The 56,441-nt window shown below is 71.2% G+C and carries 49 protein-coding genes (1 of these 49 only partly in view); 24 read left to right on the top strand and 25 right to left on the bottom strand.

Annotated elements, in window-relative coordinates:
- Positions 1 to 643 carry the 3' portion of a prenyltransferase gene (locus AB0I45_RS10245; RefSeq protein ID WP_360318091.1) on the top strand. 272 nt of this gene lie to the left of the window's left edge, so only the last 643 of its 915 coding nucleotides appear in the window; the start codon falls outside the window, past its left edge; its stop codon occupies positions 641 to 643.
- Between the two features lie 201 nt (positions 644 to 844).
- Here the strand turns inward: AB0I45_RS10245 and AB0I45_RS10240 are convergent, their stop codons facing one another.
- Positions 845 to 2,620 carry an HNH endonuclease signature motif containing protein gene (locus AB0I45_RS10240; protein WP_345030504.1) on the bottom strand — a complete coding sequence of 592 codons (1,776 nt, stop codon included), beginning with the start codon at positions 2,618 to 2,620 and terminating at the stop codon, positions 845 to 847.
- 681 nt (positions 2,621 to 3,301) lie between these two features.
- Between AB0I45_RS10240 and AB0I45_RS10235 the strand changes: the two genes are divergently transcribed.
- The 4 genes from AB0I45_RS10235 (at position 3,302) to AB0I45_RS10220 (ending at position 6,836) form a co-directional block, all read left to right on the top strand.
- Positions 3,302 to 4,444 carry an ATP-binding protein gene (locus tag AB0I45_RS10235; protein ID WP_345030506.1) on the top strand — a complete coding sequence of 381 codons (1,143 nt, stop codon included), beginning with the start codon at positions 3,302 to 3,304 and terminating at the stop codon, positions 4,442 to 4,444.
- Positions 4,445 to 4,615: 171 nt separating this feature from the next.
- Positions 4,616 to 5,263 (top strand): DinB family protein, encoded by a 648-nt coding sequence (locus AB0I45_RS10230; protein ID WP_345030508.1) that lies wholly within the window; start codon positions 4,616 to 4,618, stop codon positions 5,261 to 5,263.
- Between the two features lie 57 nt (positions 5,264 to 5,320).
- Positions 5,321 to 6,442: an asparaginase domain-containing protein gene (locus AB0I45_RS10225; protein WP_345030510.1), complete on the top strand. Its 1,122-nt coding sequence runs from the start codon at positions 5,321 to 5,323 to the stop codon at positions 6,440 to 6,442.
- 238 nt (positions 6,443 to 6,680) lie between these two features.
- Positions 6,681 to 6,836: a hypothetical protein gene (locus AB0I45_RS10220; RefSeq protein ID WP_295690239.1), complete on the top strand. Its 156-nt coding sequence runs from the start codon at positions 6,681 to 6,683 to the stop codon at positions 6,834 to 6,836.
- 223 nt (positions 6,837 to 7,059) lie between these two features.
- Here AB0I45_RS10220 and AB0I45_RS10215 read toward each other — a convergent pair whose 3' ends face one another.
- Together AB0I45_RS10215 and AB0I45_RS10210 are read right to left on the bottom strand one after the other, a co-directional pair.
- A complete protein-coding gene (locus AB0I45_RS10215) occupies positions 7,060 to 8,079 on the bottom strand; it encodes an NADP-dependent oxidoreductase (RefSeq protein ID WP_295690237.1) in 1,020 nt (339 codons plus the stop codon).
- Between the two features lie 202 nt (positions 8,080 to 8,281).
- Positions 8,282 to 9,196, bottom strand: coding sequence for a DUF402 domain-containing protein (locus tag AB0I45_RS10210; protein ID WP_345030513.1), 915 nt, complete (start codon positions 9,194 to 9,196; stop codon positions 8,282 to 8,284).
- A 112-nt stretch (positions 9,197 to 9,308) separates the two neighbouring features.
- Here AB0I45_RS10210 and AB0I45_RS10205 point away from each other — a divergent pair, with 112 nt between their 5' ends.
- The gene (locus AB0I45_RS10205; RefSeq protein ID WP_295690235.1) at positions 9,309 to 10,217 is read left to right on the top strand and encodes an amidohydrolase family protein; all 909 of its coding nucleotides are present in this window, start codon (positions 9,309 to 9,311) and stop codon (positions 10,215 to 10,217) included.
- Positions 10,218 to 10,486: 269 nt separating this feature from the next.
- A complete protein-coding gene (locus AB0I45_RS10200) occupies positions 10,487 to 10,906 on the top strand; it encodes a cupin domain-containing protein (protein ID WP_295690234.1) in 420 nt (139 codons plus the stop codon).
- 67 nt (positions 10,907 to 10,973) lie between these two features.
- On the opposite strand, the gene AB0I45_RS10195 is transcribed toward AB0I45_RS10200, so the two are convergent.
- The 4 genes from AB0I45_RS10195 to aqpZ form a co-directional block, all read right to left on the bottom strand.
- On the bottom strand, positions 10,974 to 11,798 hold the full coding sequence (locus AB0I45_RS10195) for an enoyl-CoA hydratase-related protein (protein WP_295690232.1): 825 nt from the start codon (positions 11,796 to 11,798) through the stop codon (positions 10,974 to 10,976).
- Positions 11,799 to 11,871: 73 nt separating this feature from the next.
- Positions 11,872 to 12,396, bottom strand: coding sequence for an isopentenyl-diphosphate Delta-isomerase (gene idi / locus AB0I45_RS10190; RefSeq protein ID WP_137318273.1), 525 nt, complete (start codon positions 12,394 to 12,396; stop codon positions 11,872 to 11,874).
- Positions 12,397 to 12,576: 180 nt separating this feature from the next.
- Entirely contained in the window at positions 12,577 to 13,323 is a 747-nt protein-coding gene (locus AB0I45_RS10185; protein ID WP_360318082.1) for an endo alpha-1,4 polygalactosaminidase, read from the bottom strand.
- A gap of 270 nt (positions 13,324 to 13,593) precedes the next feature.
- Complete coding sequence (gene aqpZ / locus AB0I45_RS10180; protein WP_295690228.1) at positions 13,594 to 14,376, bottom strand: aquaporin Z; 783 nt, start codon at positions 14,374 to 14,376, stop codon at positions 13,594 to 13,596.
- 281 nt (positions 14,377 to 14,657) lie between these two features.
- Here aqpZ and AB0I45_RS10175 point away from each other — a divergent pair, with 281 nt between their 5' ends.
- Entirely contained in the window at positions 14,658 to 15,746 is a 1,089-nt protein-coding gene (locus AB0I45_RS10175) for a PhzF family phenazine biosynthesis protein (protein WP_295690225.1), read from the top strand.
- Between the two features lie 305 nt (positions 15,747 to 16,051).
- Positions 16,052 to 16,981, top strand: coding sequence for an SDR family NAD(P)-dependent oxidoreductase (locus AB0I45_RS10170; protein ID WP_345030518.1), 930 nt, complete (start codon positions 16,052 to 16,054; stop codon positions 16,979 to 16,981).
- A 62-nt stretch (positions 16,982 to 17,043) separates the two neighbouring features.
- Here the strand turns inward: AB0I45_RS10170 and AB0I45_RS10165 are convergent, their stop codons facing one another.
- The 5 genes from AB0I45_RS10165 to AB0I45_RS10145 form a co-directional block, all read right to left on the bottom strand.
- A complete protein-coding gene (locus AB0I45_RS10165; protein ID WP_295690593.1) occupies positions 17,044 to 18,531 on the bottom strand; it encodes an MFS transporter in 1,488 nt (495 codons plus the stop codon).
- A gap of 80 nt (positions 18,532 to 18,611) precedes the next feature.
- Positions 18,612 to 20,225: an amidase gene (locus AB0I45_RS10160; RefSeq protein ID WP_295690591.1), complete on the bottom strand. Its 1,614-nt coding sequence runs from the start codon at positions 20,223 to 20,225 to the stop codon at positions 18,612 to 18,614.
- Positions 20,226 to 20,625: 400 nt separating this feature from the next.
- Entirely contained in the window at positions 20,626 to 21,558 is a 933-nt protein-coding gene (locus tag AB0I45_RS10155; protein WP_295690589.1) for a DUF4097 family beta strand repeat-containing protein, read from the bottom strand.
- 126 nt (positions 21,559 to 21,684) lie between these two features.
- The gene (locus AB0I45_RS10150; RefSeq protein WP_137318281.1) at positions 21,685 to 22,329 is read right to left on the bottom strand and encodes a response regulator transcription factor; all 645 of its coding nucleotides are present in this window, start codon (positions 22,327 to 22,329) and stop codon (positions 21,685 to 21,687) included.
- Positions 22,317 to 24,011, bottom strand: a complete 1,695-nt coding sequence (locus AB0I45_RS10145) for a sensor histidine kinase (protein ID WP_360318075.1) — start codon at positions 24,009 to 24,011, stop codon at positions 22,317 to 22,319. The genes AB0I45_RS10150 and AB0I45_RS10145 overlap by 13 nt, the downstream gene beginning before the upstream one ends.
- Positions 24,012 to 24,226: 215 nt before the next feature.
- Between AB0I45_RS10145 and AB0I45_RS10140 the strand changes: the two genes are divergently transcribed.
- Positions 24,227 to 25,600, top strand: a complete 1,374-nt coding sequence (locus tag AB0I45_RS10140; protein WP_295689915.1) for a beta-eliminating lyase-related protein — start codon at positions 24,227 to 24,229, stop codon at positions 25,598 to 25,600.
- Here AB0I45_RS10140 and AB0I45_RS10135 read toward each other — a convergent pair.
- Positions 25,587 to 26,870, bottom strand: a complete 1,284-nt coding sequence (locus tag AB0I45_RS10135; protein WP_295689916.1) for a CPBP family glutamic-type intramembrane protease — start codon at positions 26,868 to 26,870, stop codon at positions 25,587 to 25,589. The two genes, AB0I45_RS10140 and AB0I45_RS10135, sit on opposite strands and share 14 nt — an antisense overlap.
- A gap of 132 nt (positions 26,871 to 27,002) precedes the next feature.
- Here AB0I45_RS10135 and AB0I45_RS10130 point away from each other — a divergent pair, with 132 nt between their 5' ends.
- The 4 genes from AB0I45_RS10130 (at position 27,003) to AB0I45_RS10115 (ending at position 31,190) form a co-directional block, all read left to right on the top strand.
- Positions 27,003 to 28,289 (top strand): histidine kinase, encoded by a 1,287-nt coding sequence (locus AB0I45_RS10130; RefSeq protein WP_137318284.1) that lies wholly within the window; start codon positions 27,003 to 27,005, stop codon positions 28,287 to 28,289.
- On the top strand, positions 28,286 to 28,972 hold the full coding sequence (locus AB0I45_RS10125; protein WP_137318285.1) for a response regulator transcription factor: 687 nt from the start codon (positions 28,286 to 28,288) through the stop codon (positions 28,970 to 28,972). Before AB0I45_RS10130 ends, AB0I45_RS10125 begins: the two co-directional genes overlap by 4 nt.
- A 189-nt stretch (positions 28,973 to 29,161) precedes the next feature.
- Entirely contained in the window at positions 29,162 to 29,761 is a 600-nt protein-coding gene (locus AB0I45_RS10120; RefSeq protein WP_345030531.1) for a hypothetical protein, read from the top strand.
- Positions 29,762 to 30,002: 241 nt separating this feature from the next.
- A complete protein-coding gene (locus tag AB0I45_RS10115; protein WP_247618456.1) occupies positions 30,003 to 31,190 on the top strand; it encodes an acyl-CoA dehydrogenase family protein in 1,188 nt (395 codons plus the stop codon).
- Between the two features lie 135 nt (positions 31,191 to 31,325).
- On the opposite strand, the gene AB0I45_RS10110 is transcribed toward AB0I45_RS10115, so the two are convergent.
- Positions 31,326 to 32,360, bottom strand: a complete 1,035-nt coding sequence (locus AB0I45_RS10110) for an alpha/beta fold hydrolase (protein ID WP_345030534.1) — start codon at positions 32,358 to 32,360, stop codon at positions 31,326 to 31,328.
- 67 nt (positions 32,361 to 32,427) lie between these two features.
- On the opposite strand from AB0I45_RS10110, the gene AB0I45_RS10105 reads away from it, so the two are divergent.
- Positions 32,428 to 33,078 carry a TetR family transcriptional regulator C-terminal domain-containing protein gene (locus tag AB0I45_RS10105; RefSeq protein WP_345030536.1) on the top strand — a complete coding sequence of 217 codons (651 nt, stop codon included), beginning with the start codon at positions 32,428 to 32,430 and terminating at the stop codon, positions 33,076 to 33,078.
- On the opposite strand, the gene AB0I45_RS10100 is transcribed toward AB0I45_RS10105, so the two are convergent.
- The gene (locus tag AB0I45_RS10100) at positions 33,062 to 33,430 is read right to left on the bottom strand and encodes an MmcQ/YjbR family DNA-binding protein (RefSeq protein ID WP_345030538.1); all 369 of its coding nucleotides are present in this window, start codon (positions 33,428 to 33,430) and stop codon (positions 33,062 to 33,064) included. The two genes, AB0I45_RS10105 and AB0I45_RS10100, sit on opposite strands and share 17 nt — an antisense overlap.
- A gap of 312 nt (positions 33,431 to 33,742) precedes the next feature.
- Between AB0I45_RS10100 and AB0I45_RS10095 the strand changes: the two genes are divergently transcribed.
- A complete protein-coding gene (locus tag AB0I45_RS10095) occupies positions 33,743 to 34,804 on the top strand; it encodes an alcohol dehydrogenase (protein ID WP_345030540.1) in 1,062 nt (353 codons plus the stop codon).
- Between the two features lie 95 nt (positions 34,805 to 34,899).
- Here the strand turns inward: AB0I45_RS10095 and wrbA are convergent, their stop codons facing one another.
- Positions 34,900 to 35,496, bottom strand: coding sequence for an NAD(P)H:quinone oxidoreductase (wrbA, locus tag AB0I45_RS10090; protein WP_137318290.1), 597 nt, complete (start codon positions 35,494 to 35,496; stop codon positions 34,900 to 34,902).
- A 232-nt stretch (positions 35,497 to 35,728) separates the two neighbouring features.
- On the opposite strand from wrbA, the gene AB0I45_RS10085 reads away from it, so the two are divergent.
- A complete protein-coding gene (locus AB0I45_RS10085; protein WP_345030542.1) occupies positions 35,729 to 37,621 on the top strand; it encodes a glycerol-3-phosphate dehydrogenase/oxidase in 1,893 nt (630 codons plus the stop codon).
- Between the two features lie 26 nt (positions 37,622 to 37,647).
- Entirely contained in the window at positions 37,648 to 38,082 is a 435-nt protein-coding gene (locus tag AB0I45_RS10080) for a hypothetical protein (protein ID WP_265808958.1), read from the top strand.
- 44 nt (positions 38,083 to 38,126) lie between these two features.
- On the opposite strand, the gene AB0I45_RS10075 is transcribed toward AB0I45_RS10080, so the two are convergent.
- Positions 38,127 to 38,801 carry a 4a-hydroxytetrahydrobiopterin dehydratase gene (locus tag AB0I45_RS10075; RefSeq protein ID WP_345030546.1) on the bottom strand — a complete coding sequence of 225 codons (675 nt, stop codon included), beginning with the start codon at positions 38,799 to 38,801 and terminating at the stop codon, positions 38,127 to 38,129.
- 468 nt (positions 38,802 to 39,269) lie between these two features.
- Complete coding sequence (locus tag AB0I45_RS10070) at positions 39,270 to 39,848, bottom strand: NAD(P)H-dependent oxidoreductase (protein WP_247618449.1); 579 nt, start codon at positions 39,846 to 39,848, stop codon at positions 39,270 to 39,272.
- Positions 39,849 to 40,252: 404 nt separating this feature from the next.
- On the opposite strand from AB0I45_RS10070, the gene AB0I45_RS10065 reads away from it, so the two are divergent.
- The 3 genes from AB0I45_RS10065 to AB0I45_RS10055 all read left to right on the top strand — a co-directional run bounded on the left by AB0I45_RS10065 (position 40,253) and on the right by AB0I45_RS10055 (position 44,328).
- Complete coding sequence (locus tag AB0I45_RS10065) at positions 40,253 to 41,365, top strand: YihY/virulence factor BrkB family protein (protein ID WP_265808961.1); 1,113 nt, start codon at positions 40,253 to 40,255, stop codon at positions 41,363 to 41,365.
- Between the two features lie 141 nt (positions 41,366 to 41,506).
- A complete protein-coding gene (locus AB0I45_RS10060; protein WP_345030548.1) occupies positions 41,507 to 42,298 on the top strand; it encodes an enoyl-CoA hydratase-related protein in 792 nt (263 codons plus the stop codon).
- A gap of 11 nt (positions 42,299 to 42,309) precedes the next feature.
- Positions 42,310 to 44,328 carry an acyl-CoA dehydrogenase family protein gene (locus tag AB0I45_RS10055; RefSeq protein ID WP_345030551.1) on the top strand — a complete coding sequence of 673 codons (2,019 nt, stop codon included), beginning with the start codon at positions 42,310 to 42,312 and terminating at the stop codon, positions 44,326 to 44,328.
- A 153-nt stretch (positions 44,329 to 44,481) separates the two neighbouring features.
- Here the strand turns inward: AB0I45_RS10055 and AB0I45_RS10050 are convergent, their stop codons facing one another.
- Genes AB0I45_RS10050 through AB0I45_RS10030 form a run of 5 tightly spaced genes read right to left on the bottom strand, consistent with a single transcriptional unit; the run spans position 44,482 to position 49,392 of the window.
- Entirely contained in the window at positions 44,482 to 45,174 is a 693-nt protein-coding gene (locus AB0I45_RS10050) for a histidine phosphatase family protein (protein ID WP_137318297.1), read from the bottom strand.
- Positions 45,175 to 45,217: 43 nt separating this feature from the next.
- Positions 45,218 to 46,063: an SDR family oxidoreductase gene (locus AB0I45_RS10045; RefSeq protein ID WP_345030553.1), complete on the bottom strand. Its 846-nt coding sequence runs from the start codon at positions 46,061 to 46,063 to the stop codon at positions 45,218 to 45,220.
- A complete protein-coding gene (locus tag AB0I45_RS10040; RefSeq protein WP_345030555.1) occupies positions 46,060 to 47,091 on the bottom strand; it encodes a phosphotransferase family protein in 1,032 nt (343 codons plus the stop codon). The genes AB0I45_RS10045 and AB0I45_RS10040 overlap by 4 nt, the downstream gene beginning before the upstream one ends.
- Entirely contained in the window at positions 47,088 to 48,359 is a 1,272-nt protein-coding gene (locus tag AB0I45_RS10035) for an acyl-CoA dehydrogenase family protein (RefSeq protein WP_345030557.1), read from the bottom strand. Before AB0I45_RS10035 ends, AB0I45_RS10040 begins: the two co-directional genes overlap by 4 nt.
- 1 nt (position 48,360) lies before the next feature.
- The gene (locus AB0I45_RS10030; protein ID WP_345030559.1) at positions 48,361 to 49,392 is read right to left on the bottom strand and encodes a phosphotransferase family protein; all 1,032 of its coding nucleotides are present in this window, start codon (positions 49,390 to 49,392) and stop codon (positions 48,361 to 48,363) included.
- 160 nt (positions 49,393 to 49,552) lie between these two features.
- Between AB0I45_RS10030 and AB0I45_RS10025 the strand changes: the two genes are divergently transcribed.
- The 3 genes from AB0I45_RS10025 to AB0I45_RS10015 all read left to right on the top strand — a co-directional run bounded on the left by AB0I45_RS10025 (position 49,553) and on the right by AB0I45_RS10015 (position 53,900).
- Positions 49,553 to 50,722, top strand: coding sequence for a CoA transferase (locus AB0I45_RS10025; RefSeq protein WP_254668868.1), 1,170 nt, complete (start codon positions 49,553 to 49,555; stop codon positions 50,720 to 50,722).
- A 79-nt stretch (positions 50,723 to 50,801) separates the two neighbouring features.
- Positions 50,802 to 52,277: a hypothetical protein gene (locus AB0I45_RS10020; RefSeq protein ID WP_295690040.1), complete on the top strand. Its 1,476-nt coding sequence runs from the start codon at positions 50,802 to 50,804 to the stop codon at positions 52,275 to 52,277.
- Between the two features lie 84 nt (positions 52,278 to 52,361).
- Entirely contained in the window at positions 52,362 to 53,900 is a 1,539-nt protein-coding gene (locus AB0I45_RS10015; RefSeq protein ID WP_295690038.1) for a hypothetical protein, read from the top strand.
- Between the two features lie 61 nt (positions 53,901 to 53,961).
- On the opposite strand, the gene AB0I45_RS10010 is transcribed toward AB0I45_RS10015, so the two are convergent.
- Positions 53,962 to 55,134, bottom strand: a complete 1,173-nt coding sequence (locus tag AB0I45_RS10010; protein WP_295690036.1) for a TAXI family TRAP transporter solute-binding subunit — start codon at positions 55,132 to 55,134, stop codon at positions 53,962 to 53,964.
- A gap of 94 nt (positions 55,135 to 55,228) precedes the next feature.
- Complete coding sequence (locus AB0I45_RS10005) at positions 55,229 to 56,395, bottom strand: thiolase family protein (protein ID WP_295690034.1); 1,167 nt, start codon at positions 56,393 to 56,395, stop codon at positions 55,229 to 55,231.
- Positions 56,396 to 56,441 lie beyond the last annotated feature (46 nt).

Genomic DNA, 56,441 nt, shown 5'->3' with positions numbered 1-56,441 from the left:
CGTCGAGGGGCACCTCGCCTCGCCCGAGCAGCACCGCCGGATCCTCATCGCGGCAGCGGTGGCGTGCGTCCCGTTCCTCATCGCGTTCGTCGTCCTCGGCACGGTGCTGTCCACTGCCGTGCTCGCACTGAGCATGTTCGCGGTGCTCGCGTACTCGGTCAGGGGTCTGCGCTTCAAGGAGATCCCGGTCCTCGATTCGCTCACCTCGTCCACTCACTTCTCCTCACCCGCGTGGTTCGCCCTCGCGCTCCTCGGCGATCCGGTGGGCCGGGACGGCTGGCTCGTGCTCGCCGCATTCTTCCTCTGGGGGATCGCGAGCCAGGCCTTCGGCGCTGTGCAGGACGTCGTGCCCGACCGCGAGGGAGGTCTCGCCTCGGTGGGGACCGTGCTCGGCGCACGGGCCACGGTGCGTCTGACGACATCCGTGTACCTGCTCGCCGGGGCCCTGCTCGTCTTCACCTCTTGGCCGGTGCCGCTCGCCGGACTGCTCGCGCTGCCCTACGCGGTGAACTCCGCCCGGTTCTGGTCGATCACCGACGACACCTCGGCCGAGGCGCACCGCGGCTGGTCGGTGTTCCTCTGGCTCAACTACGTCGTCGGCTTCTTCGTCACCATGCTCATGCTCTGGTTCGCACTGGGGTGAAGCTCCTCCGGGTGGAGTAGGGCGCAGCTCCTCCGGATGGAGGCTGGGGTGAATCTCCTCCGGGTCCAGTACGGCGAAGCGCTGCGAATGCAGGTGACGAGCGGAGCCCGCGGTCGCTCTCCGACGCGGAGGTCAGTGACGATTCCCGGTGACGATCCCGGGGTGTTGGAAAGTTGACCAGCTGATCTCGGAGTCGACGTTTCACGTAGTGCCGGCCTCGTCACCGCCCGTCGACCGATCGGTCCGATCGCGCGGCTGATGCGCTGCGAGCCGGGCGGCGTGCTCGGTGTGGATCGGGTTGCGCATCGGACGGGTGGTGATCGCGTCGGCGCAACTGGCTCGCCATACTGTGCCGGTCACATGGGTTCCGCAGTCTGCGTGGTAACCGGTCGATTGATCTGAGTCACCGGCGATACGGGGATCGCCGCCAGCATGGCACGCGCCGCCTGCACAAGGCTCACCGCCGACGAAGCCCTCCGTCTCCTCCTGGGATTCGACACTGATGATGCCGCGCGTCTTGCAGTCGTGGTGATGTTTGCACAGCGGGTGGAGATTCCGCGGCTCCGTCCGGCCACCGGCCTGAGGGTCGGCGTGGTCGAAGGGGATCAGATGGTCGATCTCGCAGTACTGAGCAGGCACGTCGCAGCCCGGTGCCGCACACGTGTGCCATTGCGATTCGGCTGTTCGCCGCAGAGCGTCCGGGATCGGGTACTTCTGCGCCGCGATCGGCAGGACGGTGCCGTCGACCGGATCGGTGAGAACCCGTTCGAGGTGCGGTGCGAGTGCCACGATGCTGCGGGCGATCTCCGCGGGAACGGGGCTCGTGCCGTGGAGCTCGCCGGGCATGTCCGCACCGCCGGATCTTACATCGAGCAGCGACATCGCGGGTACGGTGACGGTGACCGCGGCCTGGCGGCGCAGCCAATCGTCGTGGGTGGGGCAAGTGAGCGTGACGGTGTGGATGTATGCAGTCTCCGACTCCCCCAGGTCGGGGACCTCGCTGAGGCCGCTGAGCTTCCGCATTCTCCGCGTTCTCGACCCGGTGTGTCGGTGAGTCGGTGGAGGCGTATCGGGTGGTGGATCGTGTGCGCTGCCGGTGCGGGTGTCGGACCCTGCCGGTGCGGCCGTGGTGTCTTCACCGCCTGGATCCGGACTCTGCCGGACCACGGCTCCTGCGCCGGTGCCCGCAGGGCGCTCGGGACCGGGCTGGAAGCTGCTGTTCGGGGTCGCGGGGCCGTCGACCTCGGCGACGGTGACGTCGATCCGGCCGGTGGCGCGGGTGATGATGTCGAACATGAGCTCGTTGACCTTGCGCGGATCGACGATTGCCTGGCGGGAGCGATCGAGGCCGAACGCATCGGCGTGATTCAGGGTGATCGCCCGTGCCATCGCACGAGTGCGCTGATGGAGCGCGTCGAGCGCGGTCGTCGGACCGGTCAGCGTCAGGCGCGCGGTGCCGTCCCGCCAGCGCTCGATCTGCACCGTTCGATGCCGATTGCGGGCGTGCTCCAGGTTCTCGCGGCCGGCGATGAGCGCCGCCTGCCGATCGACGAGCACTCCCAGTCGGTGCGGGGTCAGATCGTGCGGTTGGGCACACGCGAACTCGTCGATCCTCCTGACATCCGTGAGCGACAGGTCGCGGGTCTTCTTCATCACGGTCCGCAGCTTCGTCCATGACGCCTCCCCGGTGAGCACTGCGTGCCTCAGACGTGGCAGCCCGTAGTACGCGAGCAGACTGTCGGCGGCCGCACTCGTCGCACGCGCCGTCGTCATCGACAGCCGGTGCGCCAGAGTGATGTCGAATCCCGCCCTCAGCGACTCCCGCGCCGCATATCTGAACGGGACGGCCGGTGGCACTCGCTCCGCAGCGAGATCGTCCTCGAGCTCGAACAGGGCACGGATCTCGTCCGCGCTGTGCATCGTGGCCAGATAACCGGTAGCGGCCTGGGCGAGTGCGACGAGTTCTTCGAGCGCCACGACATCCCGCTGACGCGCAGCGGCTCGCACCCGCTCATGGAGCCGCTCGAACCGGATCTCCTCCTCCGCGAGCATCGCAGTGCCGCGATCGACCGGTTCGCCCCGGGGACGTCCGGAAGCACGGGTACTCCCGGCGACAGGGAGACTCAGGTCAGAGGGGGACGCACCGACACCGCGTTCTGCATCCTCTGCCGAGAGCATGTTGTAGACGCCGAGGAGAGTCGAGGGCGCTGAGAAGCGCGCTGGGTCCGTGGAGACGGTGTATTCGGGGTCCGCTGGACCTGCACCTCCACCTGCGCCTGCCGCCGCACAGGCAGCGAAGATCTGCTCGTCCACCGTGGGTGCTCGCTTGGCCGACATTGCTCGGTTCCTCTCGCCGTGTTCTAATACTAATCGATCGAAGCAACGATTGGAACAGCTTGCGCTGAGAATGTTCGAATACTTTTTCACTCACTCACACTCCGCTCGTCGGCCGTTCGATTCCGAGCTCAGCAAGTCAAATCCAAACCGACTAAACACCTCCAAACCCACCCCGGGCGGCCCCGGCCCCCGCCCGGAGAGAAACCACCCTGCCGGCAACCACCCCTTCCACCTACCGCTCGACGCCTGGCCACGGTATTCTCAAGAATCTAAACAAATCCAAACCACCGCGACCGGACTGCGATCGGAGGACCACGGACGATGAGCGTCACCATCCCCCCGCCGCCCGTACCCGGTGCCTCCCCCTCGCCCTTCACCCCGACCTTCGGCGTCATCCCACCGGCCCTCGTGGGCCGGCAGGGCGAGGTCAACGACTTCGCCTACGCGCTCGACAGCGGCCCCGGCGCCACCGGCCGGGCCACGCTCATCACCGGCCAGCGCGGCGTCGGCAAGAGCGTCCTCCTCCACGTCTTCCACGAGGTCGCGGCGAGCCGCCAATGGATGACCGTCCATGCGCAGGCCTCGCCCGGGTTCTCCACGAGCCTGACCGAGGCGCGGCTGCCCGAGCTCCTCGCCCGCCTCGATGCCGCGGACACCGTCGAATCCTCCGTCGTCGGGTTCACCCTGCCGTTCGGTGCCGGCGGGCTCACCACCCGCACGGAGTCCACCAACCCCCTGACCCCTGACTTCCGCCACCACCTCATGCGAGCGCTCGAGATCCTCGCTGCCCACGGCACCGGCCTCGTCCTCACCCTCGACGAGGTGCACCGCTCGCAGCTCGACGAGCTCCGCCGCGTCACCGATGCGATCGCCTACGCCTTCAGTCAGGAGGCGCCGGTGGCGTTCGTCGCCGCCGGCCTGCCGCAGACGATCACGAGCCTCGTCGACGACGAGGTCTCCACCTACCTCCGGCGGGCCGAGCGGGTGACGCTCGGCAACCTCAGCCCGGAGAACACCCGGATCGCGCTCGAGGCGCCGATCACGCAGGCCGGCAAGACGATCACGCGCGAAGCCCTCGAGCTGGCGATCGGGGCGAGCGGGCACTATCCGTTCCTCATCCAGCTCATCGGCGACCACGCGTGGAGAGCCACCGGCGACGAGGACGTCATCACCGTCGAGCACGTCGAGGAGTCGGTGGCCCGGGCGCGCACGGCCATGCACCGGCAGATCCACGAGCCGACCGTCGAAGGACTCACCGACCAGGAGCGCAGCTACGTCCTCGCGATGGCCGCCGACGACGACCGCTCCCGGACCGCCGAGGTCGCCCGCCGGATGGGCGTGACGGCGAAGTACGGCAGCGTCTACCGGGCCCGCCTCATCACCCGCGGCGTCATCGAGCCCGCCGGCCGCGGATGGGTCCGCTTCACCATGCCCTACACCCGCGAATACCTGCTCACCCGCTGACCGGGTACACGGAATCGTCGATCGCGATCGGCTGCCGAACCGAGATGTCCGCCGGTCCTGCAGCAGCCCTCGATTCCTCAACAGGTATCGTCGGCCGCAGCAGGATTCGTCGGCAATCGGGCCGGCGAGGCGTCATCGGGCCGGACCGGCCCCGCGCAGGAAGGACCCGCCGTGGCCGACCCCACACCGCAGACCCCGGATCCTCTGCAGACCCCGGATTCCCCGCAGACCCCCGAACCCCCGCACGCCCCTGTCGCCCCGCAGCACACCCGTGGCGATCTGCCGCCGCACGTGCGGACGCTCGTCGGCTTCACCCTGGTCAAGCTCGACGAGATCATCGATGCGGTAGGTGCCCTCGACGACGCCACCGCCAACGCTGTTCCGCCCGCGCCCGGCGCGAACTCCCCCTTCGTCCTGCTCACCCACTGCCTGGGGATGATGCGGCGCTGGTCGTCGACGGTCAACCTCGGCATCCGGGTCCCCCGCGACCGGGAGGCGGAGTTCAGCGCCATCGGCCGGGTCGCCGATCTCCTCGTATCCGCCGCCGAGGTGCGGGCCGCCTTCCTCGCCGACCTCACCGCCACCGACTGGAACAGCCCACCGGTCGCCCCGGCGACCGGGTACGGACCGTGGTCGCAGTCGACGTTCGGAGTCCTGCTCCATGTGTTCGAGGAACTGTGCCAGCACCTCGGGCACCTCGAGATCACCCTCGACCTCCTCCGGGCAGCCGAGCTCCGGGCGGACGACCACTGCGCCCCCGACCACCGGGCCCCCGATCACCGGGCAGGCGACCTCCGGGCAGGGAACGACCCCGCCTGAATGCTCGGCGCCCCCGCCCGCTTCCTCCACCCCGACCCGACTCCCGCGAGGACTCCCATGCGCACTCTCCACGTCATCGCCCTGGGCGGCACCATCGCCTCGAGCACATCACCGGCTCCGACCGACAGCGCCGACAGCACGGGCCGTACCGGCCCTACCAGCAGCACCGATCGCACCGACAGCACCGGACCCACTGCGCCGGCCCGCGGGGTCGCACCGACGGTGACGGCCGAGGAGATCACGGCCGCCGCCCGCCTCGACACCTTGCCCGGCGGCGCCCCGCAGGTCAGCGCGGAGCAGCTCGCGCAGGTGGGGTCGGGGAGCATCGACTTCGGCATCCTGTTCAGCACTGTGCTCGCCGCGCGACGTGCGGCCGCGCGCGGCGTCGACGGCATCGTGCTCACGCAGGGCACGGATACGCTCGAGGACTCCGCGTTCGCGCTCTCGCTCCTCAACGACTCCGGCATCCCGATCGTCCTCACCGGCGCCATGCGCAATCCCACGCTCCCCGGGGCGGACGGCCCGGCCAATGTCCGCGCGGCCGCGCTCACCGCGCTCGTCCCGGAGGCCGCCGGGCTGCGCGCCGCGCTCGTATTCGCCGACGAGGTGCACGACCCGCTGTTCGTCCGCAAGGCGCATACGAGCCATGTCTCGCCGTTCACCTCGGGCCCGGTCGTGGGAGCGCTCGGCTGGGTCGCCGAGGACCGCGTCCGGCTGCCGCACCTCCCTGCCCCGCGCACCCTGCCGGTCGGACTCGCGGTGCCCCGCGGTTCCGGGGCCGACGCCGCCCCAGATACCGCGCACGCCCCGAACCTCGACTTCCCTCGCGTGGCGCACATCGACGTCGGTTTCGACGACGGGCTCGAGTTCCTCGCGACGCTTCCCGAGGCCGGGTACTGGGGCGCAGTCCTCGCCGGAGTGGGCGGCGGTCACGTGGCCGCCCGCGCGGTGGAGGCCGTCGAGGCGCTGGCTGTGCGGATGCCGGTGGTCCTCGCCTCACGCACCGGGGCTGGGGCGACGCTCGAGGACACCTACGGCTACCCGGGTGCGGAGATCGACCTGCTGAGCCGCGGTCTGCTGCCGGCCGGCCTGCTCGATGCGCGGAAGGCGAGGATCGCACTCACCCTCGCGCTCGCCTGCGGGGTCGACCCCGCCGAAGTGCTCGCCGCCTTCCGCTGAGACATCAGTCCTGCGGGCGGTCGTCCCAGGCAGGCCGCTCAGGAGTGCGGCACGTCTCCACACCGACCAGCCGCGCCCCATGGAACCATCCGATTCCCGGAGGAAACAGATCGGTAGGCCGTACTGTTGTCGTAGTACGAACTGCGCCCGTCGCAGTGCGCGCTCTGCACATCGCAGTGCGCGCTCCGCGGTCTCCGCGGAGCGACCATCCACCGCCGCGCGCCAGAAGGGATCCGTCATGACCAAGGACAATCCGAACCGCTCGCCCTACGAGGGAGCAGGCCTCCTCATCGCGTTGGCGAGCACGCTCGTGGGTGCGGCGGTGACCGCACTCGTCGTCAAGGGCCGCCGCGACAAGGGCACCTCGCACATCGACGCCGACGACGAGAACTGACGCGCAGCACTCCCGAGCCCGGCACCACGTGCCCGACACCACCACGACAGCCCCACGAGGACGGCCCCACGGATATCCGTGGGGCCGCCGTCGTGTGTGCGGCTCGACCACCGAGGACGCGCTGCGCGCTCGTCAGGCGCAGGCCCGGACAGGCGCCTAGCCTGGCGCCCGGGCAAGTGCCCGGCCCGGCGCCCGGGCTCGGCTCAGCACGCGGGCCGGATGCTCACTCCCCGACCTGGATGATCGTCTTGCCGAAGTTCTTCCCTTCGAGCATGCCGACGAAGGTCTGCGGCGCGTTGTCAATGCCCTCGGTGATGTCCTCGCGGTACTTGACCTTGCCCTCGCGCACCCACTGGCCCATGTCGCGCAGGAAGTCGGAGAACATCGACTCGACGAACTCGGTCTGGATGAAGCCCCGCAGCAGCAGGCTCTTGGTGAGGATGTTGCGCATGAGGCCGGCGGACCGGTCCGGCCCGGCGGGCGCCTCGGTCGCGTTGTAGCCGGCGGCGAGCCCGCACACCGGCACGCGGGCGAAAGTGTTGAGCCGCGGCAGCACCGCGTCCCACACCGGTCCGCTGACGTTCTCGAAGTAAACGTCGATGCCCTGCGGCACCGCCTGCTTGAGCGCCCCGCGCAGGTCGTCGCCCCGGTGGTCGAGCGCGACGTCGAAGCCGAGCTCCTCGAGGTAGGCGACCTTCTCCGGCCCACCCGCGATGCCCACGGTGGTGCAGCCCTTGACCTTCGCGATCTGGCCCACGGCGGAGCCCACCGGACCGGTGGCGGCCGCGACCGCGACGGTCTCGCCGGCCTGCGGACGGCCGATCTCGAGGAGGCCGGAATACGCGGTGAAGCCCGGCATGCCGAGCACGCCGAGCGCGGTGGTGACCGGGGCGGCCTCGGGGTCGAGGAGGCGCAGGTGAGCAGCCGGCTCGACCGAGTACGACTGCCAGCCGCCGTAGGACAGCACGGTCTGACCGGCGGAGAACTCCGCGGAGTTCGACTCGACGACCTCGGACACCGTCGCACCGACGATGACGTCGCCGACCTCGACCGGCTTCGCATAGGACTTCGCATCGGACAGGCGCCCGCGCATGTAGGGATCGAGCGACAGGTAGCGGGTGCGGAGCAGCACCTCACCCTCGCCCGGGGATCCGATCGGGGCGTCGTCGTGGATGAAATCCTCCGGCTGCGGGACGCCCACGGGGCGGGAGGCGAGGCGGATTCGGCGGTTCGTCTCGGACATGCAAACTCCTTCGGCTGCTGTTCGACTGCGGATCGGCAGGTCTGCCGATCAGTGCGGGTGCGGATCAGCGGTGGTGCCGATCAGCACGGTGCCCGCGGCTGGGGAGCCCGCGGGCGAGGTCTCCGCACCAGTCTATGCTGACCGGTTCCACGTCGGCCACGGGTCCGCGCCCACACGGGTCCACGCGCACATGGATCCGTGGTCACATGGATCCGTGCTCACCGGCACCGCTCCCCACGGCATCCCGCACCGACGCTTCATTCCCCGAGGCGTCGTTCCCCGCCGCCGAGGCGCCCGCCGGCACCCAGGCCGCGACCGCCTCGGGCCCGGGGACGGGCCACGCGGGGTCCGGATCCCAGCGGGTCCACTCCTCGGCGAAGGCCCAGTGCCCGGCGGCGAACTCCGCGAGCGCGAGCTGCGCGTGGTCCTCGATGACCTGCGCGGTCTCCGGCGTCCACATGCCGTAGCGGACGGCGCCGGCGAGCTCATCGTCGTCCTTGCGGCGGACCGCACCGTCCGGGCCGATGAGGAGGTCGAGGATGTGGTCGCTCGTGAACAGGTCCGCGGCGCCGAGGCGCCGGTGGCGGTGCTCGAGATTGACGTACCAGCCGCGGAAGCCGCCGTCGGCGGTGCGGAACACCCAGACGGAGAACGGCATCCCGGCCGGCACGATCCGCAGCACTCCGCGTCCGTGCCAGTGCCGGAGGATCGGCACGCGGCCCGGCGCGCGGTCGACGGGCACGAAGCGCACCGCGTGGTCGACCTCGTGCGGGTTGAGCTCTTCGAATCCGCGCACCCGCAGGTCGGCCGTCGGGGTGCCGCCGGCGAGCCACAGCACCATGCCGCGCGGGTCGTCGCGGACGACGCGCATCGGCTGCACGACCTCCCCGCCCACCCGGTCGTAGTCGAGGCGGCGGAAGCGCCAGCGGACGAGGTCGCCCGGTGCGGCGAACGGCCCCTCGCCCACCGGCCGCGTGCCGGCGGGCAGAGTGATGGGGAACGGGTCGCGCGCGGCCGCCGGTGGACGGGCCGCCGGTGGGCGGGTTGCGGGTGAACGGGTTGCGGGTGGACGGGTTGCGGCGGGCGAGACGGGAGAAGCGGGAGCGGCGTCGGGCATGCGGCCATTGTCGCGCACCGACACCGGCACCGGCACCGGCACCGCGCCGGCGCCTCGGCGTCCCGGCACTGACACCGCGCTTCGGCGTCCCGGCACCCCTACAGTGGTGCCCATGACCACCGAACCCCGCGACGACGCGGACGTCCCCCGGTTCCTCGCCGAGCTCGGGGTCCCCGGGCTCGCCGACATCCACGTCCACTTCCTCCCCGAGAGGATGCTCACGAAGGTGTGGGACTACTTCGACCAGGCCGCGGACGGATACGGCCGGGCCTGGCCGATCACCTACCGGTACGACACCCCCACCCGCCTGCGGATCGTCCGCGAGCTCGGTCTCGCGCGGATCCCCGCCCTGACCTACCCGCACAAGCCGGGCATGGCACGCTGGCTCAATGCGTGGAACGCGGAGTTCGCCGACTCCGCACCGGACATCCTCCACTGCGCCACCCTCTACCCGGAACCCGGGGTCGGCGAGTACGTCGCCGAGGCGCTCGCGAGCGGCGCCCGGCTGTTCAAGGTCCACGTCCAGGTCGGGGCCTTCTCACCGGCCGACCCGCTCCTCGACCCCGCATGGGAGGCGCTCGCCGCCGCCCGGGTGCCGGTGGTCATCCATGCCGGATCCGCACCTCGGCCGGGGAAGCACACCGGTCCCGAGGCGGTCGCCCGGGTGCTCGCCGCCCATCCGGAGCTGCGCCTCGTCATCGCGCACATGGGGATGCCGGAGTACCACGCTTTCGCCGACCTCGCCGAGGCGTACGCAGGGGTCCACCTCGACACGACGATGTTCAACACGGACTTCACGAACGACGGGACGCCGTTCGACGCCGCCTACCGGGCGCGGCTGCCCGGGCTGCGGGAGCGGATCGTGCTCGGCTCGGACTTCCCCAACATCCCCTACCCGTATGCGCACCAGCTCCAGGCGCTGTGCCGGCTGGGAGGCTCGGACGAGGGGTTCGGCGACGACTGGCTGCGCGCGGTGCTGTGGGACAACGGCGCCCGGCTCATGGGGATCGACGGGACCTGAGAGTTCGAGCCGCTCGTCACCGGGGTCGGTCCAGTGCGATCCGACGCGGAGAACCGCACTGCCCCGCCCCCGGAGCAGCGGGTGACGACGCGGTCGGACCTGTGCGCTCAGGTCAGGCTCACCTTACTGAGATGAGCCTATTCTTACTGGTGAGGGGACTGGAGGCGGCCTAGAATCGAGTCATTCCTCCCCCACTGCGCAGGTTTCGGACCGCGCGGGGAGGAGCAGGGTCGACCGGGCAGATGTCCCGTCCCCGGAAAGGAACGATCATGACCGACCTCACCGATCACGGCCCCCGCCCCTACACCCTCGACATCGAGGAGGCCACGCGGGCCAATGACAATTTCCGATCCACGCTGTGGACCGGAGAGCACCTGCAGCTGACCGTCATGTCGATCGACGTCGGTGACGACATCGGACTCGAGGTCCATCCGGACAACGACCAGTTCCTGCGCCTCGAGCAGGGCCGCGGTCGGGTGACCATGGGCCCGTCCGAGACCGAGGTCACCTTCGAGGAGGAGGTCGCCGACGACTGGGCGATCTTCGTCCCCGCAGGGACCTGGCACAACGTCGTCAACATCGGCGCAGAGCCCATGAAGGTCTACGCGATCTACGGCCCGGCCGACCACGTGCGCGGAACCGTGCACGCGACCAAGCAGGACCAGGAGAACGATCCGAACGAGCACTGATCCGGACGAGCACTGATCCGGAGCCCGCCGCGCAGATCTGCCGGGCCGTCGCCCGGCGCTCGCAGGTTCAGCGGCGGCGGTATTGGGGTGCGCGCTTGGCGAGGAACGACTCGGTGGCCTCGGCGCGGTCCTCCGTCATCGCGGTGTAGATCTGCTGGCGGTTCTCGAACTCGACGGCGGCCTCGAAGGACGGGATCTCGAGGCTCTTCCACAGTCCTTCCTTGGTGAACTCGACCGAGATCGGGGCGTTGAGCATGATCTGCCGGGCGGTCTCGAGCGCCCTGTCCATGAGCGCTTCGGGCTCGACGACATCGGCGAGCAGCCCGAACTGCTGGGCCTCCGCCGGGGTGAAGCGCCGCCCGGTGAGCATGAGCTCCTGCGCGCGGCCGGCGCCGACGATCCGGGGCAGCAGCCAGGACAGGCCCATGTCGCAGGCGGAGAACCCGGCGCGGATGTAGCCGACGGCGAAGTTCGCTCCCGGCACCGCGTAGCGGATGTCCGAGGCGCACAGCATCGACAGGCCGACGCCGGCGGTGGCGCCGTTGACCGCGGCGATGACGGGCACCCGCAGCCCGCGGATCCGTGCGACGAGGTCGGCGATCTCCTTCTGGCGGGCCATCGCCCGCGGCACCGTGCCCTGCGCTTCGACGAGGCCATCATCGCCGTAGCCGGTGAGGTCGAGACCGGCGCAGAAAGCCCGCCCCTCCCCGGTGAGGACGAGAGTGCGGACGTCGAGGTCGGCGTCGACCTCCGCGAGGGCCTCCTTCGCCTCGGCGATGAACCCGATGTCGGCGGCGTTCATCCGCTCGGGGCGGCAGAAGGTGAGGCGGGCGATCCCGGGCTCGGGGCGGTCGAGGCGGACGGCGGTCACGGCGGCGGTGTCGGAATCCATGGCATCAGAGTAGCGATCCTGCGGCCGGGGCAGATGGTGCCGATCAGATTCCGGTCGGGTCGCAGCCGGCGTATCACTCGCCGCTGAGCTGGGCCCACTCCTCGGCGAGCCAGGGACTGAAGGCGAAGGGAGCGGCGGCGAGCGCGCGGCCGAGGTCGTCCGGGTCGATCCATGCGAACTCCGCGACCTCGTCGGCGCTCGGCCGCACCTCGCCGACGAGGCGGGCGGTGAACACCGGGCAGATCTCGTTCTCCACCACGCCCGAGGCGTCCACGGCCCGGTACCGGAAGTCCGGCAGCACCTCGGTGATGTCGGTGACCGCGCAGCCGAGCTCCTGCCGGGCCCGCCGTTCGATGGCCGCGGCGAAGGGCTCCTCGGGGCCGGGGTGCCCGCAGAACGAGTTCGTCCACACTCCGGGCCAGGTGCGCTTGCTCAGCGCGCGGCGCGTCATGAGGACCTCGCCGGCGTCGTTGTGGAGGAAGCACGAGAACGCGAGGTGGAGCGGGGTGTCGATGTCGTGGACCGTCGCCTTGGGCGCCGTGCCGGTCGGGGTGCCGTCGTCGGCGAGGAGGACGACGAGCTCTTGAGTGCCGGCCACGGTCGGACCTCCTGGAGTCGGGGCGGATTCCCGCGCTCGGCCCACGGCGCGATGCCGAGGGTGAGTCCGCAGGACGTCCTCCCACCCTAACGGAGGGGCCTGCGCGGAATCCTGCCTGCGAGGCCCCGCGCACGCCGTCCCCCGCAGAGGGTCCCCACGCTCGCTCCGCGCCGGAGCCCTTCACGCACAGCGTTCGATGGCACCCGACAGCGGGAGGTCGGAGCGGACGATGGTGAAGCCGGCCGGTGCGGCCGCGCACACGTCCGCGAGCCGCCCGACGTACTCGATGTCGAAGACCGCCTTCCCGGCCTCGGCGACGGGGGCGTACCAGTCGCATTCGCCCAGATCGAGGCACTGCTCGAGCACCGCGAAGTCGACGAGGTCGACGACCTCGGGCACGATCTCCCCGGCATTCTTGAGTCCGATCGCGAGCCCGTGCTCGTGGGCGATGTCCGCGATCGCCCGCATGTAGGCGACTGCGTCCTCCTCCGTGAGACCGAAGCCGGAATCGTTGCTGAACACGTCGATGCTGTCGGGGTCGATCGCGAGGAATCCCTTGTCCGCGCAGTTCTCGATCCGCCGCGACATGATCGGCAGCAGCACCTCGTGCCGGCGGATGTCGAGCCACCGCTCACCGGGCCACTCCTCATAGGGCTCCCCGATGACCTCGGCGGGGAAGTCCGGCGCATCGGCGCGCCAGTCCTCGACGGTCCCGATGCTCAGGTAGCAGATCGGATAGACGCCGCGGTCGCGCAGACCGCGCACGTCCGTCTCCGCGGTGTCGTCGCCGTCGAGGTCGTAGACGTCGACGGGGAGCCCGAAGTCGACCGCGCCCTCGTACTGGATGTGGAATCTCGCTCCCGGGGGAGGAACCGTGGCTCCGGGCGGCGCGCCCTCCACCCCGGGGGACGACGACGCCCCCGTCACCTCCCCGGTGGGGGACGTGACGGGGGCGGAGGACACCGAGGTGCCCGCGCCGGAACCGGAATCATCACCGGATCCGGGACCATCACCCGAGGCGCACCCCGCGGCGAGCACAATCACGGTTACGGCACCGGCGGCCCCTGCAGCCCGCAGGAGGCCTGTGCGCCTTCGAACGGTCATCGTGACACCGGTTCTGGCCCCGCAGGAGGCCTGTGCGCCTTCGAACGGTCATCGTGACACCGGTTCTGGTCCCGCAGGCCTGCCCGATCCGCCTCAGATGTCCCGGCGCTGAACCCGGTCGACCGGCTCCGGCCGCTCCTCGAGCACCTCGGAGGTGTTGGGGAACAGGAAGCCGTAGGTCAGGCCGGCGAGCGCGGCACCGGCGAGCGGGGCGAGGAAGAACACCCATACCTGTGCGAGCGCATCGCCGCCGGCGAACACCGCGACGCCGAACGAGCGGGCCGGGTTGACCGAGGTGTTCGACACCGGGATCGACACGAGGTGGATGAGAGTGAGGGTGAGGCCGATCGCGAGCGGTGCGAAGCCGGCCGGAGCGCGGTTGTCGGTGGCACCGAGGATGACGTAGAGGAAGATCGCGGTGAGCACGACCTCGCAGACGATCACCGCCGCGAGCGAGTAGCCGTTCGGCGAGAACTCGCCGTAGCCGTTGGTCGCGAAGCCGTTCTCCGCGATGGAGAACTCGGGGCGACCGGTGGCGATGAGGAGGAGGACGCCGCCGGCGACCACGCCGGCGACGAGCTGGGTGATCCAGTACGGCAGGGCATCGCGCCACGGCAGGCGGCCGGCGAGCGCGGCGCCGAGCGTGACGGCCGGGTTGAAGTGGCCGCCGGACACGTGACCCACGGCGTAGGCCATACCGACGACGGTGAGGCCGAACGCCAGGGCGACGCCGGCGAATCCGATGCCCATGTTCACGCCGTTGTCCGCGTCCATGACGGAGGCGGCGAAGATCGCCGATCCGCAGCCGCCGAACACGAGGACGAAGGTGCCGAGGAACTCGGCGGAGAGCTTGGAGACGAGCGAGGGGGAGGTCATGGTGCGGCCTTTCGGTGGGAGTGCCGGCCGGGAGGGCCATGTGCTCGATGCGCCATCAGTATACTCCTACGCTCGGGCGTCGACGACGGCCCTGACGGTCACGACAGCGAGGCGCGAGACGGCGGGAAGGCGCAGAGAGGCTGGGCACGCACCGTCCAGACGCCGATGAGCACAGCACTCTCGGGCAGCACGGTTCAACAGGCGCAGTTCAACAGGCTCGGGTCGGCAGGCTCGGATCAGGGAGCGGGGAGACGGAACCGGCACGGGGATACGCTGGCCCCATGACTTCGCGACCCCTCGGCAGCTCCTCCGACACGACCGCCGACCAGTCTGTCAGCGGCCCCCGCGCGTTCCGGCAGGTCGACGTGTTCGGCTCGGCTCCCCTGGGAGGCAACCCGGTGGCCGTCGTCCACGGCGCCGACGGCCTCGACGAGGCGACGATGGCGGCCTTCGCGCGCTGGACGAACCTGTCCGAGACGACGTTCCTCCTCTCTCCCACCGACGCGGGAGCGGACTACCGGCTGCGGATCTTCACGCCGGGCGGCGAGCTGCCTTTCGCCGGGCACCCGACGCTCGGCTCCGCTCACGCCTGGCTCGAGGCCGGCGGGACACCGCGCACCGCGGGCACCCTCGTCCAGGAGTGCGGGGCCGGGCTCGTCACCCTCCGCCTGGGCGATAAGGGCACCCCGCGCGAGGCGGACACCTCCGAAGATGCATCGACGGACGCATCGATCCGGACCGGGGCATCGCCCGCACCCGAGGCGTACGCGACGATCGCCTTCTCCGCTCCTCCGCTCATGCGCTCGGGTCCGGTCGACGCGGAGACGCTCGCCGCAGCGGTCGCCGCCCTCGGCCTGCGCGAGGACGATGTCGTCGCGAGCAGCTGGGTGGACAACGGGCCCGGCTGGATGGGGATCCTCGTCCGCGACGCCGCGCTCGTCCGCTCCCTCACTCCGGACTTCTCCGCCGTCGGCGACCTCCGCCTCGGCGTCATCGGCGCCTACCCGGAGGCCGAGGCGCACATCGAGCACGAGGTGACCCAGGCCGGCGATGCGCACGCGGCACGCCCGGAGCACGCTGAGGGCACGTCGCCCGCATCCAGCACCTACGACCCCGTGCGTCCGGCCGACTACGAGGTGCGTGCCTTCGTCCCCGGCGTCGGCGTGCCGGAGGACCCGGTGACCGGCAGCCTCAACGCCGGGCTCGCGCAGTGGCTCATCGGCGCCGGCATCGCACCGCGCAGGTACACCGCCTCGCAGGGCACGCAGGTGGGTCGCACCGGCATCGTCGGGATCGAGCAGGTCGGTGAGGACATCTGGGTGTCGGGCTCCACGCGCACCGTGTTCACCGGCACCGCCGACCTCGGCTGAGGATTCCCGCAGGCTGAAGCGCAGTGATCGCACCATCGAGCTGTCACTGGTGCTCGAGATTCGCGCCCCGGATCGAGCACACGTGACAGGTCGATGGGGATCGGGCAGAAACGGCAGGTCGACGGAGCGTGCCGGCCTCGACCGGCCCCGGGCACACGCGCACGCCCTGCCGCCCACCGGCCCCACCGGCTGCACGCACTCTGCCGCCCGCACATCCGGGCGGCCGTTCCACCGACCACGCAACCTCATTTCGACCCGGCCCGCGCACGTATTCTGAAGACCCGCCCCGACGCCGAGGAGGCACGATGACTGCTCCGGATCCCACCCCCGCCCCCACGGACTCCCCCGACACCAGTGCCGCGCCTGCCGCCGCCGATCCCACCGGCACCGCGGACCGCGCCCCGCTGACCTGGTTCATCACCGGTGCGAACTCCGGCCTGGGGCTCGCGATCGCGCGCACCGCAGCCGCCGCCGGCGACCGCGTGCTCGCCACCGCGCGCCGCCCCGAGACCCTCGAACCGCTGACCGCCGAGTTCCCCGACACCGTGCGCACCGCCGCCCTCGACGTCACCCGCTCCGAGCAGATCCCCGGCGCGGTCGACGCGGCGATCGGCGCCTTCGGGCGCATCGACGTACTCGTCAACAACGCCGGCTACGGGCTGCGCGGCGCGGTCGAGTCCTGGAGCATGGACCAGCTGCGCCGCCTGTTCGACACGAATGTGTTCGGCGTCGTCGAGCTCACGCGTGCGGTGCTCCCGCACATGCGCGCGGCCGGCGGCGGCTGGATCGTGCAGATGTCCTCGGTCGCGGGATTCCGGGTGAGCCCGGGCGCGGCGGCGTACTCCGCGTCGAAGTTCGCGCTCGAAGGGCTGTCGAAGGGCCTCGCGCTCGAGGTCGCCCCGCACGGGATCGCGGTCACGCTCGCCGAACCCGGCCCGTTCCGCACGGACTTCTCCGGCCGCTCGCACGACTGGGGCGAGGAGCACCCCGCCTACACCGAGATCCTCGCCGAGGAGTTCACCAAGTACCGCGCCCGCTCCGGTAAGCAGGCCAACGATCCGGTGCGCGCCGCGGAGATCCTCGTCGACCTCGCCCACCGCCCCGACAGGCCGCTCCACCTGCCTCTCGGGCCCGAGGCGTTCGCCACCGCCCGTGGCGAATTCGGCTCCCGGCTGTCCGCGCTCGACGAGATCGAGGGCATCGCCGCGGACACCGGCTTCGCCGACGAGGCCTGAGCCGACCGCCGGTCAGCCGCCGGGGACCGTCCACCGCGGGACTGATCCACCGCGGGGCGGCCTCACCGTCTGCCGGTGTCGACGCTCCGCAGCACCGGGGTGAAGGCGAGGACGATCGCACCGAGGCCGGCGACGACCGTGATGACGAGCGCGTACCGCAGCCCGAGCGCCCCGGCGGTGAGGCCGATGAGCGGCGAGGAGCTGAGCATCGCGATCCGCAGCGCCCAGCTGGCGAGCGTGATGCCCATGCCGTGGCCGAACCCGGGGATCATCCCGGCCGCGGCGTAGGCGGTGGGGATGAACGTCGCGGATCCGTAGCCGGAGAGGAAGAACCCGACTACCACGGCCCACGGTTGGGCGACGCCCATCGCGATCAGCATGCCGATGGTCACGCACACGCCGCCGGACAGCACGACGCCGGGGCGCCCGATCCGGTCGGTGAGCCGGTCGGCGGTGAAGCGGGCGATGAGCTGCCCGGTGAGCGCGACGACGAACGCGATCCCGGCGAACTGCACGCCCACTCCGCCGACCTCGCTGAAGTACAGCGAGGACCAGTTCATGCCGAGGTCCTCGACGAAGGCGCCGAGCAGGCCGAGCGCGATGACGCCGGCGAGGAGCGCCCACTTCGAGGGGGCGGCTGACCGGTCCGGGCCCGAGGCGCTCGACGCCGGCCGTGCCGCCTCGCCTCCGGCTGTGTCCCCCACCGAGGTGCCGTCCGGAGTGCCGGTCTCCTCGGCTGCGGTGGCCCCCGCTGCCGGTCTCGCATCCGCCGGGCTCGCCCCCGGTACGGCACTCGCCCCCGCGACGTCGGTCGTCTCGCCGGAGTCGTCCTCGTCGGGGATGACGGTGCGCTTGCGGGGTGCAGGGCCCGTGCGGTCGGACGCGAAGGGGTTCGGGCCGGACAGTCGCCACGCCCAGAGCGCGAGGCCGACGCCGATCGCGCCGCTCACGCTCAGGTGCGCCCACAGCGGGATGCGGAGGGTGGAGGCGAGGAGGCCGAGGCCGCCGCCGGTCACCGAGCCGACGCTCCAGATCGCGTGGAGGGAGTTGAAGATCGAGGTCCCGCGCGCCTGCTCGACGATGAGGCCGTGGACGTTCTGCGCGGCGTCGACGACGGCGTCGAGGAACCCGGCGAGCGCGATGAGTCCGGCGACGATCCACGGGATCGCAGGGGCCCAGGCGGCCGGACCGCCGGACCCGGGGCCCGTTCCCGCCTCGGCCCCGGGCCCGAGGGCGGCGACGGCAGCCGCGGCGGTGAACACGAGGGCGAGCACCGCGGTCCCCGCACTCGCCACCGCCGCGGCGCCGAACCGGCGGATGAGCGGGGCCGGCAGGGCGGCCGCGGCGATCGAACCGACGGGCAGCGCTGCGATGATGAAGCCGAACTCGACCTCCGTGAGGGCGAGGAGGCCCTTGACCTCGGGCAGGCGGGTGAGGAGCCCGGAGATGAGGAAGCCGTTGAGGAAGAAGAAGAGGGAGGCGCCGAGCCGGGCGCGCGCGTGATGAGCGCGCACCGCGGGGTCCGTGCGCGGCTCCTCGGCTGGTTTCATGGCCTCCCGAGTCTAGTGGCCTGCCCCTGCCGCCCGCACTGCGAGCTCGGTCACAGGACGAGGTCGTGCTGCCGGGGCGGTCATTCCCCCGATGACGTCAGCCGCACCGCGAGGTCGACGAGCTCGGTATCGCGGCCCGGGGCCATGACGAGCTGCACCGAGGCGGGGAACTCGCCGCCTCGCGCCTCGGGAGCCCCGCGCACCTCGGGGACCCCGCGCATCCCGGCGCCGCTGGCACCGGACCCACCGCCGACGAGCGGCGAACCTCCGCCGAGGAGGTCGACGGGGACGGAGATCGCCGGCCAGCCGAGCAGGTTGATGAGCTGGGTGTAGAGACGCAGCTGGTTGCGCACGTGCTGGTCGGCGTCCTCCCACGCCACGGGTTCGGTGCCGAGGGTCGGGAGGACGAGCGCGTCGAGCCCGGCGAGCTGGGCGAGCGCCGCGGTCCGGAGCGCGTCGAGCTCCTCGAACGCCGCCGCGTGGGCCTCGTCGGTGATCCGCGCGTCACCCTCGAGGTTGCGGAGGATCTGCGGCTGGAAGTCCCGCCGGCCGGCGTCGAGCGCCGCGCGGTGGATCCGGTAGGTCTCGTAGCCGCGGATGTGCGCGAAGACATCCGGCATCCGGTCGAAGGCGAACGGGGCGGGGTCGACCGGGGTGAGCGCGACCCCCGGCAGCTTCGCGAGTGCAGGTTCGGCCCGGCGGGACATCCACTCCTCCCCGCAGTCGGCGGCCTCCGTGGTGAGCAGGCCGAGGGCGAGCGGGGCTTCGGTGCGCGCGGCCTCGGTGTACGGCTCGATACCGTGCGGGGCGTCGGCACGGGGGCGCACCGTGGGCGAGTCCAGGGTGTTCGAGCCTTCGACCTGCTGGGCCTCGGTGCGCGAGGTCTCCGCGTGCGCGGTCCACTCCTGCCACAGGAGCTGCATCTCCGCCGGGGTCCGCGTGAAGAATCCGACGGTGTCGAGCGTGGTGGACAGCGGGGCGACCCCGCCCTTCGGCACCCGGCCGAGCGAGGGCTTGAATCCCGTGATCCCGGCGCAGGCCGCGGGCACGCGCACGGACCCGGCGGTGTCGGTGCCGATCGCCACGGGCACGATCCCGGCGGCCACCGCGATCGCCGAGCCGTAGCTCGACCCGCCGGTGAGGAAACCCGGTCGCAGCGGATTCACGCCGCGACCGTGGGCACTCTCCTCGCCGAGGATCCCGTAGGAGTGCTCGTGGCACGTCGTCTTCGCCACCGGCACCAGGCCCATCTCCTCGAACCGGAGGACCACCTCGGCCGAGGCGCCCGCCGGCTCCTCGGGCCGCACGGTCGATCCCATGGTCGTGGTGACCCCCGCGAGGTCGATGACGTCCTTGATGACGAACGGCACCCCGTCGAGCCGGGAGCGCGGGGTCCCGCCGGCGCGCCGGGAGTCGACCTCCCGCGCGGCGGTCCGCGCGTGCTCGGCGACGCGCTCCGTCTGAGTCGCGGGCACGTGCGGTGGGGCGACGACGGCGTTGAGGCGTCGACCCTCCGTGTGGCAGGCCTGCAGCGCGGCCTCCACGCTCGGCTCGGCTGAAGCGGTGCGGTCTCCGAGAGCGGCAGCCAGCGCGACGAGATCGACGAGCGAGTCAGGCGCAGTGTGGGAAGCAGCGTCGGTGCGGGAGGCGGGGTCGACGTGAGATGCGGGGTCCGTGTGAGGCGCAGGGTCCATGGCTCCGTTCTACCCCCCATCCGCCGCACGGGGACAGGGGTCATCGGACCGCGCCCTCACCGATCGCGGCCCCACCGACCGCAACCTGACCTACCGAGCCCCAGCGCACCCGGGCCGGGCACCCGCCGCCGCCCGCTGCGGCGGACCCGCGCTCCTCCGGCTCCCGGCCCGGCCGGGCGCAGACGCGCCCGAGGCGACACGGGCCTGGCATCCGACACGAGCCCGACATCCGACACGGAGCTGACGCATGACGGCGGCCTGACACGCGATGCCGGCGCCTCCCCTCGAACGGGAGGCGCCGGCGTTCGGTGCGAGCGAGCCGCGATGACGACCGTCCGCTCCGGTCGATCTGCCGGACCGGTGATCGTTCCCGGATCCGGTCGTCACCGACTGCGCGGGCTCACCGGTACGCGATGGACACCGAGCCCGAGGTGGCGTCGAGGGTGATCGGGATGACGACCTCGGCGGAGGCGGGCGCCTCGTCGATCGCGATGTCGACCCTGCCGCTCGTCGAGCGCGTGCTGAGCCGGTACCCGGTGGCTTCCGTGTCCTCGACGTCGACGATCTCCGGGACGAAGAGCTCGACGGCCCCGGTCTTGCCGTTGATGTCGATGCCCTCGGTCGGGAGGGTCCGCGTGCCGAGCCGCGCCTCGACCCCACCGGTGTCGGTGTCGACCGTGAGCTTCTTCGCGACCGACAGGTCGTCGATCTCGACGGCGCCGAACTGGGTGTCGAAATCCGCGGTGCCGACGCTGCCGGATGCCCGCACGGCGCCCGTCGAGGTCTGCAGGCGCAGCGAGTCGGCGACGACATCGGCCTCGAGGTAGCCGGAGTTCGTCTCCGCGACGATTCCGCGGTAGGTCCCGTCGATCGAGGTCCGAGCGAAGTTCGAGGTGCTCGTGACGTCGAGCTCCTGCGCCTGGGACTCGGGCACCTCGACGGTGAGGGTGACCCGGTCGTTGCCGCCGCCGAGCACCGAGTCTCCGAGCCCGGTGAGCCCGACGGTGGTGACGCCGCCGGAGACGTCGACGGAGACTGCGGGGTCCTCCGCGCTCGACCCGCGGTAGTGGAAGGACACCGAGCCGGTCTTCCCCGGCGTGGTGACGATCCGGACGCGGGCGTTGCTCGCGTCGACGACGAGCTCGGACATGGTCTCCGGCAGGTCGACGGTCTCCGAGGTCTCATAGGTGTTGACGCGCTTGGTGAAGTCGATGATCGCGCCGGTCAGCGGCAGGATGAGCGCGATGACGGCGATGGCGGCGATGATCAGGCGGATGGCGAGGCGGAGGCCGGGGTTCATGCCGGCGGGTCCGGGAGTGCTGGGGGATGACATGGCGTGTCCTTTCGGGACTGCGGTGCAGAAGATCGATGCGGGGGCGGAGCCGCGGGTCGGTGGCGAGGTCGCGCGGTGCGGGCCGGACGCGGAGTCGAACGGGCCGGTGGTCAGGCTTTCGGGCTGTCAGGCGCGGAGGAAGCGGAGCACGGCGAGCACGCGCCGGTTCTCCGAGGTGTCGGCGGTGAGGCCGAACTTCGTGAACACCGAGCTGATGTGCTTCTCCACCGCGCCGGCGCTGAGGTACAGCGTCGAGGCGATCGCGGCGTTCGACTTTCCCTCCGCCATGAGCTGGAGGACCTCCCGCTCGCGCGGCGACAGCGTCGCCAGACCGTCCTGCTTGCGGGAGCGGACGAGGATCTGGGTGACGACCTCGGGGTCGAGCACCGTGCCGCCGGAGGCGACCTCGGTGACGGCGGCGAGGAAGTCGTCGACGTCGGCCACCCGGTCCTTGAGGAGGTACCCGAACCCGCCGGTGTTCTCCGCGATGAGCTCGGCGGCGTAGCGCTCCTCCACGTACTGCGAGAGGACGAGCACACCGGTCTCCGGGTTCTGGCGGCGCAGCAGGACGGCGGCCCGGATGCCCTCATCGGTGAAGGTGGGAGGCATCCGCACGTCGACCACGGCGAGGTCGGGGCGGTCGGTGTTGACGGCGGCGAGCAGCCCGTTGGCATCGGACACCGCACTCGTCACCTCGTGGCCGAACTCGGTGAGCAGGCGGACGATTCCTTCGCGCAGGAGGACGGAGTCCTCGGCGATCACGATGCGCATGGTACCTCCGCAACGATGGTCGTGGGTCCGCCTGCCGGGCTGGTGAGGCTGAGCGTGCCGCGGGCGGAGGTCACCCGGTCGGCGAGCCCGGCGAGGCCGGTGCGGCTGCCGTCGCGATTCACCTGCGCTCCTCCCCGTCCGTCGTCGGTGACGCTGATCTGCATCGATCGTCCGTCACCCACGATACCCACCCGGGCGCGGCTCGCACCGGAGTGCTTGGCGATGTTCGTCAGCGATTCGTCGACGACGAAGTAGGCGACGGACTCCGCCTCGGTGCCCGGTCGGCGCGGCAGGTCGATGTGGACGTCGACGAGGATCACCGAGCGGGCGGCGAGCGCGGAGATCGCCGGGTCGAGGCCGCGGTCGGTGAGCACCGCGGGGTGGATGCCGCGGGCGAGCTGGCGCAGCTCGGTGATCGCGACCTTGCTCTCCGCGTGCGCCTCGGTGAGGAGCTGGCGGGCGTCGTCGGGGTGGGAGTCGAACTTCGACTTCGCCATCCCGAGCTTCATCGACATCGCGACGAGCATGGGCTGCACGCCGTCGTGGAGGTCCCGCTCGATCCGCAGCCGTTCGGCGGTGGCGGCATCGACGGCGCCCACGCGGGCCCGGTCGAGGGTGTGGACCTCGGCGCGGAGTGCGGCGGCCTGGGTGGCCGGGAGCAGTCCGCGGTCGAGTGCCCGGTCGAGGTAGGGCGCGAACCACAGGAGGGTGAGGGCGACGAGGATGCCGGTCACGCCGAGTGCCCCGTTGAGCAGCCGGAAGCCGGCCGCCGCCGGGTCGCCGATCGTGAACACCTCCGCCGAGGCGGGGGTGATGGCGCCGGCGAGCAGCACGAGTCCGAGGCCGGCGCCGACGATCGCAAGCGTGAAGGCGAAGAGCCCGTAGAGGGCTTTGACGATGTGGTGTGCGGTCGAGCGCCAGAACGCGCTCGAGCGCAGGATCAGCCACTGGGTCTCGAGGAAGCCGGCGAATCCGGTGCGCCGGGAGACTGGTGGGGTCGGTGCGGGGATCCCGTCGGCGTACACCGCCTCTGCGCGGAGGCGCTCGACGTGGTTGATCCCGCGCTGGAGCAGGAACCACAGGAACAGGCAGATGATGCCGGCCCCGGCGGCGAAGATCCCGCCGATGCCGACGAAGAGGATCGAGATCGGCAGCCACAGCCACATCACACCGATGACGGCGGAGACGATGACGTTGGCGGCGCCGAGGAATCCGGGAGGGGCGGGGTTCCAGGAACGCTCCGCCGGCTCGGGGGCACCGGTGGCGGTGGATGCGGTGGCGGTCGACGCAGCGGTGGCGACGGTGGCGGGTTCCCCGGGTGCCGAGGCCCCGGCCCCGGGGCCCGTCCCGAGGTGCGTGGTGCGCGGGAGGTCCGCGGGCCGGGCCGGGGCCGGGGCGGGCGCCTCGAGCGTGGCGGTCGGGGCCGAGGCACCGGCCGGGTATTCGCGGGTCGAGTACTCGCCGGCTGCGTGTTCGCTGGTCGCGTTCTCGCGGGTCGAGGCACCGGCCGGGTACTCGCGGGTCGGGGCGGGTGAGGGGATCGGCCGGGTGGCGGGCACCTCGGCGGCGGGCGCCTCGGGACCGGGCAGCTCGGGGGCGGCGTCGTGGGCGGCCGGCCGGGGATCGGCGGACGGGTGGACGGGCGGTGCGTCGGGCCGCGGGGGCGGGGATTTCTCATTCATGCTGTCACCGTACGGATTCCGGGCATGCGCCCACTATGCGGTGGACCGTCCACCCGGCTTCGGGTTTTCCCGACCCGGGGCAGGGGGACGGGCGGACGCCGCGTCCGGCCGGGCCCGCCTCGCTGCGTCTCATGCCCTCCATCCGGCCATTGTCTCCCACCGGCGGATCGGTGAGGATGGCCTGAGTGTGACCGCCGTCATCCGAGAGGACCCCCATGCGCCTGTCGTCCCGTCCCTGGCTCCCCGCCGCCTCACGCGAGCGGATCTCCGCCGTCACCGCGCACACCTTCGCCGACACCGCCGCCCCGGGGAGCATCACCGCCGCGATCGAGGCGCTCGCACGGGACAGCGAGCGCTACTACTCCGAGCAGGCGCTCAACCTCAACCCCGCCTCGAACGTCATGAACCCCCGGGCCGAGGCGCTGCTCGCCGCCGGCATGGGGCCACGCACCTCGCTGGGCTACCCGGGGGCGAAGATCGAGACCGGGCTGCGGGAGCTCGAGGCGATCGAGGTCATCACCGCCGAGCTCGCCGGCCGCGTGTTCGGCGCCGACTACGCCGAGGTGCGGGTGATGTCCGGGGCGATGGCCAACCTCTACTCCTTCATGGCGACGTGCCGGCCCGGGGACTCGATCATCGCCTCGCCGGCGACGATCGGCGGGCACGTCACCCACCACCGCGACGGCGCGGCCGGTCTCTACGGGATCACCACGCTCGAGGCGCCCGTCGACGCCGCGCGCTACTCGGTCGACGTCGATGCGCTCGCCGCGCTCGCCCGGGAGGTCCGGCCGGCGCTCATCACGCTCGGCGGCTCCCTCAACCTGTTCGAGCACCCGGTGGCCCGGGTGCGCGAGATCGCCGACGAGGTGGGCGCGCGGGTGCTGTTCGACGCAGCCCACGTGTCCGGGATGATCGCCGGCGGGGTGTGGGCGAACCCGCTCGCCAAGGGCGCCCACCTCATGACGATGAGCACCTACAAGAGCCTCGCCGGCCCGGTCCACGGCCTCGTCCTGACGAACGAGGCGGAGCTCGCCGAACGCGTCGAGGCGATCGCGTTCCCCGGCCTCACCGCGAACTTCGATGTCGGCGCGGTCGCCGCTCTCGGGGTGACGCTCGCGGACTGGACGGCGTGCGGGGCCGACTACGCGCGGACCATGCGGGAGACCGCCGGCGTCCTCGCCGAGGAGCTCGCCGCCCGGGGCATCGCGCCGTTCAGGGGTGCGGACGGCTTCACCGATTCGCACCAGTTCGCGCTCCTCGCCGCACCGTTCGGTGGCGGCTCCGTCATGGCCGCCGCGCTCGAACGGGCGAACCTGCTCGCCTACGGGATCGGCCTGCCCGGGCCGGAGGTCGCCGGCGACACGAACGGCCTGCGGATCGGCACCCCGGAGCTCGCTCGCCGCGGGCTCACCGTCGCCGACATGCCGCAGCTCGCGGACTTCATCGCGCGCGCACTCACGGCCGGCGAGTCGGGACTCGCCGGCCGTGGATCCGGTGCGGATGGCGCCGGTGACCCGGCCTCCGCGCTCGCCGCCGAGGTGGCGGCATGGCGGGCCGGGTTCACCGGGGTCCGGTTCACCGCCGGCTGAGGGGCTGCGAGGAGGTGGCGGGTGCCGTTGACCCGGTAGGAGCCGTTGACCCGGTAGGAGCGGTTGACCCGGTGGGAGCCGTCACGGCGACCAGGGCAGGGGTGCCGGCGGGCGTCTCGGGCCCGGTGACCGATCCGGCGAGCGCCTCGGGCCCGGTGACCGATCCGGCGAGCGCCGGAGCCGGGGTGCGGAACTGGTCGGCGGCGCGGCCCTGATCGGGGCTGTTGGACTGATCGGTGCGGCCGGGCAGGTTGGTGCGGCCGGTCCGGTCCCAGCGGGGCAGTCGCCACAGGGCGATGGCGGTGAACACGACCGTGGTGGCGACCGCCACGGCGACCCCGATCGCCTGGATCTCCGTGACGTTCATGTCGACGAGGCCGAAGGCTGCGAGGACGAAGATCAGCGTGTTGTTGACGACGTGGAGCCCGATCGCGAGCTCGAGCCCGCCGGACCGGTGGGTGAGCACACCCATCGCGACGGCGAAGACCGTGATGTCGATGAGGCCGATCCAGTTGTAGTCGTGGGCGATGACGAAGAACGGCACCGGCGCGAGGTACGCCCAGGCGGGGTGGCGCAGCCAGCCGCCGATGACCTGCGGCAGCACACCGCGGAACGCGAGTTCCTCCGCGGCGGCCTGGAAGGGCACGAACAGCAGGGCGATGAGCAGCGCGACGAGCGTGCGCTCGTCGATCACCGGGTGCGGGATCGGTTCGCCCAGGCCCAGCAGCGAGGACACGAGCATCGAGGCGCCGATGAGCACGAGCGACAGGATCATCGACCGGCCGAGCAGGCCCCACCGCATCCGGCCGGTGACGGACAGCAGCGAGCCGACCGGGCGACCGCCGCCCAACCGGACGCCGATGAGGCAGGCGGGGATGAGGACGATGAGGGTCAGCAGGGAGTAGAGCTGGACGATCGGAGCGCCCATGTCCGTCTCCCCTGCGGTGAAGGTCTCGATGATCGGGGTGCCGCCGGGCAGGAGCGCGGCGATGCCGAAACCGACGGTGACGAGGACGAGGAGGACGAGGTAGGTCGCGCCGGTGGCGAGCAGGGTGAGCAGCGGGCGCCACCACCGGTGGGAACCGTGCGCGCGGCCGAGCAGGTGGAACGGGACGGGCGCGGCGGACGCAGCGGCGGCGGTGCCGGGCGCCGGGGTTGCCGCGGTTGAGCCGGGTGCCGCGGCGGGCTCGGCGCCGGCCGCGGGTCGGGCCGCCGAGGATCGGGCGGCGGGGGTGGTCAGGGATGCGGAGGATGCGATGTATTCGTTCATGTCTTCAGTCTTCGCGCCTCGTCACGCCCGCGGTATCGGTCAGCGGGGTGAACGCGCGCGGCGAAGGGATGATGTCGGATCATCCCTTCGGACGACAGCGGCCGGGCCCGGGCGCGCCCTAGGATCGAGGGGATGACGACTCTGCCCGCTCCGAACCCCTGGACCCGCCGTGCGGTGGTCGCGACGATCATGGTCGCCGGCGTGCTCCTCGGCCTGGGCCTGCTCCTCTTCACCGTCTGGACGTACATCGACCCGGTGGCGGCGGGAGTGGAGCCGATCCCCCAGGAGCGGGCCTACGCGCTGTTCCTGGTCCAGGTCGTGACCGGGGTCGCGGGGATCGTCCTCACCCCGTTCGCCCTCCGCCACTCCGCGGCGGAGGCCGACCCGCTCGGCACCGCGAGCGGGCCGCGGTCGGCGCTGATCTGCGGCCTCCTCGTCATCGCACTCGGGATGTTCTCCCCGCTCGGAGTGCCGCTCGCGGTGGTCGTCCTCGTCTCCCACTGCTCCCGCCGGTCCATCGCCTGGCCGGTGGCGGCCGTCGTGACGTATGTCGTGGGCGCCTTCGTCGCCGAGCTCCTCGGCGTCGACGGGGATCCGGGTTTCGCCTGGGGGTACCTCGCGCTCAGCCTCGTCATCCCGGTGATCGCCCTGCTCATCGGGATGATCCGCAGGCGACGTCGCGAGAACCGGCAGCGTGTTCTCGCGCAGGCCCGGATGACCGAGGCCGAATCCGCCGCGCGGGAGGACCGCGCCCGGATCGCCGAGCGCACGCGGATCGCCCGCGACATGCACGATTCCCTGTCCCACCGCCTCAGCCTCATCGCGATGCACGCCGGCGCGCTCGAGTACCGGGCGGAGACCGACCCGGAGGACGTCCGGGAGAGCGCGGCCACGATCCGCGAATCCGCCCACGCCGCCGCGGCCGACCTGCGCGCCGTGCTCTCGGTGCTCCGCGAGGAGCAGGAGAACACCGCGCCGCGCCTCGACCTCGAGGAGCTCGCCGCCGAGGCGCGCCGGGCCGGCACCCCGGTCGACATCACGTGGGAGGCGCCGCTGTCACCGGCCGACCACTCCCGGGCGCCGACGCTCATCGCCCACACGCTGTACCGGATCGTCCAGGAGGGGCTGACGAATGCGCGGAAGCACGCGCCCGGCGCGCCGGTCCGGGTGACGGTCAGCCCGGCCCGCCGCGCGGTGGTGCTCCGGGTGAGCAACCCCGGGCCGGCCGATCCTGCCGTCGGGATGCCGCCGGGAGGGACCGAGGCGCGCGTGCCGGGGTCCGGCCTCGGGCTCGTCGGGCTCGACGAGCGGGTCAGGCTCGTGGGCGGCACCCTCGAGGTGCGGCCGGCGGGCCCGGGACACGACGAGCACATCATCACGGCGACCCTGCCGTGGGAGACGGGAGACCGACGAGCATGACCGCACCGCACGCCCAGAACCCCGCACCCGAACGGATCCGCGTCGTCATCGTCGACGACGAACCGCTCATGCGCACCGGCCTGCGCCTCATCCTCGGCGGGGCTCCCGATATCGAGGTCGCCGGCGAGGCGGGCAACGGCGAGGAGGCGCTCGCCGGGATGCCCGGGTGGGCGCCCGGCGTCGTCCTCATGGACATCCGGATGCCGGTCCTCGACGGGATCGGCGCGACCCGGGCGATCGTGGAGGGTGCCTCGGACCCGGCCCGCGCACCCCGGGTGCTCGTGCTCACCGCCTTCGACACCGACGGCTTCATCCTCGAGGCGCTCCGCGCCGGGGCGGTCGGTTTCCTCCTCAAGGACACTCCGCCCGCCGAGCTCGTCGGTGCCGTGCGCTCGGCGGCCGCGGGGACGAACGCGATGAGCCCGAGCGTGGTGCGGCGTCTCGTCGACCTCGCCGGCGCCTCGGCCCCGGCCGCGGAACCGCCGGCCGACCCGCTCGCCGGGCTCAGCGCGCGCGAGCGTGAGATCGCCGAGTGCGTGGCGGCGGGGATGACGAACGGGGAGATCGCCGCACAGCTCTTCGTGTCGCTGCCGACGGTGAAGACCCATGTGGCGCGGGTGTTCGACAAGCTCGGGGTGACCAACCGGGTGCAGCTCGCGATCCTCGTCCTCGAAGCGCGGTGAGGAGCGCCGGCGTGTGCTCGCGGTTCCGGGAGCGCACAGTGGCACCGGGAGTGCACGATGTTTCCAGGAGTACACGGTGGCTCCAGGAGTGCACGATGGCACCGGCCGGATGTGGACTCCCCGTGAGATCCCCGGCGCACCGGGTCGGCCGTGGCTCTGTGAGCGGGTGCGGTTTGTAGAGTGGTCGGCATGACGGAACAGGTGTCGACGAACGGGCCGAGCCCCCTGCGGTCGCGCACCCGGACCCTGACCCTGTGGTGGATCGCCGCCGCCGGCGGACTCACCCTGTCGGTGGTGTTCCACATGACGCAGGCCTTCACCCCCGGGACCGTGAGCATGCTCGGCGGGCCGGAGATCAGCTCCGTCTACGACCAGCCCTCGATCGTCATGTTCTCCGTCGACCTGTGCCTCGGGGTGCTCGCGCTCGCGCTCCTGCCGGCCGCTCTCACCCACGACCCGATGGAGGTCGAGGAGTCCTACGTCGGTCCGCCCTCGGCGCTCGTCGCCGGGCTCGTCGTGCTCACCGTCTGGATGGTGTCCGTCATGGCCGCGCCCGCCGGGGCGATCGTGCTCATCTCGATCTCCTCCCGGCTGTCGGCCAATTGGACGGTGCCGGCGGTGTTCGCCTCGCTGCTGTCGATCGTCGTGTACGAGCTCACGATGTCGACCGACCTCGGCATCGACTGGGTGGTCATCGCGATGGCGATGGGCGTGACGCTCGCACTCGTGGGCGTCGGCGCCCTGCGCGGCACCCTGATCCGTCGCCAGGCGCGCGCCGCCGGCGGGTGACCGCCGGGCGAAGTGTGGTGGTTCCGGCGGAGAGTAGGACGAACAATGCCACCACTCTCCGTCGTAAGTCCCACAGTTCGCGCGATGCCGGCGCTCGTGCCGCCTCGGCCGCGACTCGCCGCACGCCTCGGCTGGGATGCGGACCTCACTGTCCCACCGATTGATTCTCGCTGTAACATGAAACACGAATGATTGATACCCGATTGGTTCAGGTCCGTTCGGGTGGCAAAGGAGATGTTCGATGACGCACAAGCCCCGTCCGCGCCCCGATACCCCGCACTACATGACCGAGGACCGCGTCGAGCTCCAGAAGCTCGCGCGCCAGTTCGCCCGCGAGGTCGTCCTGCCGATCGCCGACGAGGTCGACCCCGAGGAGGGACAGTTCCCCGCGGAGATGGTCCAGCAGATGGCCGACATGGGCTTCTTCGGCATCCTCATCCCCGAGGAGTACGGCGGCCTGGGACTCGGCGTCTTCGAGTACTGCCTCGTCGCCGAGGAGCTGTCCCGCGCCTGGATGAGCGTCGGTGGACTGCTCGCCCGCGGCAACGGCATGGGCGGCGGCTTCTCCGAGGAGCAGGAGCAGCGGCTCCTGCCCAAGGTCGCCACCGGCGAGTACCTGGGCGCATTCGCCCTGTCCGAGGCCGAGGCCGGCTCCGACGTCGCGAACATCAAGTGCAAGGCGACCAAGGACGAGGCCACCGGCGAGTGGGTCATCAACGGCACCAAGATGTGGTGCACCTACGCCGACCAGGCCGACTACATCATCCTCTTCGCCCGCACGAGCGTCGACGAGGACCCGAGCAAGCGCCACCGCGGCATCTCCGCCTTCCTCATCGAGAAGGAGCGCGGGACGTTCCCCGAGGGCATGTCCGGCACCCCGGCGCGCAAGATCGGGTACTTCGGCTGGAAGACCTGGGACCTCAACTTCGACAACTTCCGCCTGCCCGCCGATGCGCTGCTCGGCGAGGAGGGCAAGGGCTTCTACCAGGCCGTGTCCGGGCTCGAGGTGGGCCGCGCCCACACCGCCGCCCGCTCGATCGGGCTGGCCCAGGCCGCGCTCGAGGACTCCATCGACTACATGCACCAGCGCACCCAGTTCAACCACAAGCTCGCCGACTTCCAGCACCTGCGATTCAAGGTCGCGGACATGGCCGCGCAGATCGAGGCGTCCCGCCAGCTCATGTACCACGTGTGCACCCAGATCGACACCGGCCGCCGGTGCTCGAAGGAGGCCGCGATGGTCAAGTACCTCGCCGCGGAGATGTCGGAGAAGGTGACGAGCGAGGCCGTGCAGATCCACGGCGGAGCCGGCTACACCAAGGACTTCGCCGTCGAACGGCACTGGCGCGACGCCCGCCTGACGAAGATCTTCGAGGGCTCCTCGGAGATCCAGATGCGCATCATCTCCGACGAGCTGCTGGGCCGCTGAGGCGCCGGGCCGCCGCGGCTCGACCCCACGCTCGAACCAGCGATCTCCGGCGGTTCCGCTCTCAGGAACCGCCGGAGATCGCTGTCTCAGAAGGTCACTTGACCGAGCCGCCCACTCCTGGCGCTCGGAACCGGGTCACCGCTCCGATCGGGACCAGAATTCTGCGAGATCACGGCCGAGCGCCTCGGCCTCCTGCATCGGCAGCGAGTGCGTGGCACCGGCCCACAGGGTCACCTCGGCGTCCGGCAGCAGCTCGTCGGCGCGACCGGCCGCCTTCTCCCCGCCCGCCAGGGAGTCGGTATCGCCGAACGCGGCGTACACGGGCATGGTGAGCGCACGGAGCTCGTCGTCATCGAGCACTGCCGGCATCGGGAGCGCGGAGTGATAGTGCTCGCTGCCCGCACTGATCATGCGCGCCACCGGGTCCTCGGGATCGTAGGGGACTCCCCCGATCTCACCGAGCGCACGGTTGCGCAGACCCTCGGGGATGAGTGGCAGTGATCCGACCATCGCCCAGGCGAACTTCCCCACGGGCGGGTTCGCCACGGTCATGAACGGCTCGAGCAGGGTCAGCGATGCGACATCGCCGGGATGGGACAGGGCATAGGCTGCGGCACCTGCGCCGCCGAAGGAATGCCCGACCACGTGCGCACCGTCGGGAGCGAGCTGGGCCAGTGCCTCGGAGATCCACTCCGCCTGGTCCTCGAACGAAGCGATCGGCACCCCCTGCACCGACATCCCCGCGTCCCCGATCGCGTCGAAGGCGATCACCCGGCGGTGGGCTGCGAATCCCGCGAGATTCTCCGCCCACATCGGGACTCCCGAGGACATTCCCGGGATGAGCACGACCGGGACGGTGCCCTCGGCCTCCGGGCTCGACCATTCGTAGGCGCGGACGGTCCCGAACGCCGTCGGAAGGTCGTGGACCGCGGTGGACTCGGGCAGGAATCGCATCGCCGCGTCGTACGACTCGGTGTAGTCGGCCCGGCCTTCGGCGGTCCGGAAGTGCCCGACGCCCGGGGCTCCGAAGAAGAACTCCCCGGTTGCGACGATACCGACGATCGCGAGGAGCACCGTCACGGCTCGGGCGACCCGGGATCCGCAGCCGCCGCGCCGCCGAACCTCGGTCGGCCGGGCGTCCTCCTCGGTGGTCATGGTCGCCTCGGTCATCGGCACCTCCCCTTTTACAGTACGTTCATACTGTAAACGGAGAGGAGTTGTTCCGTACAGTCGTCACATGCCCAAGATCGTCGATCACGCCGAGCGCCGCAGCGAGATCGTCGTCGCACTGTGGTCCACCATCTACGCCGAGGGGATCAGCGGCGTCTCATTCGCCGCGGTCGCCCGTCACGGCGGGATCTCGATCGGCCGGATCCAGCACTATTTCGCCACCAAGCGCGACCTCGTCCTCGCCGGCGTGCGCGCGATCGTCGCGGCGGCGGAAGAGGATTTCCGGTCGACTCCGGAGGGATCCGAAATCCCCGGGGACGAGCCCGCACGATCGTCCCGCGCAACCCCGATCGATAAAGGGGACGCGACCGATCACGCCGTCGACACGCTCCGCTCGCTCCTCACCGGGCAGATCCCCGAAACGCAGGAGGCCCGGATCGGATCAGCCGTCTGGTCCGCCTACCTCGCGGCCTCGATGGCGGATCGCGAGATCGCTGCAGTCGTCCACGATGCGCTCGGCGGCACGCGGGAGCTCATCGCACAGCTCGTCGCGCAGATCCGACCGGACCTCGCACACGCAGAGGTCGGTACCCTCGCACTCCGCCTCTCCGCCCTGCGCGACGGACTCGCGCACGAGGTGCTCCACGGCACCGCAGCGCCGGAATCCGCCCGGGCGGTGATCGAATCGGAGATCGCCGCACTCACCAGCCGGGGGTGAGGGCGAAGCTCGCACGGATGAGGCACTGCACCTCGGCGGCGTCGAGCGCATCCTCCGCGTCGCCGAGCAGCACGCTCGCCCAGCTGCCCTTGTGCATGTGATAGGCGGGGAGGACGCCGCCGCCGTCGAGCAGCGCATCGAGCTCGTCGGGGTCGACCTTGATGTTCATGACCTCGTGGACCGCGTCCCCGGCCAGTCCGAGCTTCTCCGCGGGCACGTCCATGACGAGCGCGAACCACTTGCCCGTGTCCGCGTGCCGCAGCACCGCGTAGTCCGGGTGGTGCATCCACGGGAAATCCGGTTCGATCGAGAACTCCTCGGCGACGAACGCGAGCACTGCGTCCCGGTCCATGTCATCCCCTTCCGTCGTGGAACCCGCGGCCGAGGCGCCCCGCGCCCCGCCAGCACCACGATCCCACCCCGCAGCACACCTCGCCAATCCCGTGGTCCTGCATCCTCAATGCGACCGCTTCCCACCGATGCAACTGCTTCTCCTCTGTTTCGAAGCCACTGGGCCGGAATTCGTTCGTCCATCGGAGAAACAGCTGCATCGTGCGTCCGAACGGCCGCCGTGCACCAGCATGCGGACCTGTCTCGACACCCGCCACCGGGAGTGATGGAATATGAGCACCCGCTTATGCGCAGTTGATCGAGGAGGATCAGGATGCAGGTTTTCGCCGTCCACGGCCCCGGAGAGCCCGTCAAGGAGATCGAGGTTCCCACACCGGAGCTCGCCGGGAAGGAAGTGATCGTCCACATCACCCACTCCGGCGTCTGCCACTCCGATGTCCACTGCCAGGAGGGGCACTTCGACCTCGGTTCGGCCGGCAAGCTGCCGATCGCAGCCTCCGGCGTCCAGTGGCCGGCGGTGTTCGGCCACGAGATCGTCGGCACCGTCGTCGCCGCCGGGCCCGAGGCCACCGTGCAGCCCGGTGACACGCAGTACATCGTCTTCCCGTGGATCGGCTGCGGCAAATGCCAGGCCTGCCGCGAGGACCGCGAGAACTACTGCCCGCGCGGCCGCAACCTCAGCGTCGGCCTGCGCGGCGGATTCGCGCGCGAGGTGTGGGTGCCCGACGAGCGCTACCTCATCGAGCTCGGTGACCTCGACCCGGCCTGGGGCGCGACGCTCGCCTGCTCGGGCGTGACGAGCTACTCCGCGGTGAACAAGGTGCTCCCGCGCGGCGAGGAGGATGTCGTCGCCGTGATCGGCGCCGGCGGTGTCGGCCTCATGGCCGTCGCGATCCTCAACGCCCTCGGGCACCAGAAGATCGCGGTCGTCGACGTCAGCGACGAGAACCTCGAGATCGCGAAGAAGCTCGGGGCGACGATCACCTTCAACTCGAAGGTCGAGAACCCGACCGCCGGTCTGATCGAAGCCGCCGGGGGCAAGATCGCCGCGGCGATCGACTTCGTCAACAACGGCGCCACCGCGTCGATGGCGCTCGGCGCGCTCCAGAAGGGCGGCCAGCTGGTGAGCGTCGGACTGTTCGGCGGCGAGCACACCTACCCGACGACTCTGCTCGCCCTCCAGGTGTTCACCATCCAGGGCAACTTCGTGGGCAGCCTGCCGGAGCTCAAGGCGGTCGTCGAGCTGGCGCGCACCCACGACCTGCCCCAGCTCCCGATCGTCGAGCTGCCGCTGAGCGCGGACAACATCAACGCCTCACTCGAGGACCTCGCAGCGGGCAAGTCGCGCGGTCGCACTGTGCTCGTGGCGGACTGATCGCCGAAGGCGGGCCGGCCGCACCGGAGCCGTCCGACACAGTCATGCCCCGCAGAACCGCTCGGTTCTGCGGGGCATGGCTGTGCGGGTGCGGATCAGGCGAGCTTGCCGGCGACCTCGACGACGCGCTTCGACATGTGCTCGAGGGCGTCGATGGTCGGCTGCTCGAGCTCGTTCTGATTGTCCCCACCGGTGACGTGCGAGACGCCGTAGGGGTTCCCGTCGACGAACTTGAGCTGGTCGGTGTAGCCCGGGGCGACGATGATGCCGCCGAAGTGCATGATCATCTGGTACATGTGCTGCAGGGTCGTCTCCTGCCCGCCGTGCGCGGTCTGGGACGAGGTGTAGGCCGCGTAGACCTTGTTCGCGAGCTTGCCCTGTCCCCACAGCCCACCGAGCGTGTCGATGAACGACTGGAACGAGCCGGTGACGTTGGAGTAGCGGGTGGGCGAGCCGAAGATCACGGCGTCGGCCCACACGATGTCGTCGCCGGTGGCGGCGGGCAGGTCCTTCGTCGCCTCGTAGTTGGCGCTCCAGGCCGGGTTCTCGGCGAACACCGAGGGGTCGACCTGCTCCTCGATGTGGCGGACGCGCACCTCGGCGCCGGCGGCCTGGGCGGCGCGCTCGATCTCGGCGGCCATCTTCGTGCCGTGGCCGGTGGCGGAGTAGTAGATCACTGCGAGCTTGGTCATGTGGATCCCCTGTCGATCACGGGTCGGATCTGTTGAAATCTGAACCATCTGACGTCTTCACCCTAGTCAGCGGTCTCCGGTCCCGGCCAGCATTCCGCCCGGATACCCAGCGGACGTGGATACGATGATCAGACCGGACCCGAGCAGGACCGGTCCGGAACGTGCCGCCGCCCGACATCGGTGGCGCGGACCGCCGGGTGCCGCCCCGGGCGCCGGCAGAGGAGTGATGAGAATGCGCACCGGAAGACTCGACCCCGCCGCCCGCTCCCGGGCGATCGACACCCTGGCCCGCACCTCGGCGGCGACTCCGCTCGACATCCTCGTCGTCGGCGGCGGAGTGACCGGCGCCGGCGTCGCCCTCGATGCCGCGACCCGCGGCCTGCGGGTGGGGATCGTCGACGCGGGCGACTGGGCCTCGGGCACCTCCTCGAAGTCCTCGAAGCTCGTCCACGGCGGCCTGCGCTACCTCGAGATGCTCGACTTCGCCCTCGTCGCCGAGGCGCTCCGCGAGCGCGATCTGCTCCTCACCACCCTCGCCCCGCACCTCGTGCGCCCCGTGTCCTTCGTGTTCCCGCTCGACTCGCCCGTCGCCGACCGCGCCTACATCGGCTCGGGCATGACGCTCTACGACGCGATGGCGATCCGCCCCGGGACGCGCCGCGCGATGCCGCTCCACCGCCACCTCGGCCCGCGCGGCCTGCGCAGCCGCTTCCCCGGCCTGCGCACCGAGCACGGCGGGATCGAGTACGGCGACGCGCAGGTCGACGACGCCCGCCTCACGCACACGCTGATCCGCACGGCCGTCGCCCACGGCGCGGTGGCGGCCAACCACGCCCCGGTCACCGGCTACCTCCATGCGTCGGAGAGCACGGACGGGGCTGCTGGCGGATCCGCAACCCCGAGCAACAGCGACGGCGAGAGCGGGAGCGACGGCAGTGGCACCGGCAGGGCTTCCGGCGGGGACACCGGCAGGGCTTCCGGAGCAGACAGTTCCGCGGGCCCAGCCTCCTGCACAGAGGATCCCGCGGGCCGGGGCACCGGCCGGCCCATCGTCGGGGTGCGCGCCCGCGACGAGCTCACCGCGGAGGAGTTCACGATCCACGCCCGCCACACCGTGCTCGCCACCGGCGTGTGGACCGAACGGCAGCAGCAGCTCACCGGCTCCTCCGCCGGGCTGCGGGTGCTCGCCTCCAAGGGCATCCACATCACCGTGCCGCGGGACCGCATCGCCGCCGACCCCGGCCTCGGCGTCATCACCCGCACGGAGACCTCGGTGCTCTTCATCATCCCGTGGGACGAGCTGTGGCTCATCGGCACCACCGACACCCCGTGGCGCGAGAGCGTCAGCCACCCGCTCGTCACCGCCGAGGACATCGAGCGGGTGCTCGCCAACGCCAACGCCGTGCTCAGCGAGCCGCTCGAGCGCACCGACGTCGTGGCCGCCTACGCCGGCCTGCGCCCGCTCGTGCAGCCGCCGGCGGATTCCGACGACAGCACCCGGGTGTCGCGCGAGCACGCGATCGAGGAGGTCGCGCCGGGCGCCTCGGCGATCGTCGGCGGGAAGCTCACGACCTACCGGGTGATGGCGGAGGACGCGGTGGACTTCGCGCTCCGCGCCCGCCGCCCGCACCCGCGCAGCCGAACCGAATCCGTGCCGCTGCTCGGCGCGGACATCACGGAGATCACCGGCCCGCGCCGGGAGCGGCTCCGCGCCGCCCACGGCTGGGACGACGCGCGCCTCGGCCGGCTGCTCCGCCGCTACGGCTCGCTGCTCGGCGAGCTGCTCGACCTCATCGACGAGCGCCCCGAGCTCGCGGAGCCGCTGCCGGGAGCGCGGGAGCACCTTGCGGTCGAGGCGGTCTATGCGGTGCGAGCCGAAGGCGCTGTGCACCTCGCCGACGTGCTCCACCGACGGCTGCGCTGCGACCTCGCGTGCGCCGATCGGGGCGTGGAGGCGGCTCGGGCTACCGTCGCTCTCATCGCCCCGGACCTGGGCTGGGATGCCGAGGCGACCGCCGCCGAGCTCCGGGAGTTCACCGCGGAGGTTGCCGCCCAACGTGCGGCGGAGCGCACGCGGACCGACGCCGAGGCGGTCGCGGAGTACGCCGCCCGGAGCCGGGTGTGAGCACGGATACGGGTGCAGGAGAACAGATGACTGCGACGGGCAGCAGGGAGACCCGCCGGGTGGTCGACTGGCTCCTGCCGATCGACCCGGCCGCACATGCGGAGCATCTGCCTGCGGACTGGCGCACGCGCCGGGACGCGAGCGCGGTGTGGGAGGCGATCGGGCGATCCCAGCCCATCGGGCGATGGTGCCTGCGCAGCGGGTACCGGACCATGCGTTCGGGTGATCGGATCTGGGCCTACCTGTCGCGCCGCCAGGAGGTGTGCGCGGTCGGCGCGGTGAGGGAGGTCGTGGAGGACACGGAGTGGTTCGTCCTCATCGACTGGGACGAGCCCCGCACCGCGAAGCTGTGCCGCGACCCGCTGCCGCGTGCGGTCTTCGGGCAGGTGCCGATGTCGACGTGCCGAGCCGGGGTGCGTGCCGCCTCGGCGCTGGCGGAGCGCTTCGCCGCGCTCGGGTGAGGCCCGGGTCCGGCCTCTGCTGAGGCTCGTGGCGGAGGCTCGGGTCAGGAGTCGCCGCTCGTGCAGATGCAGGCGCGGTTGCCCTGCTTGTCCTCGAGGACGGTGAAGCTCGGGGCGTGGCTGGTGTCGACGACGGTGCCGCCGGCCTTGACCGCCCGCTCGACCCGGGCCTGCGCCTGGTCGTCGGGCACCCACACGTCGAGGTGGAAGCGCTGCCGAGGGGTCTCGTGCTGCTCGGTGAGCTGGAACCACAGGGGCGGCACCTGGCCGGTGTTCTCCGTGACCGTTCCGCCGTAGGACGAGAAGAACTCCGCGGAGCCCTGCACGCGTCCGATGTCGCCGTCGAGCACGGCGGCCCAGAACGGTGCGATGGATTCTGCGCGCACGCTGTCGAGGGCGATCTCGATCTCGGTGAGCCGCTCCGGTGCGGCGCTCACGCCGAGCCGGGCGGCGATCCCGCTGATCGTCTCCGCCATGTCGAGGTCGCGCTGGGTGACCCCGCCGGCGCTGTGGCTCACGAGGGCGAGGTCGACGTGGAGGTACCGGAGGTCGATGTCCGGGTGGTGGTCGGCGGTCTCCGCCGCCTCGGCCACGGCGTCGACGAAGCGGATGCCGGTGGCGAAGTCCCCGGTGAGGAACCGCGCGCGGACGATCCGGTTCATCAGGCGCCACTGAGCGGGGAGGTTCGCGCGGATGACATCGCCGGTGAGGATCTTCATGGACCGATTATCCCGTGTCCGCGCGCCCGTGTCAGCCCCCGATCCCCCACCCGAGACCTCAAAATGCGAAGGTTCCTGGGAACCGATCCGCGATGTATCGCAAGGTCACTGGCGCTCCTCGTCACAGGCGCACCGCGTCACAGGCGCTCCGCGTCGAACTGCGCGGTATCCCGATCCAGGCGCGCAATGACGCGTTCGAATCGGGATACCGCGCAGTTCGTCGGAGACAAGCCCGATACCGCCTGCCCCGACGCGAGCGGGGCGCCGTTTTCGCTCCCGCGAATCGGACGCCAATAGAGTCGGGCACCGATAGGTCGAAGGCCAAGAGAGTCAAACGCCCATAGATCGAGTGCCAGAAGAGTCTTGCGCCTTGAGGCCGGCCGGGCGTCTGCAGGTCGAGTGCCAAAAGTGTGCAATTTCTCGCGGTTCCGTTCACAGGAACCGCAAGAAGTTGCACTCTGGGCGGAATCAGGCGTCGGTCATCGCGGCGCGCTTCTCGCGTGCGCCGACGAGTGCCTCGCCCCAGAGCACCATGTCGTCGATCATCGAGGCGAACGGCTGGACCGAGACCTCCTGCGGGGCGAACTGCCCGTCGGTGAAGTCGGTGAAGATGCTGAAGGAGGTCTGGTCGCGCACCACGGCGACCCGCGAGTTCGCAAGGATCAGGCGCAGGTGCTCGGCCGCGCGCACGCCCTTGTCGGCGCCGTAATTCACGATGCCGGCGACCTTGTGGTTGAACTCGAGGCTGACGTAGTCGAGGGCGTTCTTGAGGCCGCCGGGGACCGAGTGGTTGTACTCGGGAGTGACGAAGATGTAGCCGTCGAACTCGGCGAGCTTAGCGCCCCACGCCTTGGTGTGGTCGTTCTGGTACATGTGCGCGCCCGCCGGGATCGGCTCATCGAGGACCGGCAGATCGAAGTCGTCGAAGCGCACGATCTCGGCCTCGATCCCGCCGCGGGCAGCGAGCTGCTGGGCCACCCAGTCGACGACCTGGGGGTTGAGGGCATTGGGTCGGTTGGTCCCGGCGATGATGGCGATCTTCAGCATGTCTCTCCTGTATGAGTTGGCGGATGTCGAGGGGATGCCGTGCGGCGGAGCCGGACTACCGCGACCGCCGGTGCTGCGGCGGTGGCCGACCGACGCCCCGGATCCCTGCGTCTTCACTCAGACTAACTTAGTTCAAAGTTAAATCATTCCATGGCTGGTGAGGGTTTCCTCACAGCGCCGCCCCACCCGGTACCGTGCCGCCGGCTCCTCCAGACCGTCGCCGAGGCGCCCGCCCCATCCCAGCACCGCCCTCGGCCCAGCCCCCAACCGCGCCACCGCCCTCACCGCGCCACCGCCCTCACCGCGCCACCGGCCGCCCGGCGCGCGGCCGCCCGGTACGACCGGCGTACACTCACGCAAGACCCCTTGATGCAATCCCCGCCCGCGCAGCGAACGGAGCCGGCATGGCCAGCCACGAGAAGCACATCGAGAGCCCCCTGTCCGGCATCGACGACACCGCGCATCCGCCCCGGCGGGTGCGGCACCCGTCCCACGCCGACAAGCCGGACTCCCCGAGCGATCTCACCAAGCCCTCGTGGAAGAACATCGCGCGCACGACGTACCGGGAGTACCTCGACGACGAGTGCATGGACCTGGCCGCCGGACTCACCTATCGCATGGTGCTGTCGACGTTCCCCGCGCTCATCGCGCTCGTGTCCATGCTCAGCCTCGTGGGCCAGAGCGGATCGCTCGAAACCGTCCTCCAGCAGGCCGACCGCGTGGTCCCCGCGGACACGTGGAAGATCATCGAGCCGGCGCTCTCCGCGGTCCTCACCGCTCCTGCCCCCGGGCTCGGCCTCGTCCTCGGTCTCGTCATCGCACTGTGGACGGCCTCGGGCTACACCAAGGCATTCGGCCGGGCCATGAACCGGATCTACGACGTCCCCGAGGGACGCGGTCTCATCAAGATCAACGCACAGATGTACCTATTCACGGCTCTCCTGCTGGCCCTCGGCGCGATCGCACTCGTGATCTTCGTCGTGTCCGGCCCGATCGCGGAGTTCATCGGCGGTCTCATCGGACTCGGCGGGACGGCGGTGACGGTGTGGAACATCGCCAAGTGGTTCCTGCTCGCCGGCGTCGTCATCGTCGTCGTCGCGCTCCTCTACTACGCCACCCCCAACGTCAAGCAGCCGCGGTTCCGCTGGATCAGCATCGGCGCCGTCGTCGCGATCGTCGTCTCAGTCCTCGCGACCCTCGGTTTCTTCTTCTACGTGACGAACTTCGGCAACTACAACGCGACCTACGGGGCGCTCGCCGGCGTCGTCGTCCTGCTCCTGTGGCTCTACATCGTCAACGCGGTGCTCCTCCTCGGAGCGGAGATCGATGCCGAGCTCGAGCGCGGTCGCGAGCTCCAGGCGGGACTGCCGGCCGAGCGGGAGATCCAGCTGCCGCCGCGCGACACCACCGCGAGCGACACCCGTGAGAAGAACTTCGCCGAGGACGTCGAGCGGGCGCGCGCCCTGCGGATCTCCGCGGGCGAGACCGCCGAACCCGACGAGGCGCCCCGCAGCTGACAGCCCACCGAACGCCCCTCGCCCGCTCCGCGGACACGCGTTGACCGCCCCGTGAGCCCTCCATAGACTCGGGAGCAGTACCTGAACGATTGTTCAGTTCTGCGGCGGTCGCCGCCGGACCCTGCGTGCGAAGGAGCACCCATGACCTCGATCGGACCCGAAATCGACTACCGGGTGGAGGACGGCGTCGCTGTCATCACCCTCAACCGGCCCGAGCGTCGCAATGCCTTCAACCGCGCGCTGCTCGCCGCCTGGGCCGCCGCGATCGACACCGCGGCCGCGGACCCGGAGGTCAAGGTCCTCCTCATCACGGGTGCCGGCAAGGGGTTCTGCGCCGGGGTGGACCTCGGCGAGTTCGGTGGGGTGACGGAGACGCTGCAGCGCCGCGCCTACCTGGCCGACGACGTCCATGCCGTCGCGCGCGCCCTCGAGCACCTCGAGAAGCCCTATATCGCCGCGATCAACGGTGATGCGATCGGTGCGGGGATGGACATGGCGCTCATGGCCGACATCCGCCTCGTCGGCACCGAGGCCCGGCTGTCGCAGGGGTACGTGCGCGTCGGTCTGGTGCCCGGCGACGGCGGGGCGCACATGCTGCCGCGCATCGTCGGCGAACAGCGCGCGCTCGAGCTCATGTGGACCGGCCGGTTCATCGACGGCGCCGAGGCGACCGAGCTCGGCATCACCATGGCCCACCACCCGACCGAGGAACTGCTGCCGGCAGCGATGGAGCTCGCGAAGTCGCTCGCCGCCGGCCCGCCGATCGCGATCCGCACGATCAAGCGCCTGACCCGCATCGCGCGCACCCAGTCGCTCACCGACCACCTCGTCCACGCCGCCGCGGAGCAGGCGGTCATCCAGTCCACCGCGGACTCCGCCGAGGCGGTCGCCGCGTTCAAGGAGAAGCGCGCCCCGCGCTTCGAGGGACGCTGAGGAGGCCGGCGATGAGCTCGACCGAGATCCGCACCCGCATCCGCACTCTGCTCGACGACTGGCTGTCGGCCGGCCGGTTCACCCCGACGGTGGACTGCTGGCTGCGCTCGGTGGACCGGGACTTCTCCCGCGCGCTCGGCGAGGCCGGGCTGCTCGGCATGACGTGGCCGGTCGAGCACGGCGGCGAGGGCCGGCCGAACACCGACCGGTTGGCGCTGACCGAGGAGATGCTGCGGGTGGGTGCTCCGGTCACGGCGCACTGGATCGCCGAGCGGCAGATCGGCCCGGCGGTGCTGCGCGCCGGGACTCCGGAGCTCAAGGCGGCGATCCTGCCCGACATCGTCGCCGGCCGGGCGATCATCGGGCTTGGGATGAGCGAGCCGGAATCCGGTTCGGATCTGGCGAGCGTGCGCACCCGAGCGGTGCCCACCGAGGGCGGGTGGATCCTCAACGGCCACAAGATCTGGACCACCCAGGCGCACAACGCCACTGCGATGTACATCCTCGCGCGCACCTCGGAGGAGGAGAAGAAGCACCAAGGGCTCAGCGAGTTCGTCATCGACATGGACTCCCCCGGCATCGAGGTGTCCCCGATCGTCGACCTCGCCGGCGAGCACCACTTCAACGAGGTCCGCTACACCGACGTGTTCATTCCTCGCGAGCGGCTCATCGGCACCGAGGGCGAGGGCTGGAAGCAGGTGATCGAGCAGCTGAGCTTCGAGCGCGGCGGACCCGAGCGGGCCCTGTCGACGTGGGTGCTCGTGCCCGAAGTGCTCGCCGCGCCCGGTCTGCGCACCGACGAGGGCGCGCTGCGCGACCTCGGACAGGTCGTCGCGGAGCTCTCCGCGCTGCGCCACATGTACCGCCGCATCGCCGCGGCACTCGACGCCGGGGAGGCGCCGATCCGGCTGGCGGCGGCCTCGAAGTTCATCGGCAACGGGTTCGAGAAGGGGCTCATCGACATCGCCCGCCGCCTCGTTCCCACCCCGGGTGAGAAGCTCGCCGGTCTCATCCAGCAGGCGCTGTGGGCGTCTCCGGCGTTCGGGATCCGAGGTGGGGCGGAGGACGTGCTGCTCGGCATCGTCGCGAAGCTCGAGCTGCCGCGTGACCTGTCGAAGGCCACCCCGCAGCCGCGCCTGGCCGACCCCGAGGCGCAGGAGCTCGTCGAGCTCGCCGGGAAGGTCGCCGGCGGCACCCTGCTCGACGTCGATCGCAGCGATGCCGGTCTGGACCGGCTGCGCTCGACGGTCGAGGACCTCGGCTGGACGCGGGTGTCCGTGCCGGAATCGGCCGGCGGGTCCGGCGGGTCCCTCGCCGATGCCGGGGCGATCGTGCGCGGGCTCGCCCGCCTGGGCGTCACCGCGGACCTGCCGGAGCACCTCGTCGCCGCGCACACCGGTGCCGGGCTCGGACAGCGGGAGGCCACCGCGCTCGCGTCGCTGCTCGACGCCGCGGTGCTCCTCGGTGCCGGGGAGGCAGCCCTCGCGCTGACCATCGGCCACGTCATCGAGCGCGAGCAGTTCGGGGCGCCGCTGGCGGCGATCCCGGCGGTGAAGTCGTGGATCGCACGGATGCGCATGCAGCTCGACCTCGCAGTCGAGTCCTACGACCGCGCCCTCGAGATCGCCGGCGAGGCGCTCGTCGCCGCCGAGGCCGATGATCAGGCCTCCGATGCGGCGGGCGGCCAACACAGGACGGCGAACGATCCGGCCGGCACCTCGGCAGCGGGCACCTCGGGCGAGAGCGCCCCGGGAACGGGGATCAGCGACGCCCAGGTGGCCGCCGCCCTCTCCGCGAAGGCGATCGCTGCGCAGGCCGGCGGGCTCGTCGCCGCGCAGACGCATCAGCTCCACGGCGCGATCGGGATCACCGCAGAGTACCCGCTCCACCACCTCACCCAGCTCATCTGGGCCACCCGCGATTCCGGCACCAGCGAGCACGCAGCGCTCGTCGAGCTCGGCCGCCTGGCCCTAGCCGGCGGCGAACCCGTGATCTGGGACCACCTCACCGACTCCGCCCCGGAGAGCTGAGACGGGCCCACCGACCACGTTGCGCGCCCCGAGTGATGCGCACGCGTCGAGTGGTCACAGATCCTTGAATCCACTCGATATTTCGAGGATCTGTGACCACTCGACGGGCGTCCGAGGAGAGGGTGCCGCGCAGCACCGCAACAGCGCAACCCCTCAGAAGCTCAGGAGGTCGGCTGCCTCGAGGTGGGAGATCTCGTTGCCGGTGAGCATGATCGCGCGATCGGCGGCGAAGCGCACCCGGGTGATCCCGGCGTGGGCGGGCCGGAACAGGAAGTCGCGGCTCAGCCCGTACTCCTCGGCGAGGAACGCGTTGATCACGCCGCCGTGGCAGGCGATCGCCACCTGGTCCCCCGCATGGCGCCGGGCGATCTCCCAGATCGCCCCGTGGACGCGGGCGCGGAACTCCGCCGAGCCCTCGCCGAGCGGGATCGAGTCCCAGGTCAGCGTCTCGATCATCTGCCGGCTGGCCGCGAGCGCGCGCTCGGTGCCGACGGCCTGCTCGAAGCTCTGCTCGCCGGGCACGTCCCGGAAGATCCCGACCTCCTTGAGCCGCTCGTCCACGACGACCTCGACCCCGTGGTGGGCGGCGATCGCCTTCCCGGTGTCGTGGGCGCGGGCAAGGTTCGAGGAGTACACCGCGTCGAGCCCGGCCCCGGCGAGCGCCTCACCCACGGCGAGCGCCTGCGCACGGCCCTGCTCGGAGAGGTGGGCGTCGTAGGCCATCGACTCCGGGGAGTCCTTGCCGGCGCGCACCTGCTGGCCGTGGCGGACGAGGTACACGTCCGTCGCATCATCGACGCGGGTCAGCAGTGCGGTGCCGAGGGCCCGCCCGAGGAAGTTGCTCATGGGTCTCCGTTCAGAGGTGGTCGGTCGGGAAGCCGGGACGCGCTCAGCTCGGGGCGCCGCCGTCGACGGTGAGCAGCGCCCCTGTGGTGTAGGACGCGAGCGACGAGGCGAGGTAGAGCACCGCGCCGACGATCTCGTCCGGCTCTCCCCCGCGCTCGGCGGCGAAGCTCTTGGCCCGCCTGCCGAACGCCTCCATGTCCCAGTGCTTGGCGATGTCGGTGAGGAAGGTGCCGGGCACCACGGCGTTGACCCTCACGCTCGGCCCGTAGGCGTGGGCGAGGGCGATCGTCGTCGCATTGAGTCCGGCCTTCGCCGCGGAGTACGGCACGGTCGAGGGCTTGGGGTGGAGCGCGGCGATCGACGAGATGTTGACGATCGACCCGCCCCCGCGCTCGGCCATCCGCTCCCCGAGCAGCGCGGAGAGCCGGAAGGGGCCCTTGAGGTTGAGGCCGATGACCTTGTCGTAGAGCTCCTCGCTGATACCGGCCACCGAGTCGTACAGCGGCGAGGAGCCCGCGTTGTTGACGAGCACGTCGACGCCGCCGAGCTCGTCCCACACCCGGTGGGCGAACTCCGTGCACTGGTCCCAGTCCGCGGCCTGCAGGGCGTAGGGGTGCACGCGCCCGCCGGTCTCCGTGGTGATCCGGGCGGCGGCGTCCTCGCACGAGGCGATCTTGCGGGAGGCGATCGCCACCTCGGCCCCGAGGGAGGAGAAGGCGCGCGCCATCTCGAATCCCATACCGCGCGAGCCGCCGGTGATGACGACCCGCTTCCCGGTGAAGTCGAAGCCCCACCGACCGGCGCCGGAAGTGCCGGTTCCCGAGGTGCCGGCGGGCGCCTCGGCGGGTGCGTTCCCGCCGTGGCCGGGTGCTGTGCTCTCGGTGCTCATCCGATGATCTCCATCGCCTGGTCGAACAGGGACACGGTGCGCTCGTGGAGCCGCCGGCCCACCGATTCCGGGGCGAGACCGGCCGAGGCGCGCGCCTGCGAGCCCTCGAGGATCGATCCGAAGCGGAAGCACGCGAGCACGTGGTAGAAGTCGACGTCGGAGACGTCGTAGCGGCTGGTCTCGCCGTAGGCGGCGACGACCTCGTCCTTCGCCGGCCAGCCGGGCAGGGCGAGGCCGTGGGTCGAGGCGAGCAGGTGCCCGAGGTCGAGGAGCGGGTCGCCGAGCGTGCACAGCTCCCAGTCGACGATCGCGGCCACGCCCGGTTCCTCCCGGGTGAAGAGGACGTTGCCCGGGTGGCAGTCGCCGTGGATGATCCCGGCGTTGCGCGCGTCGGGCATCCGCTCGGTGAGCCAGGCCGGGATCGCCTCGACGCCGGGGTGGTCGAGTCCGGGCCAGGACTCGAACTCGCGGTAGCTCTCGAGCTGCCCGACCCAGCGGCCGGGCTGCCGGGCGAGCCAGCCGTCGGGCTTGCCGAACCCCTCGAGGCCGGCGGCCACGTGGTCGATGTTGCCGAGCTCTGCGATCGCGCGGGCGTGGGCGAGGCCCATCGCGTGCTGCCAGTCGCGGTCGGCGGCGACGTGCTCGGGCACGCCGCTCACCCCGTTGAACCCGGCCACGGAGCGCATGATGAAGAACGCGTTGCCGAGCACCTCGAGGTCGTCGCAGGCCGCGATGAACTCCGGGTGCGGCACCCTGCTGCCGCCGAGGGCTGCGAGCACGCGGGCCTCGCGGAGCATGATCTGGTCGGAGTTCTTCCGCTTGTTCACCGGCGGGCCGCGGTAGATCAGTCGCTCGTCGTTCCACGTGAAGCCGAGCAGCACGTTCTGGGTGCCGCCGGTGAGGAAGTCCGGATCGGTGATCTCGCCGGGGCCGATCTGCTCGCGCAGCCAGGCGGCGAGCGTGTCGAGCTCGATCCCGGCCTGGCGCGCGTGCTCGGCGGCGACCGCGGCGTCGTCGACCTCGCTCACGAGGCCGCCTCGAGGTACTGGGCGAACTTCTTCTGCGCCTCCTCGGTGCGGGTGGGGATGTGCTCGCTGGGCACCGGGTGCGGCTCGTAGCCGCGCAGCACGCGCCGGGCCACGGTGACCTTGTGGACCTCGTCCGGGCCGTCGTAGATCCGGGCCGAACGGGCGTTGCGGTACATCTCCTCGAGCGGCAGATCACCGGTGATGCCGAGCGAGCCGTGCACCTGGATCGCCCGGTCGATGACGTTGAAGAGCACCTGGGCGCCCCAGAACTTGATGATCGCGATGTCGGTCAGCGCGGCCTTCGTGCCGCCCTGGTCCATCTTCCACGCCGCCTGCAGGGTGAGCAGGCGGGCCGCCTCGAGCTCCGCCTTCGAGGTCGCGACCATGTCCTGGATCATCTGCTTCTGGGAGAGCGTCGAGCCCTTGACCTCACGGGTGACGACCCGCTCGCACATCATGTCGAAGGCGCGCCTGCCCTGGCCCAGCCAGCGCATCGCGTGGTGGATCCGTCCCGGGCCGAGGCGCTTCTGGGCGAGCATGAATCCCTGCCCCTCCTCGCCGACGAGGTTGGCCGCCGGCACCCGGACGTCCTGGTAGAGGATCTCCGCGTGCCCCTTGTCGCCGGCGGCGTGCGACAGGCCCATGACCGGGATGTCGCGCAGCACATTCACGCCCGGGGTGTCGCGCGGGACGATGATCATCGAGGCGCGCTCGTGCGCCTCGGCGTCCGGGTCCGTCACGACCATGACGATGAAGAAGTCCGCGTGGGAGCCGTTCGAGGAGAACCACTTGTGGCCGTTGATGACGTACTCGTCGCCCTCGCGCACCGCACGGGTGGTGAGCATCGTCGGGTCCGCCCCGGCACCCGGCTCGGTCATCGAGAAGCAGCTGCGCAGCTCACCGGCGAGCAGCGGCTTCATCCACTTCTCCTTCTGCTCCTCGTTCGCCGCGATCGCGAGCAGCTCGGCGTTGCCGGAGTCCGGGGCGTTGTTGCCGAAGATCGACGGGGCGAAGACGCTCGCGCCGAGGATCTCGTGCATGAGGCCGAGCTTGAGCTGGCCGAAGCCGCCCCCGCCGAGCTCCGGTTCGAGGTGCGCCGCCCACAGCCCCTGGTCCTTGACCTGCTGCTTGAGACCGTCGGAGACCTGCGTGAAGGCCTCCGGGCTGAGATCGGCGACCTCGAGCGGCATGATCTCCTCGCGCACGAACGTGCGCATCCACTCGAGCTTCTTCTCGAACTCGGGCTCCGTTGAAAAGTTCCAGCTCATGTCAGTTCTCCTCCTTGAGAATGGTCAGCGCCTGCTTGGCGAGCTGTTCCACACCGGCGCCGGCCTCCTCGGGATCGAAATCGAGGTCACCCATCTGTCCGGTGATGAGACGGGTGTAGACGCCCTCGCGGATGCATGCGAGCTTCCACATCGCGAACGCTGCGTAGTAGTTGACGTTCGACGCGGTGATGCCCGACTGCTCCTCGTAGCGGGCGATGAGCTCCGCCTTCGTGGGGAAGCCGTGCTCCGGCCGCGGCACCCAGATGCTCGTGTGCTCGTCCGGGGTCGTGAGCATGGCGATGAAGTAGCCGAGGTCGGTGAGCACCTCGCCGATCGCGGTGAGCTCCCAGTCGACGACGGCGTTGATCGTGCCGTCGGGGGCGAAGATCATGTTGTTCGGCTTGTAGTCGCCGTGCGCGATCCCGATGAAGGAGTCCGCGGCCTCGGGCATCTCTGCGGCGAGGACGTCGTGGACCTCCTTGATCTCCGGGATGTCGCGCTGGGTGATCTGCTCGAACTGGCCGAGCCAGCGGCGCAGCTGGCGCTCGATGAGGCCGCCGGGACGGCGCAGGTCGGTCAGTCCCACGGCGTCGACGTCGACGCGGTGGATCGCGGCGAGCGTGTCGATCATCCCGAAGGCGGTGTCGCGCTTGTCCGCGTCGGGGATCCGGGCCCAGTCCTCCGGGGTGTTGATGGGGAACCCGGGGCAGTGGTCCATGAAGACGAACGGGACCTCCATGACGGCCGGGTCGTCGACGATCTCGAGGACGTTCGTCACCGGCACGTCGGTGGGTCCGAGCGCGGCCATGATGCGGCCCTCGCGGGCGACGTTGTGCGCGCTGCCGCCGGTGTGTCCGAGCGGCGGGCGGCGCAGCACCCAGCGCGGCTTCCCGTCGACCTCGACGGTGTACGTGAGATTCGAGCGGCCGATCGAGAGCACGGTGTACGTCACGTCGGCGGCGCCGAACCTGTCTTCGATCCAGCGGCCGACCGTGACCGGATCGATCCCGGCCGGAGCAGTGGTACCGGTCACCTTTGACCTCCTGAGTGAACAATCGTTCGAGTCTTTTGAACCGTATGGAATCCGGCGCGCAGTGTCAAGCCCCGAAACCGGGGACCGGTCTGCCGGGCCCGAGGCGCCCTGTGGGAGAATCGAACGACTCGTACCGGCTGCTCATTCAAGGATGAATCCTGTGACCATCGACATCACCGCACCCAATCCCGGCCCGCTCTCCGGCGTCATCGTCGCCGATTTCTCCCGCGTGCTCGCCGGACCCTACTGCACAATGATCCTCGGCGACCTCGGCGCCACCGTCATCAAGGTCGAGAGCCCCACCGGCGACGACACCCGCGCCTGGACGCCCCCGGCGTACCAGGGCAGCGCCTGCTACTACCAGGCGGTCAACCGCAACAAGCACTCGATCGCCCTCGACTTCTCCGACGCCGACGACCTCGCCGTGGCGAAGGACATCGCCGCCCGCGCCGACGTCTTCATCCACAACTTCAAGCCCGGCTCGATCGACAAGTTCGGCCTCGGCTACGACGGCGTCAAGGAGATCAACCCGGACATCATCTACGCCCACATCAGCGGCTTCGGCACCTCGGGTGCGGGGGCGGCGCTGCCCGGCTACGACGTGCTCGTGCAGGGCATGGCCGGGCTCATGGACATGAACGGCGAGGCCGACGGCGAGCCGGTGCGCTCGGGTGTGTCGATCTTCGACCTCACGACCGGGATGATGACCGCCGTGGGCATCACCTCCGCCCTGCGCCACAAGGAGCGCACCGGGGAGGGCCAGCTCATCGAGAACAACCTCATGGCGAACGCGATCTTCACCATGGCGAACCAGTACCAGGTCGCCTCGACGACGGGGAAGCACCCGACCCGCAACGGCAAGGAGCACCCGACGATCTACCCGTACAACGCGTTCCCCACCGCCGACGGCGACCTCATCGTGGTCGCCGGCAACAACGGCCAGTTCGCCCGCCTGTGCCAGGTGCTCGGCACCCCGGAGCTGCTCACGGACGAGCGCTTCGACAACCCGGAGAAGCGCAATATCAACCGCGCCGAGCTGCGCCCGCTGCTCGAGCGCGCGCTGTCGGTCAAGGGCAAGGACGAGTGGTTCGAGCTGCTGCGCGGCGCCGGCCTGCCGTGCTCGCCGGTGCAGAACGTCAGCGAGGGCCTCGAGTCCGCGCGTGAGCTCGGCATCGACCCGATCTGGCACACCGAGGACCCGGAGTCGATGCCGACCGTGCGCAGCTCGCTGAGCATGTCGGCCACCCCGGCGAGCTACCGCAAGGAGCCCCCGCAGCTCGGCGAGGACTCCGATGCGGTGCGCGCCTGGCTCGCCGGCACCGACAGCTGACCCGCGCCGCGGCCGAGGTGTGCCGGGACCGGCACACCACCGCCACGCCCGGCACCGTCGCCATCCCTAGGCTGGCATCATGAACCGGATCCTCGTCGCCCTCGGACTGCTCCTCGCCCTGCTCGGCGGAGCCGGGTGCGGGCTCATCGACACCCGACCGAAGTCCACCCATGCGGAGTTCGTGCAGGCGGCGTCCGCGCTCGCCGGAGTCGACTCGGTCATCGCGACCGGTTCATCCGAGTTCCAGCTCACGCTCGACACCGGGGCGCAGGAGGCGGAGCTCGCCGATACCTCCCAGGCCCTGTTCGACCTCGTCAACGGGCACCGCTATCCGGACGGGGCGCCCACACTGAGCGTCGAGAGCGGGGTGTTCACCGGCGAGATCGGCGTCATCCGCCGAGGCGCCGGCCCGGGAGTGCCGCAGCCGGGCCCGCTCGCCCTCGAGCACCTGCCGTTCCTCCACGCCCTTCCTGCGGTGGAGGAGGGCACGCTCGGGGACGGCAGCGGCGCCTCGGTCCGGCTGCAGGAGGGGACCGACATGCGCACCTGGACCAGCGACGCGGCGGCCGCCCCGCGCGAGCTCCGGCTCTCCGCCCACCGCCCGATGACCGACGACGAGATCCGGGTGCTCCCGCCGGACGATCGAGAAGCCGCGGAGACGACGGACGGCGCCGCCGAGCCCGACCAGCATTCCGCCGAGCCCGAACCCCCGGACGTGTCGATCGACCTCGACCTCTCCCGACCGGATCTCCCCGCCGACCTCGTCCGGCTCCACGACACCGTCGAGTCGGTCTCCGCGACCCTGATCGACGCCGATCTCAGCAGCATCGACACCGCCCCGGACACCGCGCTGGCCGTGCCCGCCGACAGCGACATCCCCGCGGTCCTCGCGGCGTTCGAAGCCGAGTACGGACCTGATCGGCTCGACGACGTGCGCGTCGCTTCGGCGGAGGGACTGTCCGTCGGCGGGGGCGAGGGCGACGTCGACGCGTTCTTCGAGGCCCGGGGGCTGCTCGAGGCGACCGGGGCCGAGGTGCGATCGATGGACCTCCGGCGCGACTCACTCACCGCCCGCATGCCGGATGGCGACACCCTGCGAGACGTGTCCGCTGCGGTGAGCGGCTCGGATTGGCCGCTGTCCGCCGACACCCGGCTCTCCGTCGAGCACACCTCCCACCCCGACGACTCGCCGTACTTCACCGCCGGCTCCTGGCCGGCGCACGCGGATCTGCTCGCCGCGCTGTGGGACGCCGGGTTCGACTCCGTCCGGATGTCAGCCGGCAACCAGCTCAGCGACTTCGACCTCCGCCTCTACCGCACCGAGACGCAGGACCTCACCAGCGCCGACAGCCGGGCCGCGCTCATCGACGTGCTGCGTAAAGTCGGCTGGGGCGGCCGGGCCCAGATCTCGCTTGCGACCGGCGACCACCTCATCTTCTGGTCCACTGCGGACGGCGCGGCCGAGGAGCCGTACATGGCCCTCCACGGAGCCGACCGGGAGCCCACCGGCTGGGCCGCGGACTTCCTCGCCGAATGGGACGCCACCGCCGGCTGAGCGGCAGGCACCCGCCGCCGAGGTGTGCCGGACCTGGCACAGCACGGCCACACCCGGCACCCGCCCCATTCCTAGGCTGGCCTCATGAAACGGATCATCGTCGCCCTCGGCCTCCTCGTCACCCTCCTCGTGGCGTCCGGCTGCTCCGTGATCGAGCGGTTCGGCCAGGGCATCTCCGATCCGCGTCCGCGCTCCTCGATCGGTGCGCTGGTCGACGAGATCCGCACCCTGCCCGGCATCACCTCGGCCACCGAGACCTCGCCCGGCACGGTCGAGGCGGACCTCCGCACCGACGCCTCGGCGGACGAGCTCGGCGACACCGCAGGGGAACTGTTCGACCTCGTCAACGACTTCCGGTATCCCGGCGGCACGCCCGCAGTCACCGCGACGAGCGGGAAGTTCACCGCGAGCGTCCCCGAGGCGCTCCCGAACACCCTGTACGACCCGCCGCCCACCGCACCGGCGCTCTCGGCGCTGCCGTACCTCCACACGCTCCCCGATGTCGCCTCCGGCCATCTTCCGGGCGGCTGGGGGATGCTCGGCGGCATGCACCCCGGCCCGCTGCGCCCGAGCTCGCGCATCGTGCTCGAACTCGACCCGGGCACCGACATGGCCGCCTGGACCGAATCCGTCGCCGCCCGGACCCGACCCTACGAACTCGACGTCCACCGGCCGCGGACCGCGGACGAACCCGCCGACCCCACGCCGCAGGATCTCCGCGGGGAGATGGATCGGCCGAGCGCGATCGAGTACGTCCTCGACCTCGCCGACCCCGGCACCCTCCCCGTGCTCCGCGACACCCACTCAGCACTCACCGGGACGGACCAGCTGCTCACGCGCGCGGAGATCAGCCCCTCGCGCAGGGACACCGCGCTGTCGATCCAGGTCCCCGCGCCCACCGACATCGTCCCCGCCTTCGAGCACCTCGAGAACGAGCTCGGCCCGATCGGCTACGGCGAGGGCACGGAGGTCGACATGATCACCGACGACGGGCTCGCCACCAGCGAACCCGACGAGGGCTTCGAGGACCTGTTCGTCGTCATCGAGCCGATCGTCGAGCGCGGCGGCACGGTGACCGGGCTCGGCGGCGACGGGACCGCCGCGGGGAGCACCGTGAGCGTCGGCGTGCCGGACGCCGATGCGCTGCGCGACATCGTCGACTACGCCGCGTCCGAGGACTGGCCGCTGAGCCCGGACACCACGCTGAAGATCGGCACGGACCCCCACTGGTCGACTTCGGCCACCGCGGTCGCCCAGTGGCCCGCGCAGGTGCCGCTACTCGCCGCGCTGTGGGAGGCCGGCTGGGACGCCTCGACGGTCGACGACCTCCGCGGCCTGTCCGGCGACGGCACACCCAGCACCTTCGACCTCGGGATCACTGTCGCCGCCCGGGACCGGACCACGGCCCACACGCAGGCCGAGCGGGAGGAGATCGTCCGGCTCCTCCGGCAGCGCGACTGGGACGGCACCGCATCGATCCGGATCAGCATCGGCGACGACGAGCTGCGCTTCTACAGCACCGCGGACGGCGTCGCCACCGACCTGAGCTACGAGAAGTACAGCGAGCAACCGGCCCGCTGGGAGAAGGACTTCATCGCGCTCTGGGACGCCACCGCCGGGTGAGCGCGGCAGTCAGACGGCGGCAGTCAGTCCTCGTGCGGGATCATCACCCCTCGCGCGGCAGTCAGTCCTCGCGCGGGATGTGGGGCGCGTGCTCGGCCTTCCACTGCTCCCAGGTCTCGGCGAGCTCGTCCTCCGGGGTGGACTCGAGCACCTCGGGCCAACCGGCGCGCAGGGTCTCGCCGCGCTCGATGAGCAGCTGGTTGCGCTCCTCGTGCTCCGGGGTCCACAGGCCCTGCTCCTCGAGGTACTTCACCAGGCCGTCGTGGTGCGGGAGCACCATCGGCATCCAGTCGATGTCCTCGAACTTCCAGTCCTTCGTCGTGGCGGTGGCGTCCGCGTAGAGCGGGTACGCCTCGTGGAAGGTCTTCACCATCGCGTAGACCTCGTCGACGCTGAAGTCGGCGTAGGTGGTCATCTGGATCGCATACGTCGGGCCGTGCTTGACGGTGTCCTCCATGCCGACCGCGGACTCGAACTCCTCGATGACGACGGAGGGCGCGTACTCCTGGAGCCGCTTCTCCGCCTCGGCGTCGCCGTCGAAGTCGACCCACCGGTAGTCCATCTGGGTGGCGACCTCGATGATCGCCGAGGACTGCGCCCCGAAGTACACCATGTCGAGTCCGCCGTTCTTGAACATCTCCGGCTGCGCGCCGTACTCGACCGGGACCTTGACGACGTCGTCCGGAGTGAGGCCGGCATAGGCGAGGATGCCCATGATCTTCTCCTGCGAGGACGGGTTGGCCGCCATCCACGGCACCCGCTTGCCCTCGAGGTCCGCGAGGGTCTCGATGCCGGAGTTCCCCGCCACGCCGACGGCCACGGTGGTCGGAGGGGTCCAGTACGTCCTGAGGTCCTGCGGCCCCCAGTCGGGGGACACGAACTCGTACTTGCCCTCGAAGGCGTAGAACGCCTCGTCGGACAGCCGGGCCGTCTGCGCCTGGCCGGTGCGCAGCGGGGTGAGCCGGCCGACCCCGGTGTCCGAGCCGAGGATCCGCACCTGCGTGTCGTACTCCTTGATCAGCGCCTCGGCGACGGCGGCCTGCTCGGAGTAGTTCGAGGTGCCCACACCGTAGCCGGTCCACACCGTGGCCTTGGGCAGGCCGTTGGCGTGGTGACCGGCCTGGGACTCGGCCACCGGGGTGCCGCTGCTCGTGATCTCACCGCAGCCGGTGAGGGCGAGGGCGGCGACGGCGATCCCGGCGAGCGTGCGCCGGATCCGGTGGGGGTGCGTCAACGTGGGTCTCCGTGCAGGTGTCGGGTGCGGCCGGCGGGGATCGCCCCGGGGAGCCGCGCCGCGGGTCGGGCGGTGTGACGCCCGGCGCGACAGGTCAGTCGATGAGCTCGAGGATGGTGGCGTTGGCCTGGCCGCCGGCCTCGCACATCGTCTGCAGGCCGTAGCGGGTGCCGGTGCGGCGCATGTGATGGACGAGGTCCGTCATGATCCGCGCGCCCGAGGCGCCCAGCGGGTGGCCGAGCGCGATCGCCCCGCCGTTGGGGTTGACCCGGTCCCAGTCCACGCCGATCTCCTTCATCCAGGCGGCCGGGACCGAGGCGAACGCCTCGTTGACCTCGAACACGCCGATCTCGTCGGCCGACAGCCCGGACTTCACCAGCGCCTTCTGGGTGGCCGGGATGGGTGCGGTGAGCATGGTGATCGGGTCGGCGCCGGCGAGCGTCGCGGTGTTGACACGGGCGATCGGGGTGAGGCCGAGCTCGCGGGCCTTGACGTCGGTCATGACGAGGAGGGCGGCGGCGCCGTCGGAGATCTGCGAGGAGTTGCCGGCGGTGACGACGCCGTCCTCCTTGAACACGGTCTTGAGCGCGCCGAGGGAGTCGAGCGTGCCGCCGGGCCGGATGCCCTGGTCAGCGGCGAACTCGAACTCCTCGCCCTCCTTGGTCAGGCCGGTGAGCGGGACGATCTGCGCGGCGAAGTCCCCGCGCTCGGTCGCGGCCTGTGCACGGGCGTGCGAGTCGAGGGCGAGCTGGTCGAGCTCGGTGCGGTCGAAGCCCCAGCGCTCGGCGACGATCTCCGCGCCGATCCCCTGGCTGAACTCCTCCTGCCCGTAGCGCTCGAAGATCGTCGGACCGAACGCCTTGCCGGGGCCGTTGGCGCGGTTCGTGCCCATGGGCACGCGGGTCATCGACTCGACGCCGCCGGCGACGGCGATGTCGTAGTGCCCGGCGACGACCGAGGCGATTGCGAAGGTCAGCGCCTGCTGCGAGGAGCCGCAGGCGCGGTCGACGGTGGTGCCGGGGGTGGTCTCGGGCCAGCCGGCGGCGAGCGCGGACCAGCGGGCGACGTTCGAGGACTGCTCGCCGGCCTGCACCACGCAGCCGAAGACGACGTCGTCGACGAGGGCGGGGTCGAGCGAGTTCCGCTCGGCGAGGGCGGACAGCACGTGGCCGCCGAGGGTGACGGGGTGGATGTCGCGGAGGGCTCCGCCGCGCTTGCCGACTGCGGTGCGGGCTGCGTCGACGATGACTGCTTCTGGCATCGGGTGTCTCCTTGAACTGCGGTGTCCCGGACGGTGGTGCTTCTGA

Source organism: Brevibacterium sp. NPDC049920 (genome assembly GCF_040656435.1).
Classification (GTDB): Bacteria; Actinomycetota; Actinomycetes; order Actinomycetales; family Brevibacteriaceae; genus Brevibacterium; species Brevibacterium pityocampae.
The sequence above is the reverse complement of the archived record's forward strand: the minus strand, read 5'-3'. Positions and strand labels throughout refer to the sequence as shown.

What these genes read in the sequence shown, in the direction of transcription:
- AB0I45_RS10235 (WP_345030506.1), top strand. Translation starts at nt 3,302, where the DNA reads ATGAGCGTCACCATCCCCCCGCCGCCCGTACCCGGTGCCTCCCCCTCG.
- AB0I45_RS10225 (WP_345030510.1), top strand. Translation starts at nt 5,321, where the DNA reads ATGCGCACTCTCCACGTCATCGCCCTGGGCGGCACCATCGCCTCGAGC.
- AB0I45_RS10220 (WP_295690239.1), top strand. Translation starts at nt 6,681, where the DNA reads ATGACCAAGGACAATCCGAACCGCTCGCCCTACGAGGGAGCAGGCCTC.
- AB0I45_RS10215 (WP_295690237.1), bottom strand. Translation starts at nt 8,079, where the DNA reads ATGTCCGAGACGAACCGCCGAATCCGCCTCGCCTCCCGCCCCGTGGGC.
- AB0I45_RS10210 (WP_345030513.1), bottom strand. Translation starts at nt 9,196, where the DNA reads ATGCCCGACGCCGCTCCCGCTTCTCCCGTCTCGCCCGCCGCAACCCGT.
- AB0I45_RS10205 (WP_295690235.1), top strand. Translation starts at nt 9,309, where the DNA reads ATGACCACCGAACCCCGCGACGACGCGGACGTCCCCCGGTTCCTCGCC.
- AB0I45_RS10200 (WP_295690234.1), top strand. Translation starts at nt 10,487, where the DNA reads ATGACCGACCTCACCGATCACGGCCCCCGCCCCTACACCCTCGACATC.
- AB0I45_RS10195 (WP_295690232.1), bottom strand. Translation starts at nt 11,798, where the DNA reads ATGGATTCCGACACCGCCGCCGTGACCGCCGTCCGCCTCGACCGCCCC.
- aqpZ (WP_295690228.1), bottom strand. Translation starts at nt 14,376, where the DNA reads ATGACCTCCCCCTCGCTCGTCTCCAAGCTCTCCGCCGAGTTCCTCGGC.
- AB0I45_RS10175 (WP_295690225.1), top strand. Translation starts at nt 14,658, where the DNA reads ATGACTTCGCGACCCCTCGGCAGCTCCTCCGACACGACCGCCGACCAG.
- AB0I45_RS10170 (WP_345030518.1), top strand. Translation starts at nt 16,052, where the DNA reads ATGACTGCTCCGGATCCCACCCCCGCCCCCACGGACTCCCCCGACACC.
- AB0I45_RS10165 (WP_295690593.1), bottom strand. Translation starts at nt 18,531, where the DNA reads ATGAAACCAGCCGAGGAGCCGCGCACGGACCCCGCGGTGCGCGCTCAT.
- AB0I45_RS10160 (WP_295690591.1), bottom strand. Translation starts at nt 20,225, where the DNA reads ATGGACCCTGCGCCTCACACGGACCCCGCATCTCACGTCGACCCCGCC.
- AB0I45_RS10155 (WP_295690589.1), bottom strand. Translation starts at nt 21,558, where the DNA reads ATGTCATCCCCCAGCACTCCCGGACCCGCCGGCATGAACCCCGGCCTC.
- AB0I45_RS10150 (WP_137318281.1), bottom strand. Translation starts at nt 22,329, where the DNA reads ATGCGCATCGTGATCGCCGAGGACTCCGTCCTCCTGCGCGAAGGAATC.
- AB0I45_RS10145 (WP_360318075.1), bottom strand. Translation starts at nt 24,011, where the DNA reads ATGAATGAGAAATCCCCGCCCCCGCGGCCCGACGCACCGCCCGTCCAC.
- AB0I45_RS10140 (WP_295689915.1), top strand. Translation starts at nt 24,227, where the DNA reads ATGCGCCTGTCGTCCCGTCCCTGGCTCCCCGCCGCCTCACGCGAGCGG.
- AB0I45_RS10135 (WP_295689916.1), bottom strand. Translation starts at nt 26,870, where the DNA reads ATGAACGAATACATCGCATCCTCCGCATCCCTGACCACCCCCGCCGCC.
- AB0I45_RS10130 (WP_137318284.1), top strand. Translation starts at nt 27,003, where the DNA reads ATGACGACTCTGCCCGCTCCGAACCCCTGGACCCGCCGTGCGGTGGTC.
- AB0I45_RS10125 (WP_137318285.1), top strand. Translation starts at nt 28,286, where the DNA reads ATGACCGCACCGCACGCCCAGAACCCCGCACCCGAACGGATCCGCGTC.
- AB0I45_RS10120 (WP_345030531.1), top strand. Translation starts at nt 29,162, where the DNA reads ATGACGGAACAGGTGTCGACGAACGGGCCGAGCCCCCTGCGGTCGCGC.
- AB0I45_RS10115 (WP_247618456.1), top strand. Translation starts at nt 30,003, where the DNA reads ATGACGCACAAGCCCCGTCCGCGCCCCGATACCCCGCACTACATGACC.
- AB0I45_RS10110 (WP_345030534.1), bottom strand. Translation starts at nt 32,360, where the DNA reads ATGACCGAGGCGACCATGACCACCGAGGAGGACGCCCGGCCGACCGAG.
- AB0I45_RS10105 (WP_345030536.1), top strand. Translation starts at nt 32,428, where the DNA reads ATGCCCAAGATCGTCGATCACGCCGAGCGCCGCAGCGAGATCGTCGTC.
- AB0I45_RS10100 (WP_345030538.1), bottom strand. Translation starts at nt 33,430, where the DNA reads ATGGACCGGGACGCAGTGCTCGCGTTCGTCGCCGAGGAGTTCTCGATC.
- AB0I45_RS10095 (WP_345030540.1), top strand. Translation starts at nt 33,743, where the DNA reads ATGCAGGTTTTCGCCGTCCACGGCCCCGGAGAGCCCGTCAAGGAGATC.
- wrbA (WP_137318290.1), bottom strand. Translation starts at nt 35,496, where the DNA reads ATGACCAAGCTCGCAGTGATCTACTACTCCGCCACCGGCCACGGCACG.
- AB0I45_RS10085 (WP_345030542.1), top strand. Translation starts at nt 35,729, where the DNA reads ATGCGCACCGGAAGACTCGACCCCGCCGCCCGCTCCCGGGCGATCGAC.
- AB0I45_RS10080 (WP_265808958.1), top strand. Translation starts at nt 37,648, where the DNA reads ATGACTGCGACGGGCAGCAGGGAGACCCGCCGGGTGGTCGACTGGCTC.
- AB0I45_RS10075 (WP_345030546.1), bottom strand. Translation starts at nt 38,801, where the DNA reads ATGAAGATCCTCACCGGCGATGTCATCCGCGCGAACCTCCCCGCTCAG.
- AB0I45_RS10070 (WP_247618449.1), bottom strand. Translation starts at nt 39,848, where the DNA reads ATGCTGAAGATCGCCATCATCGCCGGGACCAACCGACCCAATGCCCTC.
- AB0I45_RS10065 (WP_265808961.1), top strand. Translation starts at nt 40,253, where the DNA reads ATGGCCAGCCACGAGAAGCACATCGAGAGCCCCCTGTCCGGCATCGAC.
- AB0I45_RS10060 (WP_345030548.1), top strand. Translation starts at nt 41,507, where the DNA reads ATGACCTCGATCGGACCCGAAATCGACTACCGGGTGGAGGACGGCGTC.
- AB0I45_RS10055 (WP_345030551.1), top strand. Translation starts at nt 42,310, where the DNA reads ATGAGCTCGACCGAGATCCGCACCCGCATCCGCACTCTGCTCGACGAC.
- AB0I45_RS10050 (WP_137318297.1), bottom strand. Translation starts at nt 45,174, where the DNA reads ATGAGCAACTTCCTCGGGCGGGCCCTCGGCACCGCACTGCTGACCCGC.
- AB0I45_RS10045 (WP_345030553.1), bottom strand. Translation starts at nt 46,063, where the DNA reads ATGAGCACCGAGAGCACAGCACCCGGCCACGGCGGGAACGCACCCGCC.
- AB0I45_RS10035 (WP_345030557.1), bottom strand. Translation starts at nt 48,359, where the DNA reads ATGAGCTGGAACTTTTCAACGGAGCCCGAGTTCGAGAAGAAGCTCGAG.
- AB0I45_RS10020 (WP_295690040.1), top strand. Translation starts at nt 50,802, where the DNA reads ATGAACCGGATCCTCGTCGCCCTCGGACTGCTCCTCGCCCTGCTCGGC.
- AB0I45_RS10015 (WP_295690038.1), top strand. Translation starts at nt 52,362, where the DNA reads ATGAAACGGATCATCGTCGCCCTCGGCCTCCTCGTCACCCTCCTCGTG.
- AB0I45_RS10005 (WP_295690034.1), bottom strand. Translation starts at nt 56,395, where the DNA reads ATGCCAGAAGCAGTCATCGTCGACGCAGCCCGCACCGCAGTCGGCAAG.